This is a genomic window from Paracoccus sanguinis (genome assembly GCF_012689545.1).
Taxonomy (GTDB): Bacteria; Pseudomonadota; Alphaproteobacteria; order Rhodobacterales; family Rhodobacteraceae; genus Paracoccus; species Paracoccus panacisoli.
Genome location: NZ_CP051542.1, coordinates 2,851,940 through 2,905,879, shown reverse-complemented (window position 1 = coordinate 2,905,879; position 53,940 = coordinate 2,851,940). Strand labels below are relative to the sequence as shown.

Below are 53,940 nucleotides of genomic sequence, written 5' to 3'. Positions count from 1 at the left end.
TGGTCGCCGGCCACGCCCAGGATCGGCACGGCGCGGCCGAAGAGGTCGGGGCGGGCCTCGCCGAAGCTGCCGGCGCAGTCGCGGACCTCGGGCAGCATCGCGCGCGGCACCCGGAACAGCGCGCACATCTCGTCCGACCATTCGCCCTCGCGGATGTCATAGAGCATGGTGCGCGAGGCGTTGGTGGCGTCGGTCAGGTGGCAGAGCCCGTCGGTCAGCTTCCAGATCAGCCAGCTGTCCACGGTGCCGAAGGCCAGATCGCCCCGCTCGGCCGCGGCGCGGGCGCCGTCCACGTGGTCGAGGATCCACGCGATCTTGGTGGCGCTGAAATAGGGGTCGAGCAGAAGCCCGGTCGTCTCGGTCACCCGCGGCTCGTGCCCATGGGCCTTGAGGGCGGCGCAGGTGTCGGCGGTGCGGCGGTCCTGCCAGACGATGGCGCGGTGGATCGGCTGGCCGGTCCGGCGGTCCCAGACCACGGTCGTCTCGCGCTGGTTGGTGATGCCGATGGCGGCCAAGGGCGGGTTCCCGGCCTTCTCGATCGCTTCGCGCGCCACCGCGGCCGTCGAGGACCAGATTTCGTCGGGGTCATGCTCGACCCAGCCCGAGTTCGGGAAATGCTGGCGGATCTCGTGCTGGGCGATGGACTGGATGCGCAGATCGTCGGTCAGCACCAGCGCGCGCGACGAGGTGGTGCCCTGGTCGATGGCGAGAATGCTCATGCGCGGCCTCCTGCTGCGGGTCCGCGCGAAGGGGGCGCGGGTGGGTCGGGGTTGGGGGTGCGGGCCATGCCGCCGCACGGGTGACGAAAGGCCCGCGGCGTGCGGGCCTTTCGCGGTGGTCAGGTGGCGCGAAGGCTTACTTCTGCCAGCTCTTCACCAGTTCGTCGTAATCGACGGTCTCGGGCGCCGGGTCCTCGTTCTCGAGCTTGAGCTGCGGGGCGAGGTTGCCGGCCGTGACGGCCTCGGCGTTCCAGTAGGCGAGGTCATGCTCGTCGGCCAGTTTCGGGCCGATGTCGCCCTGCACCCCGGCCTTCTCGAGCCGCGCCATCACCTTTTCCTGCTCGGCGCACAGGCTGTCCATCGCCTCCTGCGCGGTCTTGGCGCCCGACGAGGCATCGCCGATCGCCTGCCACCAGAGCTGCGCGAGCTTCGGATAGTCCGGCACGTTGGTGCCCGTGGGCGACCACTGCAGGCGGGCCGGCGAGCGGTAGAACTCGATCAGGCCGCCCAGCTTCGGCGCGCGCTCGGTGAACGACTTGTCGTCGATGGTCGACTGGCGGATGAAGGTCAGCCCGACGTGGGATTTCTTCACGTCCACCGTCTTCGAGGTGACGAACTGCGCATAGAGCCACGCGGCCTTGGCGCGATCGTCCGGCGTCGACTTCAGCAGCGTCCACGAGCCGGCGTCCTGATAGCCGAGCTTCATGCCGTCCTTCCAGTAGGCGCCGTGCGGCGAGGGGGCGAAGCGCCATTTCGGCGTGCCGTCCTCGTTCACCACCGGCAGGCCGTCCTTGACGAAGTCGGCGGTGAAGGCGGTGTAGGTGAACATCTGCTGGGCGACCTCGCCCTGGCTCGGCACCGGGCCGCTTTCCGAGAAGGTCATCCCCTGCGCGGCGGGCGGCGCATAGGCCTTGAGCCAGTCGAGGTACTTCTGGATCGCATAAACCGCCGCCGGGCCGTTGGTGTCGCCGCCGCGGGCCACGCACGAGCCGACCGGGCGGTCGTTCTCGTCCACGCGGATGCCCCATTCGTCGACCGGCTTGCCGTTCGGGATGCCCTTGTCGCCGTTTCCGGCCATCGACAGCCACGCATCGGTGAAGCGCCAGCCGAGCGAGGGGTCCTTCTTGCCATAGTCCATATGGCCGTAGACCTTCTTGCCGTCGATCTCGCGGCCGGTGAAGAACTCGGCGATGTCCTCATAGGCCGACCAGGTGACCGGAACGCCCAAGTCGTAGCCGTACTTGGCCTTGAAGTCGTCCTTGTTCTTCTGGTCGTCGAACCAGTCCTTGCGGAACCAGTAGAGGTTGGCGAACTGCTGGTCGGGCAGCTGGTAGAGGTTGCCGTCCGGCGCCGTGGTGAAGGACTTGCCGATGAAGTCGTCGATGTCGAGCGTGGGCGAGGTCACGTCCTTGCCGGCGTTCGCCATCCAGTCGGTCAGGTTGCGGGCCTGCTGATAGCGCCAGTGGGTGCCGATCAGGTCGCTGTCATTGACGTAGGCGTCATAGACGTTCTCGCCCGACTGCATCTGGGTCTGCAGCTTCTCGACCACGTCGCCCTCGCCGATCAGGTCATGGGTGACCTTGATGCCGGTGATGGCGGTGAAGGCCGGGGCCAGCACCTTGGATTCGTATTCGTGGGTGGTGATCGTTTCGGACACGACCTTGATGTCCATGCCGGCGAAGGGCTTGGCCGCGTCGATGTACCACTGCATCTCCTTTTCCTGATCCGCGCGGGACAGGGTCGAGAGATCGCCGATCTCCTTGTCGAGGAAGGCCTTCGCCTCCTCGATGCCGGCCTGCGCGCCGGTTGCCATCAGCGCAAGCGCGATGGCGGTGGTCAGGTGCAGTCTCATGGTCTTCCTCCCTCAGGGGCCCCTTTTCGGCCCGGTTGTCACACCCAGCGGAACACCGCCGCGGCGTAGATGATCGCAACGACCAGCCCGCCCCAAACCGGGCTGGCGCCCAGCCCGACCCAGGCGAGGTTGATGAATGCCGACCCGAGCAGGCTGATGAACAGCCGGTCGCCGCGGGTCGTCATGATCCCCAGCACGCCGCGGCGCGGCGTCTCGGGAAAGCGGATCGCCAGCCAGATCAGCGTCAGCAGCAGCGCCGCGATGATCCAGTAGAAGAGCGCGGTCGGAAAGGTCCACGCCATCCAGTTGCCCGGCGAGAGCGAGGCGGTCCAGTCGCGCACCCCGTCCTCGACCGGCACGAGGGTGACAAGCCATGCGAGCACGGCGAGCATCAGCGCGGCGGCGGCGGCGAACCCCGCCATCACGGCCCCGGAACGCGACCGCGGCACGGGCGCGGACTTGGGGGCGGCGGCTTCGGGAACAGGCGTCAGGGCCATCACACCCTCCCCAGGGCAAAGCCCTTGGCAATGTAGTTGCGCACGAACCAGATCACGAGCGCGCCGGGCAGGATCGTCAGCACCCCCGCCGCCGCCAGCACCCCCCAGTCCATCCCCGAGGCCGAGACGGTCCGGGTCATGGTGGCCGCGATCGGCTTGGCGTTGACGCTGGTCAGGGTGCGCGAGAGCAGCAGCTCGACCCACGAGAACATGAAGCAGAAGAACGCGGCGACCCCGATGCCGCTCGCGATCAGCGGCACGAAGATGCGGGTGAAGAAGCGCGGGAAGGAATAGCCGTCGATATAGGCCGTCTCGTCGATCTCGCGCGGGACGCCGGACATGAAGCCCTCGAGGATCCAGACCGCCAGCGGCACGTTGAAGAGGCAGTGCGCCAGCGCCACCGCGATGTGGGTGTCGAAGAGCCCTACCGCCGAATAGAGCTGGAAGAACGGCAGCGCGAAGACCGCAGCCGGCGCCATCCGGTTCGACAGCAGCCAGAAGAACAGGTGCTTGTCGCCGAGGAAGCGGTAGCGCGAGAAGGCATAGGCCGCCGGCAGCGCCACCCCGATCGAGATCGCGGTGTTCATCAGCACGTAGGTCAGCGAGTTGACGTAGCCCATGTACCAGCTCGCATCCGTCAGGATGGTCCGATAGTTGGCCAGCGTCGGCGCGTGCGGGAACAGGGTGAAGCTGCCGGTGATCTCGGTGTTCGTCTTGAAGCTCATGTTCACGAGCCAGTAGATCGGGATCAGCAGGAACAGCAGGTACAGCGTCATCACGACAGCCGCGCCATAGCGGGGGGAGCGGGTGCTCATCTCGGGGCCTCGTTCTCGGCGGTCATGACGGTGTAGAAGACCCAGGAAATCAGCAGGATCACGAGGAAGTAGATCAGGCTGAACGCCGCCGCCGGGCCGAGGTCGAACTGCCCCACGGCCATCTTGACCAGGTCGATCGACAGGAAGGTGGTGGCGTTGCCGGGTCCGCCGCCGGTCACGACGAACGGTTCGGTGTAGATCATGAAGCTGTCCATGAAGCGCAGCAGCACCGCGATCAGCAGCACGCCCCGCATCTTGGGCAGCTCGATGTAGCGGAAGACGCTCCAGCGGCTCGCCTGGTCGATCTCGGCGGCCTGGTAGAAGGCCTGCGGGATGGACTGCAGCCCGGCATAGCAGAGCAGCGCGACGAGGCTCGTCCAGTGCCACACGTCCATGACGATGATCGTGGCCCAGGCGTCGAAGGCGTCGCTGACGTAGTTGTAGTCGATCCCCAGCGCCGCCAGCGTGCGGCCCAGAAGGCCGATGTCCACGCGGCCGAACACCTGCCAGATGGTGCCGACGACGTTCCACGGAATGAGCAGCGGCAGCGCCATGAGGACAAGGCAGACCGAGGCCCAGAAGCCCTTCTTCGGCATGTTCAGCGCGATGAAGATGCCGAGCGGGATCTCGATCACGAGGATGATGGCCGAGAACAGGATCTGCCGGCCGAGGGCGGCCCGGATGCGGTCGCTCGCCAGCACCTCCTGGAACCAGCCGAGGCCGTTCCAGAAGAACTGGTTGTTCCCGAAGGTGTCCTGCACCGAATAGTTCACCACCGTCATCAGCGGGATCACCGCCGAAAAGGCGACCAGCACGAGGACCGGCAGGACGAGGAACCAGGCGCGGTTGTTGACGGGCTTGTCCATCAGGCGGCGCTCGCTTGGGTGAGGGGCGCAATGCGCCAGTCATCGACGAAGACCCCGATCCGGGCGGGGTCCAGCACCACGCGGTCGGCACCCGCGGGGATCGGCTCACCCTCGGGGACGGTCAGGTTGAAGGCGGCCGCGCCGACCCGGCCGCGCACGATGCGGTGGCGGCCGGCGTCCTCGATCCGCTCGATGCGGAACGGCAGGCCCGCGCCCGCGGTGGCAAGGTGGGCGGCGTCGGGGCGGATGCCGATCTGCACCCGGCCCGCGCCCGGCGCATAGGCCGCGCCCAGCGGCACGGCGGCGCCCGCGACATGGGCCGTCGCGCCCTCGACCTGCGCGTCGAGCAGGTTCATGCCCGGCGAGCCGATGAAATGGCCGACGAAGGTATGGGCCGGCGTCTCGAACAGCGCCTGCGGCGTGCCCGCCTGCACGACACGGCCGTCGGACATCACCACCACCTCGTCGGCGAAGGTCAGCGCCTCGGTCTGGTCGTGGGTCACGTAGATCATCGTGTGGCCGAAGTCGCGGTGCAGCGCCTTGAGCTGGGTCCGCAGCTCCCACTTCATCTGCGGGTCGATCACGGTCAGCGGCTCGTCGAAGAGGATCGCGTTCACGTCCTGGCGCACCATGCCGCGGCCAAGGCTGATCTTCTGCTTGGCATCCGCCGTCAGGCCGCGCGCGCGGTGATCCAGCTCGGCCTCCATCCCGATCATGCGGGCGATCTCGGCCACGCGGGCGGCGATCTCGGCCGCCGGGACGCCGCGGTTGCGCAACGGGAAGGCAAGGTTCTCGCGCACCGTCATGGTGTCGTAGACGACCGGGAACTGGAACACCTGCGCGATGTTGCGCGCGGCGGTGGGGCTGCGGGTCACGTCGCGGTCATCGAACAGCACCCGGCCCCGCGACGGCGTCACCAGCCCCGAGATGATGTTGAGCAGCGTGGTCTTGCCGCAGCCCGACGAGCCGAGCAGCGCATAGGCGCCGCCGTCGCGCCAGGTCATCGTCATGGGCTTCAGCGCGTAGTCGGCGTCCGAGCGCGGCGCGGGGTTGTAGCTGTGGGCGAGGTCGTCCAGCGTGATGCGGGCCATGCGGGCTCCCCTCTCTTACGCCGCGGCCGCGTAGGGGGCCGGACGCGCCAGCCGCCCTTGGGCGTCGAACAGATAGACATGGGCGGGGTCGAGCCAGACGGTCAGCGGCTCGCCCGCGGGCAGGTCGCGGACCCCCTCGACCAGCCCCACCCACCGGTCCTGGCCGTGGGTCAGGTGCAGGTAGGTCTCGGCCCCGGTGATCTCGGTCACGTCGAGCCGCGCGAGCAGCGGGATCGCCCCCGGCCCCTGCGCCAGCCGCAGGTGCCCGGGCCGGAAGCCCGCGGCATAGCGCCCGTCGGGCAGGCCCGCGACCGCGAAGCCCGCGCCGTCCAGCACCGCCTGGCCGCCGCGCACCTCGATCGACTTGAAGTTCATCGGCGGGTCCGAGAACACCCGCGCGGTCGTGGCGTCGCGGGGCGCGCGATAGACCTCGGGCGTGGGGCCGAACTGGGTGATCCGCCCCTCCCACATGGTCGCGGTGTTGCCGCCGAGCAGCAGCGCCTCTTCGGGTTCGGTCGTCGCATAGACGAAGATCGCGCCGCTTTCGGCGAAGATGCGCGGGATCTCGGCCCGCAGCTCTTCGCGCAGCTTGTAGTCGAGGTTGGCGAGCGGCTCGTCCAGCAGCACCAGCCCCGCGTCCTTGACCAGCGCCCGAGCCAGCGCTGTGCGCTGCTGCTGGCCGCCCGACAGCTCGAGCGGCTTGCGCGCCAGATAGGGCGTCAGCCGCATCAGCTCGGCCGTCTCGCGCACCCGGCGGTCGATCTCGGCCCGCGGCACGCCCTTGAGGCGCAGCGGCGAGGCGACGTTATCGTAGACGCTCATCGCCGGGTAGTTGATGAACTGCTGATAGACCATCGCCACGCCGCGGTCCTGCACGCGCTCGCCCGTCACGTCGCGGCCCTGCCACAGCACCCGGCCGTGGGTGGGCTGGTCGAGCCCTGCCATCAGCCGCATCAGCGTGGTCTTGCCCGAGAGCGTCGGCCCCAGCAGCACGTTCATGGTCCCGGGCGCGAGCGTCAGGTCGGTCGGATGGATCCAGACCTGGCCTCCGACCTCCTTGCCGATCCCCGCAAGTTCCAGCGTCATGCCGCGACCCTCGCGCGGCTCATGTGGCGGCCGACCTCGGCCACCTCGTCGGCGGTCATCCTCAACCCCAGTTTCGAGCGGCGCCAGAGCGCATCCTCGGCCTCGCGCGCCCATTCCCGCGTCATCATCCAGTCCAGTTCCCGTTCGGTCAACGTCGCGCCGAAGTCGCGCCCAAGGTCGGCCGCGGTCCGCGCGCCGTCCAGCATCACCCGCGCCTCGGTGCCGTAGGCGCGCACCAGCCGCAACGCCCAACGGGGCGTCAGGAAGGGATGCGCGCCGAGCAGCGCCTCGACCTGCGCCTGCACGCCGTCGACGGGGAAATCCCCGCCCGGCAGCGCCACGCCCGCGGTCCAGTCCGCCCCCGCCCCGGGCAGCAGCGGCCCGAGCTTGCCCATCGCCGCCTCGGCCAGCCGGCGATAGGTGGTGATCTTGCCGCCGAAGACGTTGAGGCAGGGTGCCCCCTTGCGGTCCAGCGACAGCACATAGTCGCGGGTCGCGGCGGTGGCCGAGGACACCCCGTCGTCATAGAGCGGGCGCACGCCGGAATAGGTCCAGACGACATCCGCCGGCGTCACCGGCTGGCGGAAATAGCGCGAGGCGAAGGTGCAGAGATAGTCGATCTCGGCCGGGGTGCAGACCGCCTCGCCCGGGGCGCCCTGGTGGTCCACGTCGGTGGTGCCGATCAGGGTAAAGTCGGTCTCATAGGGGATCGCAAAGACGATCCGCCCGTCCGGTCCCTGGAAGAAATACGCCTTGTCGTGGTCGAAGAGGCGCCGGGTCACGATGTGGCTGCCGCGCACGAGGCGGATGCGCTCGGGCGTGACGATGTGGGCCACGTCGGCGATGACCTTGCCGACCCACGGGCCGGCGGCGTTGACGAGCGCCTTGGCGCGGAAGCTGCGCCCGTCGGCCAGCCGCACGGCCCATAGCTCGCCCTCGCGCCGCGCCTCGGTCACCCGGGCGCGGGTCAGGATGTCGGCGCCGCGCGCGGCCGCGTCGCGGGCGTTCAGCACCACCAGCCGGGCGTCGTCCACCCAGCAGTCGGAATATTCATAGGCGCGGCGCAGCCGCGGCTGCAGCGGCGCGCCCTCGGGGCCGCGGGTCAGGTCCAGCGACGAGGTGCCGGGCAGGATCGCGCGGCTGCCGAGGTGGTCATAGAGAAACAGCCCCGCCCGGATCATCGCCGCCGGCCGGCGGCCGCGCAGGAACGGCACCATGCGCGAGACCGGGGTGCCGCCCTCGAACCGCATCTCGGGGTCGAGCGGCAGCACGAAGCGCATCGGCCAGCTGATGTGGGGCATCGCGCGCAGCAGCACCTCGCGCTCGCGCAGCGCCTCGCGCACCAGCCGGAACTCGAGGAACTCGAGATAGCGCAGCCCGCCGTGGAAGAGCTTGGTCGAGGACGACGAGGTCGCCTGGGCGAGGTCGCCCTGCTCGGCCAGCCGCACCGACAGGCCGCGCCCAGCGGCGTCGCGGGCGATCCCGCAGCCGTTGATGCCGCCGCCGATGATGAACAGGTCCGTGGTCTCAGCCATCCGTCTCGCGCCTCTGAAGCGTGGCACAAACGATCATATCCGCGTGTGCGCTGTCAAAACCTATTTTCGCTTTCGCGCGATATTTGTCGTTTGCGCGCGCCACCCGCGCGCGCTAGCTTCGGACCGAAAGGGAGTGCGCATGGCTCTCAGCATCCGCCAGATGGATATCGTGAACCTCGCCAAGGCCTCGGGCCGGGTCGAGGTCGATGACCTTGCCAACCGCTTCGACGTCTCGGTGCAGACGATCCGGCGCGACCTGGGCGAGCTTGCAGATCAGGGGCTGGTCGATCGCGTCCACGGCGGCGCGGTGCTGCCGAGCGGCGTCGCCAACCTCGGCTACGAGGCGCGGCGCCTGCTGCACCAGGAGGCGAAGGAGACGGTGGGCCGGCTCTGCGCCGCGCGAATCCCCGACAACTCCTCGCTGATCCTCAACATCGGCACGACGACCGAGGCGGTGGCGCGGGCGCTGCTCGGGCACCGCAACCTGACGGTGGTGACCAACAACATGAACGTCGCCAACATCATGATCCACAACGACAGCTGCGAGGTGATCGTGGCGGGCGGCGCGGTGCGACGCTCGGACGGCGGGCTGGTGGGCGATCTGACGAGCGAGCTGATGACCAACTTCAAGGTCGATTTCGCGGTGATCGGCTGCTCGGCGATGGATGCGGACGGCGACGTGCTCGACTACGACCTGGCCGAGGTGCGGGTCAGCCGCACGATCCTGCGGCAGGCGCGGTCGCGGCTGCTGGTGACGGACCTGAGCAAGCTGGGCCGGTCGGCGCCGATCAAGGTGGTGTCGCTCGCGGAACTCGACGCGATCGTGACCGAGGCCCCCCTGCCCGAGGCGCTGCGCGAACGCTGCGCGGGGTGGGAGACGGAGTGCGTCTCGGCCTGACGCCTCAGGGGGCGAGCAGGTAGCGGCCCCCGCCGGCCGGGTCGAAGCCGCGGATCGCCAGCCCCTCGGCAAACGCCCCCTCCAGCGCCGCACGCAGCGCCAGTCGTCGCGCCAGCGGGTCGTCGCCGCCCGCGTCCAGCGGGACGATCCGCGCGGCGGCCTCGGGGCGGATCGGATCGGGCGTCGGCAGGTGCCATTCGACCAGCAGCCGGTCCGAGGGCACGCCCGCGTTGATCCCCGCCATCTCGCCGTAATAGTCGCGCAGATAGGTCCGCGCGCTCGCCCCCAGCACGCCGATGTTGAGCGCGGCGTTCGGCTTGCGGGCCGGATCGAAGGTCCAGGTGACGAGGCGGATGCCCTGCGCCAGGCACCAGTCGCGCTGGAAGAGCTTGAGCCGCTTGCCCAGGCCCCGCCCCTGCCAGTCGGGCCTGATCCCCAGCCGGTGCGAGTGCTGGCGCGCCGGATCGCGGGTTGGGAAGCCGAAGAGATAGCCGACCGGCTCGCCCGCGGCGTCCGCGGCCACGGCGACGAGGCCACCCGCCTCGACCACCGCCGCCATCAGGTCCGCGGGGTCGGGCAGGTCGCCCTCGCCCCAGACGGCGACCTGCAACGCCTCGAGCCGGCGCAGGGTGGCGATGTCGCCGACCGCACGGATGACGGGCGCCTCGCTCATGCGCCGAAGACCTCGCGGCTCGCCGTCACGCTGTCGAGGAAGGCCCGGTCAAGCGTCACGCCGGTCCCCGGACCGGGCGGCACCGGCATGATTCCGTCCGCCGCCTCGAGCGGCTCGGCCACGATGTCGCGGGCGAAATAGCGGCTCGACGACGAGGTGTCGCCGGGGCGGGTGAAGCCCGGCAGGCTCGACAGATGCAGGTTGTGCGCCCGCCCGATCCCTGATTCGAGCATCCCGCCGCACCACACCGGCACGTCGAAGGCCGCGCAGAGATCGTGGATGCGCCGCGCCTCGAGATGCCCGCCGACGCGCCCGACCTTGATGTTGACGACCCGCGCCGCCCCCATCACCAGCGCGCGGCGGGTGTCGGCGGCCGAGCGCAGGCTCTCGTCCAGGCAGATCGGCGTCGCTATCCGCGCCTGCAGGGCGGCGTGGTCCACCATGTCGTCGAAGGCCAGCGGTTGCTCGATGTAGTCGAGCCCGTAGCGGTCGAGCCGGGCCAGATGCGCGGCATCCGCCAACCGGTACGAGGCGTTGGCGTCGACCGTCAGATGCGCGTCGGGAAACGCCGCCCGCACCGCGTCGAGCACCGCGAGGTCGTGGCCCGGCATGATCTTCAGCTTGATGCGCCGGTAACCCTGAGCCAGATGCGCGCCGACCCGCTCGACGGTGTCGGGGATGTCGCCGATGCCTAGGGAAACCCCGACCTCGACCGCGTCCCGCGTCCCGCCGAGCAGCGCCTTGAGCGGCACGTCGAGGCTGCGCGCCCAGAGATCCCAGGCCGCCATCTCGATCATGGCGCGGGTCATGCGGTGGCCGCGCCACCCTTCCATCCCCGCGGCGATGTCCTGCGGCGCGGTCAGGGCGCGGCCGACGAGACCCGGCAGCAGCACCTCGCGCAAGAGCGCCAGCGCCGCGGGCAGGGTTTCCTCGAGATAGTCGGGCAGCGGGTCCATCACCCCCTCGGCCACCCCCTCGACCCCGTCCGCGTGCAGGATCAGCAGCGGGAACACCTTCTCGGTCATCGTCCCGGTGGCGATGGTGAAGGGGGTGAGCAACGGCAGCCGCACGATGCGCAGCTCGGCACGCTCGATCCTGAGGGCATGGGGGTTCGGCATCGGGGGCCTCGCAGGGGGCGGTTCGGCCGCACCCTAGCCGGGCGCGCGGGCGGGGGGAACCGCCGCGGTCAGAGGCACATCGACATGGTCGCCACCGGCATCAGCGTCCAGACGGTCGCTGCCAGCGCCGCCAGCGCCAGAGTCATCGCGACGAGGCGGTGGAACCGCGTGTCCCCGCCCAGCGGGCCGCGGTAGGCGTGGGCGAGCAGCAGGTGGCCCGCGATGGCGACGCCCCAGGCGGCCAGCAGCATCAGCCGGCCGGTCGCGGCGTCCAGATGCGCGCCGTGGCGCGAGCAGACCAGCCCCTCGAGCCCGTAGATCGCGCTGAACGCCACGATCCAGAGGGTGAAGGGCGCGGCGATGCGCAGGATGTCCCGCATCAGAACGCCCCCGGCAGCCAGGCGGCGGCGAGGCCCACGGTCCCGACCAGCGCCGCGTAATCCACCCAGAGCCGCAGCACCCGCACCGGGTTGAAGCGCCGTGCCGAGAGGTAACCGGCACGCTGGCGCGCCATGACGAAGCCCGTCATCACCAGCGCCACCCCGGCGTGGAAGGCCACGTAGCCCGCGATCACCCAGACCGTCGCGTCATAGGCGTGGGCCGCGGGCGCCCCCACCCCGCGCATCACCGTCACCGCCGCCGCGATCCAGCCCAGCAGCCCCAGCGCGGCGAGGACCAGCCCCAGCCACGGGGTCCCGCCGCGGCGCAGCTGCACCTCGGCCAGCCGCGGGCCGGCGAGCGTCAGCAGCAGCGCGCCGAGCGCCAGCGCCGGGCCGAGCCGGTCGAGCGCGAGGAACGCGGGCGGCGGCCAGTTCGGCGCCACCGTCCAGAGGAACGCATAGCCGAAGAGCAGCGAGCCGAAGAGCACGCTGTCGGCCAGCAGCAGAAACAGCGAGCCCCACCAGCCCGGCGGGTCGGCGACCTCGGCCGCGGTCGGCAGCATCACCCCGTGCCCTGCGTCCAGCGGGCCGGTGTCGGCGCGCTCGCCCATCCGCCACGCCCAGCGCAGCGCCAGCGCCGTGACGACCGGCACCGCAAGCCCGGCCAGCAGCCACTGCTTGAAGACAGGCATCATGAACATGAACCCGGTCACCGCGGCGAGGACCAGCGGCTCGATCGTGTTGCCGGGGAACGGCACGATATAGGCCGGCGCCCCGTCGGCGGTCCGCACCGTCAGCGTCTCGCGCCGGCCGCGCAGCGGCTCGCCCAGGTAGCCCTCGCCGCGGGCGATGCGGGCGGGCAGGGTCGGGTCGTCCTCGAGCGGGTAGCGGCCGTGCACCGTGGGGATCGAGGCGATGTTGTAGGGCGGCGCCGGCCGCGCGGTCGCCCATTCGAGCGTCCCCGCGCCCCACGGGTTGCGCGGGCCCCGCGCGGCCATCAGCGCGTTCACGGCGACGTCGATGATGACCAGCGCAAAGCCCGCCGCCATCACGAAGCCGCCGATCGAGGCGACCAGGTTGATCCACTCCCACCCGTGGCCGCCCTCGTAGCTGTGGATGCGGCGGCGCTGGCCCAAGAGGCCCGCCCAGTGAAGCGCAAGGAAGGTGACGTGGAAGGCGGGCACGGTCAGCCAGAACGCCGCCTCGCCGGTGCGGAAGAACCGGGTGCGGCCGCTGAACATCGGCAGCCAGTAATAGATCGCGGCGATCATCGGGAAGACGAAGCCGCCGACCAGGACGTAGTGCAGATGCGCGACGATGAACTGGGTGTCGTGGACCTGCCAGTCGAACGGCACCATGGCGACCATCACCCCGGTCAGACCGCCGATCACGAAGGTCACGAAGAACCCCATCAGCCACAGCATCGGCAGCGACATGGTCGGCCGCCCACGCCAGAGTGTCCCGATCCAGGCGAAGATCTGCACCCCCGTCGGCACCGCCACCAGCGTCGAGGCGGCCGAGAAGAACGCGAGCCCCATGTGCGGGATGCCGGTGGTGAACATGTGGTGCACCCACAGCCCGAAGCTGAGCACCGCAAGCGACACCGCCGCGGCCACGATCCAGCCGTAGCCGAGCAGATGGGTCCGCGCCATCACAGGCAGGATCGTCGAGATCGCGCCCGCCGCGGGCAGGAAGATGATGTAGACCTCGGGGTGGCCGAAGAGCCAGAAGAGGTGCTGCCAGAGCAGCGAGTCGCCCCCCTCGGCGGGCTGGAAGAACGGCAGGCCGAAGGCGCGCTCGAGCTCGAGCAGCAGCGAGCCGAGGATCATCGGCGGGAATGCCGTCAGGATCATCACCGCGACGACGAGCATGTACCACGCAAAGATAGGCATCCGGTCAAGCGACATTCCCGCAGCGCGGAACCGCAGGATGGTCACCACCACCTCGACCGCGGTGGCGATGGCAGAGATCTCGATGAAGGCGATGCCGAGCAGCCAGACGTCCGAGTTGATGCCGGGCGCGTGGATGGCCGAACTCAGCGGCGGATACATGAACCAGCCGCTGTCGGGCGCGACCCCGGCCAGCAGCGCCAGGACCATCGTCCCCGAACCGATGAAGTAGCACCAGAAGGCGAACATCCCGATCCGCGGGAAGGCGAGGTCGCGGCTGCCCAGCAGCCCGGGCAGGATGTAGATCGCCAGCGCCTCGAAGAAGGGGATGGCGAACAGGAACATCATGATGGTCCCGTGCATGGTGAAGATCTGGTTGTAGATCTCCGGCCCGACGAAGGCGCTGTCGGGGGTGGCGAGCTGGGCCCGGATCAGCATGGCGAGGATACCGCCGACCACGAACATCCACGTCGCCGTCATCAGGAACATCCGGCCCAGCCGGGTGTTGCTGGTGGTCTTCAGCCAGCCGCGCAGCCCCGGCTCGTTGTCCCAGACCGGCAGCAGCCGCCGGTGCAGCCTGAGCGCGGTCAGTTCGGGCGCCGGGCCACCGAGGGGGGACGGGTGCGGCGCGGGCTGGCGGGGCTCGGTCACTCGGTCGCTCCTGCAAGGAATTGCTGCCAGCCGGCAGGGTCGTGGGCGATGACGCGGAAGCGGTGGGCGAGGTAGCCGGTGCCGTTGAATTCGGCGCTGACGCCCTTGAACTCGCCCGGGCCGTCGGCCTCGATCCGCAGCACGTTGACGTGGCCGGGGATCGCGTCGAGCTTGCCGGCGAGCCGCGGCACCCAGAAGCTGTGGATGACGTCGGCGGTGGTGATCTCGACATCGACCGGGCGGCCGGCGGGGATGTGCAGCATGTCGCGGGTCTCGCGCCCCGGGGCGTCGGCGTAGCCGAAGCGCCACTCCCACTGGCGGCCCTCGGCGCGCACGGTCACCAGGTCGTCGTGCGGCCGCGGCATCAGCCGCTCGCCCACGACCAGCCCATAGGCGGTGAGCGCGCCCAGCACCACGAGCGAGAAGGTCAGCCCCATGCCGCCGAGCCAGCGCCGCTCGGCTCTTGCAACATCGGCCTGTGCCAGATCGGCCGCGTCGGTGCCGTCCTCGGGGTGGCCCGCGCCGGGGTGGCCGGCGCGGAAAGCCAGCACCAGCAGTACCATCACCAGCGCAAAGATCGCCGCCGCGCCGCCGATCAGCACCCACCACATCGTCGCAATGGATTGCGCCGCAGGCCCCGCCGGTTGCAGGGTAGAGAGCGACCCCTCGCACGCCGCGAGCCCCAGCGGGGCCGCGAGCCACACAGACCGGACGGAAAGGCGCCCCGCGCGATGGCCGAGCAGAAGATCGAGACCCCGAACCCCGAGCTGATCGACCCGATCAGCGCCGACCCCGAGTTCCACGAGACCGAGTCGCGCATCGCCATCCTCGGCCATCCGCTGCACGCCATGTCGGTGTCGTTCCCGATCGCGCTGTCGTTCTGCAACTTCGGCGCCGACGGGCTCTACTGGCTGACCGGCGACGTGTTCTGGGCGCGCGCCGGGGTGTGGTCGGCGGGCACGGCGTTCCTCTTCGGGCTGCTCGCCGGGCTGATCGGCACGGTCGAGCTGCTGCTGGTGCCCGGCATCCGCGCCCGCGCCGCAGCATGGACGCATTTCGTCATCGCCGTGCTGCTGCTGTCGGTCCTCGGGTTGAACTGGGGCTTCCGGATGCAGGGCTACGAAAGCGCGGTCCTGCCTTACGGCATCATGCTCTCGGCGTTCATCGTCGTGATGGTGTCGGCGACCGGGTGGCATGGCGGCAAGCTCGTGTTCGATTATCACCTGGGGACATCCAAGGGCAAATGAACCCCGACCGGGCGGGTCAGCCAGTCCGGCACCGGCACGCCCGACAAATCCGGCTTGGCCAGCACGAAGGTCAGCACGCCCAAGATCGGCACCATGACCAGCACCAGCGGCAGCACCGGCGCGGGCGGGGCGTGCGAGCCCTCGGTCTCGGCCACCTCGACCAGCGTGCCGCCGATCCAGGCGTGGAACGCCACCATCAGCGCCACGCAGACGAGCTTGGCGAACATCCAGAGCGTGAAGGCCTCGCGCAAAAAGATCAGCACCGTCCCGGTGGCGATGGCGATCACCGCCGCCGGGGTGACGAGCAGCGTATAGCTGCGGTGCGTGGCCTGGCGGATGCGGCTGAAGTCGGCCTGCCCGACTGCGTTCTCATGCCGCGCCATCATCATCGGCAGGGCAAAGAGTCCCGCCGTCCACGCCGCGATCATGCTGATGTGGACCGCCTTGAGATAGGGGATGAGGGTCAGAAGCCACGCGCTCATGCGCTGTGCGCCACGGTCATCGCGCGCCAGCCGCGCCGGGCGACGAGCAAGCCGAGCGCCGCATAGGGCAGCCCCGCCGGCACCCACATGATCAGCCCGCCAAGCTGCTGGTCCGAGAGCGCCGTGAACCCCCAGTCGAGCGGCGCGGTGGCGTGGATGGCGTAGAGCCCGCGCGGCGCAAAGGTCAGCAGCGCGCCGAGGAAGCCCATCTGCATGTAGGCCCCGAGGATCGAGAGCAGCGCGCTGCCGACCGCTTGCGCGGGGGCAAGCACCGCCCGCCAGAACAGCCAGGCCGAGCCGAGCAGCGTCGCCTGCATCACCCAGTAGACCGCGTGGTTGGCCATCGCCGCGTCATAGGCGGCGGGCACGTGCCAGCCCCACAGCACCAGCGTCGCCAGCACGAACAGCGGCACCGTGGGCAACGGCCGCCGGGCGGGCAGCGCCAGCGCCAGCAGCGGCGCCACCACCGCGACGAGGAGGATGTGGTGGACCACCCGGGCCGAGAACAGCGCCGCCGACAGCGCGCAGAGCGGCGAGACGAAGGCCAGCACCAGCACGCCGACCGCCGCGAGCCCCACCGCCGAGCGTCGCAGCGCGAGGGCCGCCCCCGCGAGCGCGGCCAGCAGCACCGGGTCGAGGTTCCAGCGCAGCCAGATCTCGGCCGGCAGCGGCGGGGCGCCGCAGTAAATCCCGCTCAGATCAAGGGACAGCATGGGACATCCGCCATTCGGGTTGCGCTTCCGGGCCAGCATGGGTCGGCAAGCCCCGGCGCACAACCCCCGGTTCCGCCGCGTTGCGGTTTGATGCGCTCGGGCCCGGGGCGGTGCGCCCGCCCTAGACCGCCAGCGCCCTACCCCGCCAGCGCCCGCAGCGCCCGGGCCCGTGCCGGGGGGATCGCCTTGATCTCGACCCCGGTGAAAACGTGCATCGTGCCGAGCTGGCGGTCCATCACCGCGTGGTCGCTCACCCAGCCGCCCATCATCAGATAGGTGCGCAGCAGCGGCGGCATCGCCGCCATCGCCCTCCGCGGGTCGGGCCGGCCGATGAGGCGGGCGAAGCGGAAGACCTCGGGCGCCTTGACCCGCGGCAGCCAGCGCCGCGGCGCCACGTGGCGGTCGCGCAGCATGGCGAAGGCGTCGCGGTGGCGGGCGGTGTCGGTGCCGAGGAACGACGAGCAGCCGAAGAGCAGCTCGGCCCCCGTCGCCGTGACGTGATCGGCCAGCGCCGCCCAGGCGGCGCGCAGGATGTCGGGATCGGAATGGGCGGGGTGGACGCAGAACCGCCCGAGCTCGACCATCGGCGCGGGAAAGTCCCGCAACCCGCCCAGATCGTAGTGCTGGGCCGAATAGCTGCGCTCGATCTCGGCCCCGGAGGAAAGATCCATGAGCCGGAAACAGGCGACGAGCTGGCCGCTGCGCCCGTCCTCAATCAGCACATGGGTGCAGAGCGCGTCATGCGCGTCGGCATCCCGCGGTGCCGCCTCGGCCGCAGGCTCGGCGCCGTCGCCCGCGTGGCGGGGGCCGAGAAAGCAGAGCCAGCGCAGACGCTGCGCGGCGCTCAGGTCGTCCTCGGTCGTGGCCGGGCGCACCCGCCAGCGCCCCTTCCGCATCTCGCGCATCACGCCCCCTTGCCCGCCGACCGGGCCATCCACCGCGCCCGGCGGTCCCGGCGGGCCGGCGATGCCCGCCCGCCTTGCCCGGCGCCAAACTCGCCCTACCTTGTAAATCTAACGCAACATCGGATGCACCATGAGCGAAAAGATCACCCGCAGCGACGCCGAGTGGCGGGCGCTGCTCGACCCCGAAACCTATCGCGTGACCCGGCAGGCGGGGACCGAGCGGCCGTTCTCGCACGAGGGGTTTCCCAAGGGACCGGGCCACTATGTCTGCGCCTGCTGCGGCGCGCGCCTCTTCGACGGCGACCAGAAGTTCGAAAGCCACTGCGGCTGGCCCAGCTTTTCCCGCGCCGGCGGCGCGATCGGCGAGACGGTGGACCGCAGCCACGGCATGATTCGGACCGAGGTGACGTGCGAGCGCTGCGACGCGCATCTGGGCCACGTCTTTCCCGACGGCCCGCCGCCGACCGGCCTGCGCTACTGCATCAACGGCGTCGCCATCCGCTTCGTGCCGGACGCCGCATGACGCGCGCGCCGACCGTGCCGGCCGAATCAGTTGCCGAACATCTGCCCCGGATTGAACCGGCCGATCCGCGCAAAGAGCTGCCGCAGCACCGAGGCCGAGGACACCCCGGTGTCGGTCACGCGCTGCGACAGCACCACGATCCGCCCCTGCTCGAGCCCGAAGCGCTGGACGTTGGTGACGGTGCCGGCCTGGTCGAAGCTGATCGCCACGACGTGACGCTCGATCTCGCGCGGGGGGTTCAGGCCATACCGCTCCCAACGCGAGCCGACGTAGTACCAGTCGGACCCGGTCAGCAGCCCCTGCGCCCCCGGACGGCCAATCAGCCCCTCGAGCTCCGCCTGGCTGGTCTGGCCGACGACGACCATCGCCAGCTCGTCGTCAGTGGGGACATAGCCGTGGTTGCGGTACATCCGGGTGCAGCCCGCGGTGGCCGCCGCCAGCGGCAGCGCAAGGGTCAGGGCGATCAGACGCCGCCGGGTCGTTGCCATCGGATACCTTCCGCCCACTGGTTCGCGCCGCGTCCTGTCGCGCCCAGTCGCGCCCTCGCGCCGCGGGCGGTTGACGCCGCCGGACCCGCTTAGCAAACTCGGACCGGGCGCTCAAGAATGTCGGTGACACGGCAGCTTGCCGGTCCCCCACCCCTTTCCGGAAACGAGCCTGATGACCGCTGCCCCCTTCTCCCAGCCGCTGCGCGTGACGCAGCTGAACCCTCGCCGCCCGAACCCCGTCACGGTCGCCCCCGACGAGGCCGCCCGTGCCCGGATCGCCGCGGCGCTGGGGCTCTCGCGCCTGCCCGCCGCGCGGCTCGAGGCGACGATCGCCGCCACCGGGCAGGAGGCCTGGACGCTGACCGGGCGGCTGACCGCGCAGGTGGTGCAGCCCTGCGTCGTGACCCTCGCCCCGGTCGAGACCGCCATCGACGAGCCGGTGCGCCGCGTCTGGTCCCCCTATGCCGACAGCGGCGGCGACCTGCCCGAGGGGGCCGAGATCGAGATGCCCGACGACGAGGTCGAGCCCTTGGGCAGCGTGGTCGACCCCGGCGCGGTGCTGGTCGAGGCGCTGGCGCTGGCGCTGCCGCTCTATCCGCGCGCCCCCGGCGCGGCGCTCGACGCGGCCGGAGAGGCCGGCGCCGACGCCGACGACGACCCCGGACGCCGGCCCTTCGCGGGCCTTGCCGCGCTGCTCGGGCGGCGCGACGATCCGCCGGGCGAGGGCGGCTGACCCGTCGCCCCGGCGCGCGCCGATTGCCCCTTGGGCCTTGCGGCGCGCAGTTTTGTGACGTATCTGCCCGGTTCGATCCGAAACACGAACGGGCCGGGACAACAATCGCCCAGCCCCCTGCACTCGAAGGTTGTCCCATGGCCGTCCCCCAGAACCGAGTTACCCGGTCCCGCCGCAATATGCGCCGCTCGCATGACGCGCTGGTTGCCGGGAACCCCAACGAATGCCCGAACTGCGGTGAGCTGAAGCGTCCGCACCACGTCTGCCCGTCCTGCGGCCACTACGCCGACCGCGAAGTCGTGGCGCAAGCGAACGACATCGACCTGGACGACGACGCGGCCTGATCCGGCTGACGGCGCACAGGGATGCCGACGGCGTTTTCCCCTTCCGACGCGGCCCCGGTCGCGCCCCAGGCGGCTGCCGGCAACGGCGGCGCGGTGGTGATTTCCGTTGACGCGATGGGCGGGGACCGCGGTCCCGCCGCCGTCGTGGCCGGGATCGAGAAGAGCGCCGACAAGAACCCCGAGATCCGCTTCATCGTCCACGGCCCCGAGGCCGAGCTGCGCCGCCTGATCGGCAAGCGCCGCGAGATCGCCGCCCGCTGCGACATCCGCGACGCGCCCGGCGTCGTGACCATGCACGACAAGCCGAGCCAGGTGATCCGGTCGGCGCAGGGCACCTCGATGTGGTCGGCGATCGAATCGGTTCGCCAGGGCGAGGCGACGGTCGCCGTCTCGTGCGGCAACACCGGGGCGCTGATGGCGATGTCGATGCTGCGGCTGCGCAAGCTGCCCGGCGTGGCGCGCCCGGCGATCGCCATCCTCTGGCCGTCGCGCAACCCCTCGGGGTTCAACGTGGTGCTGGACGTGGGCGCCGACATCCGCGCCGATTCGACCGACCTGCTGCAATACGCGATGATGGGCGCGTCGTACGTCCGCAACGGCCTCGGGCTCGAGCGGCCGCGCGTCGGGCTGCTCAATGTCGGGACAGAAGAGCACAAGGGCCGGTCCGAGCTGAAGGAGGCGCAGGAGCTGATCGCCGCGGCGGCGGATTCGGCGCGCTTCGACTATGTGGGCTTCGTCGAGGGCGGCGACCTGATGGGCGACCGCGTGGATGTGATCGTCACCGACGGATTTACCGGGAATATCGCGTTGAAGACCGGCGAGGGCACGGCCAAGCTGGTCGGCGATTTCCTCAAGGACGCCTTCGCCAACTCGATCATGTCCAAGTTTGCCGCCCTGCTGGCGATGACCTCGCTCAAGCGCCTGCAAAAGCGCATCGACCCGCGCCGGGTGAACGGCGGCGTGTTCCTTGGGCTGAACGGCACCGTGGTCAAGTCGCACGGCTCGGCCGACGCGACGGGCGTTTCGGCGGCGATCAAGCTGGCGTTCCAGTTGGCCAAGTCGGGGTTCCAGGACCGGCTGGCCGCCCGCGTGGCCCAGGCCGCCGAGCAGGCCGCCACCGCCACAGCGCCCGCGCCGGGCCCGACCGGAGACAACGGCTGATGCGCCGCGCGGTCGTCCGGGGCACCGGCCATTACCTGCCCGCCCGCGTGGTCGAGAACAGCCATTTCGAGGCGACACTCGACACCAGCGACGCCTGGATCCGCGAGCGCACCGGGATCGAGCGGCGCCATTTCGCGGCCGAGGGCGAGTTCACCTCGGACCTCGCCACCGCCGCGGCCCGCGGGGCGCTCGAGCGCGCCGGGATGGCCGCCGACGACATCGACGCGATCGTCGTGGCGACCTCGACCCCCGACCTGACCTTTCCGGCCGTCGCCACAATGGTGCAGGCCGGGCTGGGGATGACCCGCGGCTTTGCCTATGACGTGCAGGCCGTCTGCGCGGGCTTCGTCTTCGCTATGGCCAACGCCGACGGGCTGATCCGCTCGGGCCAGGCCGACCGGGTGCTGGTCATCGGGGCCGAGACCTTCAGCCGGATCATGGACTGGACGGACCGCGGGACCTGCGTCCTCTTCGGCGACGGCGCGGGGGCCGTGATCCTCGAGGCGGTCGAGGGCGAGGGCACCACCGCCGACCGCGGGGTGCTGTCCACCGACCTCAACAGCGACGGCACGCTGCGCGACCTGCTGTATGTGGACGGCGGCGTCAGCCGCACCGGCACCGCCGGGTGCCTGCGGATGCAGGGCAACCTCGTCTTCCGCCACGCGGTCGAGAAGCTCGCCAAGACCGCGCATCACGCGCTGGACAAGGCGGGGCTGACGCCGGCCGACGTCGACTGGCTGGTGCCGCACCAGGCCAACCTGCGGATCATCGGCGCGACCGCGCAGAAGATGCAGCTGCCGATGGACAAGGTGGTCCTGACGGTGGCCGACCACGGCAATACCTCGGCCGCCTCGATCCCGCTGGCGCTGTCGGTCGCCGACGGCGAGGGGCGCTTCGCCGAGGGGGACGTGCTGGTGCTCGAGGCGATCGGCGGCGGGATGAGCTGGGGCAGCGTCGTCCTGCGCTGGTGACGCCGGCGCCGGCTGGCCGCACGGCCTGACAACGCGCCCCCCAACGCCGCCCCCGCATCCGCGCCGCCCGCGTGCTACCCCCCTACGAAGCAGCGCCGCTCCCGTCGCCCAAACCCACGCCCGAAACCGCTTGCTTGCAGCACAAAGGCGCGCCCCCCCCTCCCCCTCTCCCTTGCGCAAATATCCTGGGGTGAGGCGCGGCACGCGCCGAGGGGCAACGCCCCTCCCGTCCCCCCTTCCCCCCCGCAGCCCGCGCGGCTAATCAGGCGCCATGCTCAAGACCCGCATCATTCCCTGCCTCGACGTCGCCGACGGGCGCGTGGTCAAGGGCGTCAACTTCGTCGACCTGATCGACGCGGGCGACCCCGTGGCGGCGGCCGCCGCCTATGACGCGGCGGGCGCCGACGAGCTGTGCTTCCTCGACATCCACGCGACCCACGAAAATCGCGGGACGATGTACGACCTCGTGACCCGCACCGCCGAACAGTGCTTCATCCCGCTGACCGTGGGCGGCGGGGTGCGGACCCCGAAGGACGTGCGCGATCTGCTGCTCGCAGGGGCCGACAAGGTCTCGTTCAACTCGGCCGCCGTCGCCGACCCCACGGTGATCGCCGCCGCCGCCGACCGCTTCGGCAGCCAGTGCATCGTCTGCGCCATCGACGCCAAGACCGTCGCCCCCGGCCGGTGGGAGATCTTCACCCACGGCGGCCGCAAGCCGACCGGCATCGACGCCGTGGGCTTCGCCCGGACCGTGGCCGCCCAGGGCGCGGGCGAGATCCTGCTGACCTCGATGGACCGCGACGGGACCAAGGCGGGCTTCAACATTCCGCTGACCCGCGCCATCGCCGACGCGGTCGACATCCCGGTGATCGCCTCGGGCGGGGTCGGCACGCTCGATCACTTCGTCGAGGGCGTGACCGAGGGCCACGCGAGCGCTGTCCTCGCCGCCTCGATCTTCCACTTCGGCACCTTCACCGTCGGCGAGGCCAAGGCCCACATGGCGGCCGCCGGCATCCCCGTCCGCCTGAGCTGAGGCCCGCCGATGACCGACACGCTGACCCGCCTTGCCGCCACCATCGACGCCCGCCGCGGCGCCGACCCAGCGTCGAGCTGGACCGCGCAGCTTCTGGCGAAAGGCCCCGAGAAATGCGCCGAGAAGTTCGGCGAGGAGGCCGTCGAGGCGATCATCGAGGCGGTCCGCGGCGACCGCGCCCGCCTGACGTCCGAGGCCGCCGACGTCCTCTATCACCTGCTCGTCATGCTGAGTGCGCGCGAGTTGCCGCTGGCCGACGTGCTGGCCGAACTCGACCGCCGCGAGGGCCGCTCGGGCGTCGAGGAGAAGGCCGCCCGCCCGCGCTGACGCGCGTGTGACAGCCCCATGACACCCGCCCCGCGACGGGCTAACACGGTCCGACACCGACGAGGGGCCGGCCCATGAACCTGCTGCAGGACTTCACCGATCCGATGACCTCGGTGCCGCTGGGCGTCGCGGTGCTGCGGCTCGTCACCGCGATGCTGCTCGGCGGCATCATCGGGTGGGAGCGCGAGGTGAACGCCCGCGCCGCCGGCCTGCGCACCCACATGCTGATCGCGCTCGCCGCCGCCGTCTTCGCGCTGGTGGCGATGGAGCTGACGAGCTTCGAGGGCGCCCCCGGCACCCAGCTCAACACCGATCCCCTGCGCCTGATCGAGGCGGTGACCTCGGGCGTGGCGTTCCTCGCGGCCGGGTCGATCGTCATCAACGGGGCGAACGTGCGGGGGGTGACGACGGGCGCCTCGATGTGGCTCTGCGGAGCGATCGGGCTCTGCTGCGGGGTGGGCGACATCAAGCTGGCGGTGCTGGTCACGGTGCTGGCGATGGTGGTGCTGTGGCTGATCCACCATCTGGTGAGCCCGGTCGCCGAGCGGATGCAGGACGACACCCGCGCGGACGACTAGAGCCCGAGCGCGCCCGACCGCCGGAACAGCCATCCCGGCGCCGGCCCGGGCCGCGCGGCGGACGAGAGGCTGCGCGCCTCGACCCGCGCGAAGCCGCATTTCTCGAGCACCCTGGCCGACGCGGGGTTGTCGGCAAAGACCTCGGCCGTCAGCCCCGCCGGCGCGTGGCGGGCGACCATCTCGGCGGCAAAGGCTCCCACGACCTCGGTCGCAAGCCCCTGCCCGGCGGCCTCGGGGGCCAGGAAGTAATAGACGCGCGGGGCCGCGCCCGCGCCGATCCCGATCGAGCCGATCACCCGCCCGTCGCGCTCGATCGCCGCCCGGAACGGTGGCACCCACGCGCCGGGCGGAAAGATCGCGTCGAACGCTGCCCGCCCCATGTCCGGGGCAAATAGGAACAGCATCCGCGCCACCTCGGGGCGGGTGGCGATGGCGTAAAGAGTGGACAGGTCCGCCGCCGCGACGCTGCGGATCAGCGTGCGCGGCGTGACGAGCCGGAAGGCGTCAGCCAACCGGCACCACCTTGATCGCCCCACCCGACGCCGACAGCGCGATCCGCCCCTGCGCGAGGCGCAGCGCATCGTTACCGAACACCTCGGCCCGCCAGCCGGTCAGCGCCGGCAGGTCGCGCCCGCCCGAGGCGATGGCGTCCAGCTCGGCCGACGACGCGATCAGCCGCGGCGCGACCCCCTCGGCGTCGGCCTTGGCCTTGAGCAGCACCCTGAGCAGCTCGGACAGCGCGCCGTTGCCCTGCCGCCCCGGCTCGTCGGGGGCGGGCTTCGGCAGGTCCGTCGCCTCGACCCCCGCCTTGACCGCGGCGAGGATGCCCTGCGCGATCTCGCCCCGGCGCGCCTCGCGCAGCAAGAGCCGCGACTTGGACAGGTCGTCGTCGGTCAGGGGCTTGGTCGAGGCCAGCTCGATCAGCGCGTCGTCCTTGAACACCCGCGAGCGCGGCACGTCGCGGGACTGGGCGTAGGTCTCGCGGAACTTCGCCAGCTCGCGCACCACGGCCAGGAACCGCGGCGAGCCCGAGCGTGTCCGCACCCGCTCCCACGCCTCGTCAGGGCGCACGATGTAGGTCTCGGGATCGACGAGCACCGCGGCTTCCTCGGCCACCCAGGGGGCGCGGCCGGTCTTGTCGAGCTGGGCGCGCAGGTATTCGTAAATCGCCCGAAGATGCGTGACGTCGGCCAGCGCGTAATCCGCCTGCGCGGCAGTCAGCGGCCGGCGAGACCAGTCGGTGAAGCGCGAGGACTTGTCGAGCGGCGCCTTGGCGATGCGCTTGACCAGCGTCTCATAGCCCGCCTGCTCGCCGAAGCCGCAGACCATCGCCGCGACCTGGGTATCGAACAGCGGCGTGGGGAACACGCCCGCGTCGTGGAAGAAGATCTCGAGGTCCTGCCGCGCGGCGTGGAAGACCTTGACCGTCGCCTCGTGGCGGAAGAGGTCGTAGAGCGGCTCGAGCGACAGCCCCTCGGCGAGCGGGTCGATCAGCACCGCCTCGCCCCCCGGCGCCTTCGGCCCCGAGGCCGGCGGCAGCGCCATCTGCACGAGGCAGAGCTTCGAGTAATAGGTTCGCTCGCGCAGGAACTCGGTGTCGAGCGTGACGTAGGGCTGGGACTTGGCCCGCGCGCAGATGTCGGCGAGCTCTTCGGTGGTGGTGATGATGCGCGGTTCGGCGGCCATCGTGGTCCTCTGGCTGGCGGGTCATCCGCCACATGGGGGGTGGCGGGCAGGCGTCGGGGCCGCGCGGCCCGCCATGCCTGGCGGAGCGGCCCCTCGGCCCGGCCCCGCGCACCGCGGGTGGGGCACAGGCACCGGCGCGGCAGGGGCCTGTCCGGCAGGACTGCGCGGGCCTCTGCCCAGCGGGGAAAGTATGTGGTCGGGGCGAGAGGATTCGAACCTCCGGCCTACGGTACCCAAAACCGTCGCGCTACCAGGCTGCGCCACGCCCCGGACCGCCGGTCTCTTATCCCGCAATGCGGCGGGGCGAAAGACGAAACCGCGCAGGCGCGGCGTCGCGGGGGGTCAGCGGCACGGGGCGGCGGCGCCGGCCTGCGGCACCGCCGGGTGGGTCAGCACCGCGCCCGGCCCAAGGCCGAGGCGCGCTGCCTCGCCGCCGCCGAGTTCGAGCACGAGCAGCCGGTCGGGGTCGGGATCGCCGGGAGCGGCGCCGGAAATGGGGGTCAGGTCCAGCGGCGTGGCCTGCGGGTGGACGTGACGCAGACGCCCGGCGGCATCGAAGAACAGCATGTCGAGCGGAATCAGCGTGTCCTTCATCCAGAAGCTCGCCGGCCGCGGGGTCTCATAGACGAAGAGCATCCCGTGACCGGGGGGCAGCGTCCGGCGGCCCATCAGCCCCTGCGCCCGCTCGGCGGCGTCGTCAGCGATCTCGACGGTGACCGGGATGGCGCGGCCCTCGGCGGTGGTGAGAAGTGCCGTGCCCGGCGCGCAGGACACGGCAAACGCCGCGGGCGCCCACAGCGTCAGCCCGGCGGCGAGCGCGCCCGCGCCGAGGCGCCCGGCGCGCCGCATCAGGCGACGACCGCGCGGGCCGCGGCCGAAAGCGTCGCCTGCGGCACGAGATGAAGATTGCGCAGCTCGGCGCTGGTCAGGCGACCATTGCCGCACCCGCCCGGCTGCCCGTTGCCCTGCGAGGACGGAGGCACGCCGCCGGCCGAGCCGTTGCCACCCTCGGTGAACCCGCCCTCGGCGCGCGCGACCGCACGATCCCACGCGAGGATCTGGGCCGCGATCGGGCCGCGGGGGCCGGGGACCATGCGCAGGCCCACCGCCTCACCGGGCGCGAGGTCGGCAAAGCCCCAGTGACGCAGCACCTCGATGTGCAGGAACACGTCGCCGCGTTGGCCGAAGACGTTGGCGAAGCCGAACCCCTTGGCCTTGTCGAACCATTTCACCCGCGCGGGCAGCAGCGGCAGCTCACCGAGCTCATGGGGCGGGAGGACCGCGAGGTCGGCGATCGGCGCCTGGCCCTGCGACGGCGGCGGCTCGATCGACAGCACCTGCGTCGCCTGACGGCCGCGCGCGGTGGTCATCGCCCGGACCTCGACCATGGCGCCCTCGGCGACCGAACTCTGCCCGAAGTTGCGCAGCACGTTGGCGTGAATCAGCACATCCGCGCCGCCCGCCGAATCAGCCAGAAAACCAAAGCCCTTGATCGGGTCGAACCACTTGATCGGTCCCTGCACGATCGCCGAGGGCTCGGCGGTTTCAGTATCCATCATCGTCCCTTCGCACGGCGGTGATGCAAAACGCGTCGTCGCCGCCAGATTGCAAATAATGCAGCATACCTGACCTAACGTCAACTCGCGGGCGGTGTCATTCACCTAAACGTATGACAATCGCAACGGGTCGATCTCGGCCGAGACAATATACCTAGGGTTGCAAGCGGGTCACATCCCATTCGGCGTGAACGGAGGGTCTCGCCCAACGGAAGCGGTCGTGCAAGCGGAACGCCCCGTCAGCCCAGAACTCGATCTCGAGCGGGGTGATGCGGAAGCCGCCCCAGAACGGCGGACGGGCCGGGTTGACCCCGTGCCGCAGCCCCTGGCGGGCGACCTCGGCCATCAGCGTGGCGCGGCTGTCGAGCGGCTGGCTCTGCCGGCTCGCCCAGGCGCCGATCCGCGATTGCAGCGCCCGGCTGGCGTAATAGGCGTCGGCCTGCGGCCCCGCCTCGCGGGTCACGGTGCCGCGGGCGCGCACCTGCCGGCGCAGCGATTTCCAGTGCATCACGAAGGCGGCGTTGCCCGTCGCGGCGATCTGGCGACCCTTGGCGCTGTCGTAGTTGGTGTAGAACACGAACCCGCCCGCGGGCCCGGTCTCGATGTCCTTGAGCAGCACCATCCGCGCGTCCGGCATCCCGTCCGCATCCACCGTCGCCAGCGCCATCGCGTTGGGATCGTTGATCTCGGTCGCCACTGCCTCGTCCAGCCACGCCCGGGCGATGGCGAACGGGTCGTCGCCGGCGAAAATTCCGTTGCGGTCGCTCATCTTGATGCCCTCACGGGTTTGGCATAATCCTCGCGTGAGTTGAGAGCGCGGGGAATGACTCATGTCAAGCGAGCGGACTGCGGGCGGGCTGATGGCAGGCCGGCGCGGCCTCATCATGGGGCTGGCGAACGACAAATCCATCGCCTGGGGCATCGCCCGCGCGCTGGCTGACCAGGGGGCGGAACTCGCCTTCTCGTACCAGGGCGAGGCGCTGAAGAAGCGGGTGGCGCCCCTCGCCCAGCAGCTCGGGTCCGACATCGTGCTGCCTTGCGACGTGGCCGACATGACCTCGGTCGATGCGCTGTTCGCCGAACTGGGTGAGCGCTGGGGCAAGCTCGACTTCCTCGTCCACGCCATCGGCTTCTCGGACAAGGAGGAGCTGCGCGGCCGCTACGTCGACACGAGCCGCGACAACTTCCTGATGACGATGGACATCTCCGTCTATTCCTTCACCGCCGTGGCCCAGCGCGCGGCCGCGATGATGCCGGACGGGGGCAGCCTGCTGACCCTGACCTACTACGGCTCCGAGCGGGTGATGCCGCATTACAACGTCATGGGCGTCGCCAAGGCCGCGCTCGAGGCGTCGGTGCGCTATCTCGCCGAGGACCTCGGCAAGGACGGCATCCGCGTCAACGCCATCTCGGCCGGGCCGATCAAGACGCTCGCCGCCTCGGGGATCGGCGATTTTCGCTACATCATGCGCTGGAACGAGCTGAACTCGCCCCTGCGCCGCAACGTGACCACCGAGGACGTGGGCAAGTCGGCGCTCTATCTGCTCTCGGACCTCGGCTCGGGTGTCACGGGTGAGACGCATCACGTCGACGCGGGCTACCACGTCGTCGGCATGAAGGCCGTGGACGCCCCCGACATCGACGCCACCGCCAACCGCAAGGCGGCCGAGTAACCCGCCTTGGCCAGCTCGGCCTTCGAGGCGCTGGCGCTCGACGGGGTGACCCTGCCGCAGCTGGCGCTGTTCGTCAGCACGCTGGCGGTGGCGATCCTGTCGCCCGGACCGGCGATCATCGCGGCCAGCCGCTCGGCGGCGGCGCGCGGGCGGCAGGCGTCGATGCCCTATGCGCTGGGGCTCGCCACGGGCGCCTCGCTCTGGTGCCTCTTCGCGCTCTTCGGGCTGACGGTGCTGTTCCGCGCCATGCCGCAGCTCTTCGTGGCGATGAAGCTTGCGGGCGGGGTCTACCTGATCTGGATCGCGGTGCAGATGTGGCGCCACGCGGCCGACCCGCTGGCGATGGGCGGCGAGACGGTCACCGGCCCCGGCTTCTGGCAGGGGATCGCGCTCAACCTCTCGAACCCCAAGCCCGCGCTCTTCTACGCCAGCGTCATCATGTCGATCTTTCCCGCCCTGCACGGTGCGGCGCCGGCGGTGATCTATCTCGTCGCGCTGTCGGTCGAGCTGAGTTTCTACGTCGCGGTGACCACGCTCATGGCCACGGGGCCGGTGCGGCGGCGATATATCGCGGCCAAGCCGTGGATCGACCGCATTGCCGGGGGGCTGATTGGTGCGCTAGGGGTGTCGCTGATCCTGCGTCACTAGACGCCCCCGCTTCTGCCCCCGCCCCCGACCCCGCCCCCGAGGAGACCATGGCCCGCACCCCCGCCACCGACCGCCTGCCGCACGAGCGCGGCTTTCACGTCAGCTGGGACCAGCTGCACCGCGATGCCCGCGCGCTGGCCTGGCGGTTGCAGGACAAGGCCCCGGCCGGGGGCGGCGAATGGCGCGCCGTGGTGGCGATCACCCGCGGCGGCATGGTGCCGGCGATGATCGTCGCGCGCGAACTCGACATCCGCACGATCGACACGATCTCGATCAAGTCCTACAAGGGCGACGGCGCCAAGGGCGTGCAGGGCGAGCTTCAGGTGCTCAAGTCCCCGGACGCCGATATGATGGGCGACGGCGAGGGCGTGCTGGTCGTCGATGACCTCGTGGACAGCGGCCGCACGCTGGAACTGGTGCGGCAGATGTATCCCAAGGCGCATTTCGCCACCGTCTACGCCAAGCCCAAGGGCCAGCCGATGGTCGAGACCTACATCACCGAGGTCAGCCAGGACACCTGGATCTTCTTCCCGTGGGACATGGCGCTGCAGTATGTCGAGCCCTATCGCGGCACCGACTGACGCCGCGCGCGCCTTGGTCCGCCACCTGCCCCACGACAACGGCCTGCTGCATCGTCTGTTCGAGCTGAGCCTCGGCGCCAAGGCGGTGTTCGCGGCCATCGAGGCGATGGCGGGCGCGGCGCTGATCTTCGTCCCGAACGCGGCGCTGCACCGCGGGATGATCTGGCTGACCCATGCCGAGCTGATCGAGGACCCCTCGGACCCGCTGGTGCGCCGCATCCTCGCCGCGGCGAGCCACATCGACGCGGGCAGCCAGCAGTTCTACGCGCTCTACCTGCTGACCCACGGGCTGGTGAAGCTGGCGGTGGTGACGCTGCTCGCGCGCGGGGTGGCCTTTGCCTATCCGCTGGCGCTCGCCGTGTTCGGCGGCTTCGTGATCTACCAGATGCACCGCTGGCAGATCAGCGGCTCGCCCGCGATGCTGGCGCTGTCGGCGCTGGACGCGGTGGTGATCGCGCTGACCTGGCGCGAGTGGCGGCTGGCCGGCCCCGGCAAGCTGCGGCACGGGTCCGGCCGGGCCTGACGGCGTGCCGCAATGCGAACGGCCGCCGGGTGAGCGGCAGCCGTCATCATCGTCTCGCGGGAGGGCTCAGGCCGTCGCCTTGCCCGTATCCGGCGTCTTCACCGACTTGTCGGTGCCGGGAATGTCGTCTTCCTGCTTGCCGTCCTGATGGGCCTGGTTCTTGCCCATGATGCGCTTGTTGCGCTCGGCCTCGTCGGGGGTGACGTGCTCGACGGGGTTATAGACGGCCGGGTTGTGCTTCATGCTCATGGCATCGCTCCGTTTGAATGGGACGCGACGGGGCCTCGCGGGCCACGAACGCCGCTGATGCCGGGTCAACCTTCCCAGGACCGCCACGGTTCCGACCGGAACCCGACCGCCGGATGAACGGTTCTGCCTCGGCAGGATGCCATTCCCAAGGGAGAGATCCGATGACCAAGGACATTCGCAGCCACGAGCTGGTCGAGGGCACCGACGAGGACGAGGCCGGCAAGATGAAGCAGCAGATGCGCATCGAGGAGGCGCAGCGCCTGCGCCGCCAGAACCAGGCCGCCGCCGCCAAGGCACCGAAGCCCGAGTAAGTCCCGGGCCGCTGCCCCTCAGTTCCCCCGCACGAACCGCGCCGCCCCTTCGGCGGCCCGGATCATCGCCTTGGACTTGTGCACGCACTCCATGAATTCGGCCTCGGGGTCGCTGTCGTAGACGACCCCGCCGCCGGCCTGAACGTAGAGCGTCTCGTCCTTCACCACCCCGGTCCTGAGCGCGATGCACATGTCCATTTCGCCATTCGCCGCGAAATAGCCGATAGCGCCGCCGTAGATGCCGCGCTTCTCCGGCTCGAGCTCGTCGATGATCTCCATCGCCCGGACCTTCGGCGCGCCCGAGACGGTGCCCGCCGGCAGCCCCGCGAGCAGCGCCGACAGCGCGTCCTCGCCCTCGTTCAGCTCGCCCACCACGTTCGAGGCGATGTGCATGACGTGCGAATAGCGCTCGATGATGAACTCTTCGGTCGGCCGCACCGTGCCGATCCGCGCCACCCGCCCCACGTCGTTCCGGCCCAGGTCGAGCAGCATCAGGTGCTCGGCCAACTCCTTTTCGTCGGCGAGCAGGCTCGCCTCGTTGGCGCGGTCCTCTTCCGGCGTCGCCCCACGCGGGCGGGTGCCGGCGATAGGGCGGATGGTCACCTCGCCGTCGCGGACCCGCACGAGGATCTCAGGCGACGCACCGACGATCTGGAACCCCCCCATGTTGAGGAAGAACATGAACGGCGAGGGGTTGGTGCGCCGGAGCGAGCGGTAGAGCGCGAAGGGCGGCAGCGGAAAGTCGATGGCCCAACGCTGCGAGGGCACCACCTGGAAGATGTCGCCCGCGCGGATGTAGTCCTTGGCGGCCTCGACCGCGGCGACATAGCCCGCGCGGGTGAAGTTCGAGCGCGGCTCGCCCACCGCGCCCCCCTGCCCCAGCGCCCGCGGCTCGGCCGGCTGCAGGTCGAGCGAGCGCAGCGCCTCCATCACCCGCTCGGCGGCCTGGGCATAGGCGGCCCGCGCCGGCACCGCCGGGTCGTGCCAGGCCGGCGCGCAGAGCGTCACCTCGCCCTTCACCCCGTCCAGCACCGCGACCACCGAGGGCCGCATCAGCATCGCGTCCGGCACCCCCAGCGGGTCCGGGTTCACGTCCGGCAGATGCTCGACCAGCCGGATCATGTCGTAGCCGAGATAGCCGAAGAGCCCCGCCGCCACCGGCGGAATGCCCTCGGGCATCTCGATCCGGCTTTCCGCGATCAGCGCCCTGAGGCTCTCGAGCGGCGGGCGCGGGTCGTCCTCGAAGCTTTCGGCATAGCGGGCCTGCCGGTTGATCCGGGCGCGCCCGTCGCGGCAGTCCCACACGAGGTCCGGCTTCATGCCGACGATGGAATAGCGCCCCCGCACCTCGCCGCCGGTCACGCTTTCCAGCATGAAGGACAGCGGCTGCGCCTCGGCCAGCTTGAGCATCAGGCTCACCGGTGTGTCGAGATCGGCGGCCAGCCGGATCGTCACGAGCTGGTTCTGCCCCGCCGCCCAGCCCTGCGCGAAGGCGTCGAAATCTGGCGCGAGGTCCATCACTGGATCCGGGCGTTGGCCGCGGCGATGGCGGGCGTGTTGATCGTCACCCCCAGCGTCGTCTGCAGCGCGCGGGCATAGGCCTCGAACACGTCGCCCTGCAGCGACTCGCCCAGCCGGCGCGAGACGCCGTCGAGCACCGGCGCAGCCTCGACCGTGCCGAGGTCGGCCGGGTGCACCGCGTCGAGCCGGATCACGAACACCCGCCCGTCGGCCTCGACCACGCCGGTGTCGCCCGGCGCCTTGAGGCGGAAGGCGGCGGCGGTCACATCGCCCGGCACGCCCTCGATCCCGGTGTCGCGCTCGACCGCGGGGGCCGGGGTCAGCGTCACCGGCAGGCCCGGCGCGGCAGCGCCGTCGGCGGCCGGCGCCATGCTCAGCTGCATCTCTTCCTCTTGCGCCAGCGCCTTGAGCTGGCGCCGGGTCTCGGCCGCGGTCCAGTCGTCGAGCACCGCGGTGCGAACCTCGGCAAAGGGCCGCAGCGTCGGCGGCACCACCGCATCGAGCCGCAGCGCGAATACGCCGCCATCGTCGAGCGGGTAGATCTGCGGGAAGTCCTTGTCGGTCAGCTGGGCGGCGCGCTCGCGGAAGCTCTGATACGCAGCGATCCCGCCCGCCGGGGTGTCGGCGGAAAAGTCGATGCTCCCCACCTCCATCGGCGTGTCCTTGGCCAGATCCTCGAGCGTCGCGCCCCCGGCGATCAGGTCCTCGAGCTGCGCGGCCTGATCCTCGATCAGCCGCTTGGCGCGGTCGGCGGCGGCCTCGGCGCGCAGGTCGGCCTGGGCCTGCTCGAACGGGATGTTCACCGGCTCGAGGATGGCGTTCATCGAGATCAGCGCCGGGCCGAGCGCGGTCTCGACCGGTCCCACCACGCCCGGCTGGTCGAGCGCGAAGACCGCGGGCCCGGCGGCGCCCAGCGCCGCCTCGGTCATCTCGCCCAGGTCGATGTCGGAAAGCTGCAGGCCGCGCTCGGCCGCGAGCTGCTCGAAGTTCGCCTGCCCCGCGTCGAGCCGCGCCTTGGCGGCCGTGGCTGCGGCGGCATCGGGATAGACGAGCTGCTCGACCATCCGCCGCTCGGGCTGCTGAAACTCGGCGATGCGCTGCTGATAGATCTCGCGCAGCGCGGCCTCGTCGAGTTGCACGGTGTCGGCCAGCATCTCGGGCGTGAGCCAGGCATAAGTGATCTTGCGGACCTCGGGGGCGGTGAACTCGGCCGCATTGGCCTGGTGCCACGCCTCGAGCGTCGCCTCGTCCGGCTGGGTGACCGGGCTTTTCAGCTGCGCGGGCGTCAGCTCGGCCCAGGACAGGTCGCGGGTCTCGAGCAGCCAGCCTGCGGTCCGGTCGCGCAGCGTCACCGGCGCGCCCAGCCCGCCGATGGCGGCGCGCTGCAGGATCATCCGCGCCTCGTCCATCCGCACCTGCTCTTCGAACGCCGCCGGAGTCAGCCCCTCGCGGCGCAGCAGGTCGATGTAGCGGGCGTTGTCGAAGTTGCCGCCCTGCCCCTGGAACCCGGGCGCCTGCGTCAGCTGGCGCAGCACCGCCTCGTCGCCGACCGACAGGCCGACCCGCCGCGCCTCGTCCTCGAGCGCCGCGGCGGTGAAGAGCCGAGCCTGCACGGTCTGCGGCAGGCCCATGGTGCGCGCCTGTTCGGCGGTGATGTTCTGCCCGGTCCGGGCGGCGAAGTCCTGCATCTCGGACCGGATGCCGCGCAGGTAGTCGTCGGTGCCGATGTCGGTATCCCCGACCGAGCCGATGCTGCCCACCGCCCCGCCCGAGAAGTTGCGCACGCCGAAGCCGCCGAGGCCCAGCAGCAGCATCCCCAGCAGGATCCAGACGATGGTGGATTTGCCCTTGGTTCGCAAACTGGTCATTCGGTCGCCCCCGTGCCCCCGTGTTCCTGCCGGCCGCGTCCGTGGCGGCCCGACCCGGGACGCCCTGCGCCCGGCCCGGCGTGTTTAGGCGCAGCCCGCCGGGCCGGCAAGGCCGCTTGCCGGGGGCGCCACCGCGGCCAGCCGCCGCCCCAGCGCGGCGATGCCGTCGGCGTCGGCGTTGGCAAAGGCGATGCGGACGTGGCGCGGCCCGTCGGGGTCGCCCTCGGGCATGAACATCGTCCCCGGCAAGAGCAGCACCCCCGCCTCGGCCACCAGCCGCCGGGCGAGCGTGGCCGAGCTTTCCGCGAACGGGTGCTCGACCCAGGCGAAATAGGCGCCGCAGCCCTTGACCCGCCAGCCCGGCAGGCCGGCCATGACCTGCGCCATCGCGTCCCGGCGGCGCAGGATCTCGGCCCGCTCGCCGGCCAGCCAGTCGCGCAGATGCGCCATCCCCCAGACCGCGCCGATCTGGCCCAGCTGCCCGGGGCAGATCGCCACGGTGTCGAGGAACTTCTCGACCTCGACCAGCCGCGCGGGGCTGGCGACCAGCGCCCCGACCCGGTGCCCGGTCAGCCGGAACGCCTTGGAGAAGCTGTAGAGCTGGATCAGCGTGTCGTCCCAGTCCGGGTCGGCGAAGAGCCCGTGCGGGGCGCCCTCGCGCGAGTCGAAGTCGCGGTAGGTCTCGTCGACCACCAGCGCCAGCCCGTGCGCGCGGGCAAGGTCGCGGAAGCCCGCGAGCACCTCGGCCGGATACTCGGCACCCGAGGGGTTGTTGGGGCTGACCAGCACGATGGCGCGGGTCCGGGGCGAGATCAGCGCGGCCGCCGCCTCGGGGTCCGGCACCATCCCCTGCCCGCAGCCCAGCGGCACGGCGCGGACGCCCTGCATGTCGAGCCACATCTTGTGGTTGAAATACCACGGCACCGGGATGATGACCTCATCCCCCGGCCCGGCGAGCGTGGCGATGGCGGCGGAGAAGGCCTGGTTGCAGCCCTGGGTGATGGCGACGTTCCCGGCCTCAACCCGGCCGCCGTAGGCGCTGGACCATTCGGCGGCGACCGCCTCGCGCAGGTCGGTGTTGCCGAGGACGGGGCCGTAGAGATGCGCCGCGGCTTGGTTCAGCGCGGCCTCGGCGATGGCCGCGCGCAGCGCCTCGGGCGGGGGATCGACCGGGGCGGCCTGGCTCACGTTGATGAGCGGCCGGTCGGGCGGAAAGCTGACCCCTTCGAGCCAGCGCCGCGCCTCCATCACCGGGGGGCGGAAGGTGGCGGCGAGGGCGGGGTTCAGGGGCAGCATCAGTTCGAGGCTCCGGGCGCAGCGAGGGGGGCGAGGTCGGTCAGGTCGGGTCGGGCGGGGGTCTCGCCCGAGGGCCGGGCCAGCGTCGGCGCCTGCCGCGTGGTGGCGGACAGCGGCAGCGACGGGAGTGACAGGTCTGGTGCGGGGCGCGGCACGTCGCGCGGCGGCGGGACGGGGGCGGCGCCGGGCGTGGCGGGCGAGGTGAGCGGGCGCGGGTCGGTGACGTCGGGGCGCGCGGGCGTGTCCGCAGCGGTCGGGTCAGCCTGCGGGGCCGCATCGGGCGCCGGTGACGCGGCCGCGGGGGTCGGTGCGGTATCCGTCGCCGCGGCGGGGCGGTCGGTGGACGCGTCCGGCGCGCGGCTCTCTGTTGCGACGTCCGCAGGGGCACCCGGATCGGGCGAGGCGTCCCGCGCGACGGGCGCGGGCAGCGGCTCGGCCGGGGCGCTGCGCTCGGGCAGGCGGTCGAGGCTCGGGACCACGACCTGACCGGGCGGGGCGACCGGGATGGGCGCCTCGGCCCCCGGCGCGGCCACGGGTTCGGGCGCGAGCGGGGCGGGCGCCAGCGGCCGGGGCGCCGCCGGTGCGTCGGTTTCGGCCGGGGCGCCGGCGGGGTCGGTGTCGGGCGCGACCGGCGCCGCACCCCCGTCCGTCGTGGGCAGTCCCGGCGGCCCCGCGGGCATCGCGGGGGCCCGCTGCGCCTCGGGCGGGCGCGGGCTGTCGTCGCCCGCGCGGCGGAACTCGGAGCCGACCGGCGAGGGCAGTTGCTCGGCCGCAGGCCCGTCCGAGGCGGGCGCGCCGCCCGACGGCGACGTCTGCGTGTCCGTCACCTCCGCCGAAGTCCCCGGCGGGGTCGCCGGGTCCGTGGGTGCTGCCGAGACCGGCGTTGAGGGAGACGCAACAGGTGCGGTGCCGGTGTCGGTGGCAGGGCTCGTCGCGGCGACGTTACCCGATGACGCCGCGTCCTGGGTGACCGGACCGCGGTCCGTCTCGACCGCCTCACCCGCCACTGGACCCTGCGCCGTCTCGCGGGGCTCAGCCGCCCCCGCCGTGTCCACAGCATCGCCCGCAGCAGGCGCGCCCGCCGTCCCCGACCCACCGGCCTCGAGGCCGGCCGCAGGCACCGCCTCCCGTTCCACCGGCGGCAGGGCCAGCGACAGCGCCGCCAGCGTCGCGGCGCTCATCAGCGTGCCATGCGCGAGACCGCGAAAAAATCCCATCGTCCGCCCTTCGCCTGCCCTGTCCGTCCAGCCGGCCTGACCGCGGCCCGTCAACCGGACCCGTCGCCTGCCCCAAGCGCTTGGCGGACCGACCCCGCGCCCCGTACGGGGGGCAGGGTTGACCCTGTGCGCCGCTTGAGAGCATCTATAGCCCACCGCAATCCGCGGGCCACCCCCCTTCGCGGGGCGGCGACGCCCCGCCCCTGCCACGAGCCCGCCATGACCGCCCCGGCCCCAGAACAGGCCCCCGCACCGGCCTCCGCACCGGCCCCCTCACAGGCCTCATCATCGCCCCCATCATCGGCCCCGACCGTCCGCCGCCAGCCCCTCGCCGCGGCACCCGGCCCGGACGCCCGGCCGGACGGGATGGCGCCCCCGTCGATCCTGATGATCGACAATTACGACAGCTTCACCTGGAACCTCGTGCACTACCTCGGCGAGGCCGGCGCCGCGGTCGAGGTCATCCGCAACGACGCCCTGACCGTGGCCGAGGCGCTGGCCCGCCGCCCCGCCGGCATCCTGATCTCGCCCGGCCCCAAGGCCCCGGCGCAGGCCGGGATCATCGTCCCGCTGATCCGCGCCGCGGCCGACGCGGGCGTGCCGGTGATGGGCGTTTGCCTCGGCCACCAGGCCATCGGCGAGGCATTCGGCGGCCGCGTCGTCCGCGCCGCGCGGATCGTCCACGGCAAGGTCGACGCGATCAGCCACGACGGCACCGGCCTTTTCGCCGGCCTGCCCTCGCCGCTCAGGGCCACGCGCTATCACTCGCTGACGCTCGAGCCCGAGACCCTGCCCGAGGTGCTGCGCGTCACCGCGACGGCCGCCGACGGCACCATCATGGGCGTCGCGCACCGCACGCTGCCGGTCGAGGGGGTGCAGTTCCATCCCGAAAGCATCCGGTCCGAGCATGGCCACGCGATGATCGCCAACTGGCTGCGCCGCTGCGGCAACGGGGCCGGCGCGCCGCTCAAGGAGACTGCATGACCGAGACGACCGACATCCGCCCGCTGATCGGCCTCGCCGCGTCCCGCCCCCTGACGGGCGAGGAGGCCGAGGCGGCCTTTGGCGCGCTCTTCGACGGCAAGGCCACCCCGGCGCAGATCGGCGGGCTCTTGATGGCGATGCGGGTGCGCGGCGAGACGGTGGACGAGATCGCCGCCGCCGCTCGCGCCATGCGCGCCCGGATGCACCGGGTGCGGGCGCCCGAGGGGGCGATGGACATCGTCGGCACCGGCGGCGACGGCAAGGGCACGCTCAACATCTCGACTGCGACGGCCTTCGTGGTGGCGGGCGCGGGGGTTGCGGTCGCCAAGCACGGCAACCGCAACCTCAGCTCGAAATCCGGCAGCGCGGACGCGCTGACGCACCTCGGGCTCGACGTGATGGGCGGCCCGGCCAGGGCGCAGGAGGCGCTGGACGCGGCCGGCATCTGCTTCATGATGGCGCCGATGCACCACCCGGCGATGCGCCACGTCGGTCCCGCGCGGACCGAGCTCGGCACCCGGACGGTGTTCAACATCCTCGGGCCGCTGACCAACCCGGCCGGCGTGCGCCGCCAGCTCACCGGGGCGTTCTCGGCCGACTGGCTGCGCCCGATGGCCGAGACGCTGCGCGACCTCGGCTCGAACGCGGTCTGGCTGGTCCACGGCGGCGACGGCACCGACGAGCTGGCGATCTCGGCCCCTTCGCGGGTGGCGGCGCTCAGGGACGGCGCGGTGACCGAGTTCGAGGTGGCGCCCGAGGACGCGGGCCTGCCCGTCCACCCGTTCGAGGAGATCGTCGGCGGCACCCCGGCCGAGAATGCCGCGGCGCTCAAGGCGCTGCTCGACGGCGCGCCCGGTGCCTACCGCGACGCGGTGCTGCTCAACGCAGCAGCGGCACTGCTGGTCGCGGGCCGGGCCGCCGACCTGCGCGAGGGGGCCGCGATGGCGCGCGAGGCGATCGACTCGGGCGCCGCGCGCGACCGGCTGGCGCGCCTCGCCGCCGTCACCGGCGCGCCGCCGGCCGAGGGCTGAACCCATGACCCGCGCCGAGGTCAACGCGCTCTGCGCCGCGCACCCCGGCGCCGGGGTCAGCGAGCCCTTCGGCGAGGGCCACGAGGTCTGGAAGGTCTGCGGCAAGATCTTCGCCATCGTCGGGACATCGACCGGGGCGGTGTCGGTCAAGACCGACGGGATCGAGACCGCCGAGCTGCTGATCGAGGCCGGCGTCGCCACCCGCGCGCCCTATCTGCACCGGAGCTGGGTGGCCCTGCCGCTGCACGCCGACCCGGACGAGCTGCGCCACCGCATTGAGGCCAGCTATCGGCTGATCCGCGCGAGCCTGCCGCGGCGGGTGCAGGCCGACTTGCCACCGCTCTGACGATGCCCACCCCTCCCGCCGCCTGGGCCCACCTGCCCTTCTTCGCCGACACTTGGCCTGCGATCCGCGCCCGCCTCGCGGCCGCCCCCTACCTGCCCGGCCCCGACCGCCTCTTCGCCGCGCTCGAGGCGGTCGCCCCGGCCGACGTGCAGGTGGTGATCCTCGGGCAGGACCCCTACCCCACGCCGGGCCACGCCAACGGCCTCGCCTTTTCGGTCAATCCCGGCGTCCGCCCGCCACGCTCGCTGGCCAACATCTTCACCGAACTGGCCGCCGACATCGGACAGGCGCCGCCCTCGGGCGACCTCACCGGCTGGGCGCGCCAGGGGGTTCTGCTTCTGAATACCTCGCTCAGCGTCGCGCCGGGCGCGGCGGGCAGCCATGCGCGCTGGGGCTGGGGGGCGCTCGCGCGGCAGGCGGTGGCCGCGGCGCAGGCGGAACGACCGCTGGCGTTCGTCCTCTGGGGCGCCCACGCGCAGACGGCGCTGGCCGGCCTGCCGCGGCCCGTCGACCTGACGCTCGCCAGCGCCCACCCCTCGCCGCTTTCGGCACGACGCGGGTTCTTCGGCTCGCGTCCTTTCTCGCGCGTCAATGCCTGGCTCACCGCCCGCGGCGAGCCGGGAATCGACTGGTCCGCGGGCGCCTGACCGCCCTTCCGTCCCCCGCCCGGCGCGGCTAGGGTGCCGGCATGGACATTCTCGACCGCATCAAGACCTACAAGCTCGACGAAATCGCCGCCGCCCGCGCCGCCCGCCCGCTGGCCGAGGTCGAGGCCGCCGCCCGCGCCGCCCCCCCGGTGCGGGGCTTCGCCGCAGCACTCGACCGCGCCGCCGCGACCGGCCCGGCGCTGATCGCCGAGATCAAGAAGGCCAGTCCCTCCAAGGGCCTGATCCGCCCGGACTTCGACCCGCCCGCGCTCGCCCGCGCCTATGAGGCCGGGGGCGCCGCCTGCCTGTCGGTGCTGACCGACGCGCCGTCCTTCCAGGGGGCGCCCGAGTTCCTCACCGCCGCCCGCGCGGCCTGCACCCTGCCGGTGCTGCGCAAGGATTTCCTCTATGACCCCTATCAGGTCGCCGAGGCCCGCGCCTGGGGCGCCGACTGCATCCTGATCATCATGGCCTCGGTCGATGACACCCTGGCCGCCGAGCTCGAGGACGCCGCCCGGCACTGGGGCATCGACGCGCTGATCGAGGTCCACGACGCGCCTGAGATGGAGCGGGCGCTACGTCTGCGCTCGCCACTGATCGGGGTGAACAACCGCAATCTCAAGACCTTCCACGTCGATCTTGAGACGACGCTTCAACTCGCGCCGATGCTGCCATCCGACCGCCAGCTTGTCTGCGAAAGCGGCCTCTTCACCCACGCCGACCTCGCCCGGATGATGGACGCCGGCATCCGCCGCTTCCTCATCGGCGAAAGCCTGATGCGGCAGGACGACGTGACCGCCGCGACCCGCACCATCCTCGGGGGCGATGCATGACGCTCACCCATTTCGACGCCGCCGGACAGGCGCACATGGTCGACGTCTCGGGCAAGGCCCCCACCCAGCGCGAGGCGGTGGCCGAAGCGGCCGTGGTCATGGCCCCCGAGACGCTGGCGCTGGCCACCGGCGGCGCCGCCAAGGGCGACGTGCTGGGCGTCGCGCGCCTCGCCGGGATCATGGGCGCCAAGCGCACCGCCGAGCTGATCCCGCTCTGCCACCCCCTCCCGCTCGACAAGGTGGCGGTCGAGCTGGTGCCCGACCCCGCCCTGCCCGGCGTGCGGATCACCGCGACCGCCCGCACCACCGGCCGCACCGGCGTCGAGATGGAGGCGCTGACCGCCGCCACCGTCGCCGCGCTGACCGTCTATGACATGCTCAAGGCGGCGCAGAAGGACATGCGGATCGAGGGGGTGCGGCTGCTCTCGAAGACCGGCGGCAAGTCCGGCAGCTTCCACGCGCCCGACACCGGCCCCGGGGCCGCGCCGTGAGCCTGCTGACGGTCGAGGACGCGCTGGCGCTGGTACTGGGCCTCGCCCCCGCACCGCAGGCCGAGGACGTCGACCTCAGCGACGCCGGAGGCCGGGTGCTGCTTTCGGACGCTGTGGCGCGGATCACCCAGCCGCCGTTCGATTCCGCCGCGATGGACGGCTATGCCCTGCGCGCCGCCGACCTGCCCGGCCCGCTGCCGGTGGTGGGCGAGGCCGCCGCCGGGCGCGCCCTCGCCGCCCCGCTTGCCCCCGGCACCGCGGCGCGGATTTTCACCGGGGCGCCGGTGCCCGAGGGCGCCGACCTCGTGGTGATGCAGGAACACGCCCGGCGCGAGGGCGACCGCGTCACCATCGCCGCGGCGCCCGGCCACGACAACATCCGCCGCCGCGGCAGCGACTTCGCCGAGGGCGACCGCCTCGCCGCCGGGCGGCGGCTGTCGGCCGCCGACATCGGCCTGCTGGCCGCGATGAACGTGCCGCGCGTGACCGTCGGGCGCGCTCCGGTCGTCGCGGTCCTCGCCGGCGGCGACGAACTCGTGCGCCCGGGCGAGGCCCCCGGCCCCGGCCAGATCGTCAGCTCGAACGACCTCGCTATCGCGGCGCTGGTGGCGGCCGCGGGCGGCGTGCCCCGCATCCTGCCGCTGGCCCGCGACAGCGAGGCCTCACTGCGCGCAGGCTTTGCCGCGGCGGAGGGGTCGGACCTGCTGGTGACGATCGGCGGGGCCTCGGTGGGCGATCACGATCTGATCGGCCGCGTCGCCGCCGATCTGGGGATGGACCGCGCCTTCCACCGCATCGCCATGCGCCCCGGCAAGCCGCTGATGGCCGGCCGGCTGGGTGAGATGGCGCTGCTGGGCCTGCCCGGCAACCCGGTCTCGGCCATCGTCACCGCGATCCTGTTCCTGCAGCCGCTGGTGCGGCGGATGCAGGGCGACGCCACGCCCGCCCCGCCCCTGCGCCACGGCCGGCTGGGCCGCGCCCTGGGGCCCGAGGGCGACCGCCAGCACTACCTGCGCGCGACGCTTTCGGACGGTCCCGACGGGGTGATCGTGACGCCGTTCGCCGACCAGGATTCGGCGCGGCTGTCGCTCATGGCCGAGGCGCAGGCGCTGCTGGTCCGCGCCCCCGGCGATCCGGCCCGCGAGGCGGGCGCGCCGGTCGCCTATATTCCGCTGCCGCGTTAACCGATCCTTCATGCGAATCGGCTTATCCGTTGACCTGAAAGGTGAACGGGTCTAGAACATTGGATGAACACGGCAGCCGAATGCGGGGGACGGGCCGACCATGCTGACGAGAAAACAGATCGAGCTGCTCGACTTCATCCAGACGCGGATGGCCCGCGACGGCGTGCCGCCGTCGTTCGATGAAATGAAACTGGCGCTGGACCTGCGCTCGAAATCGGGGATCCACCGGCTCGTGACTGCCCTCGAGGAACGCGGCTTCATCCGCCGCCTGCCCCATCGCGCCCGCGCGCTGGAAATCGTCCGCCTGCCCGACGCGCTGCTGCGCGACGAGGGTGAGGGGGCCGAGGGCGCCACGCCCGGCTTTGCCCCGCGGGTGATCGACGGCGACCGCCGCGCGAGCGTCGGCCGCCCGCGCGGGGCCATGGACATCGTCGATAGCCCTGCGGTCGAGTTGCCGGTGATGGGCCGCATCGCCGCCGGTGTCCCGATCGAGGCGATCTCGGAAGTCTCGCACCACATCGCCGTGCCCGGCTCGATGCTGACCGGGCGCGAACATCACTACGCGCTCGAGGTCCGCGGCGATTCGATGATCGAGGCGGGGATCAACGACGGCGACGTGGTGGTGATCCGCGAGCAGGACACGGCCGAGAACGGCGACATCGTCGTGGCGCTGGTCGAGGGTGCCGAGGCAACGCTCAAGCGCTATCGCCGCAAGGGCGGGATGATCGCGCTCGAGGCGGCCAACCCGGCCTACGAGACCCGGATGCTGCCCGAGGACAAGGTGAAGGTGCAGGGCCGGCTGGTGGGATTGATCCGCAGCTATTGAGGCGGAATCCGTTGCCAGGACGCGGCTGTTTGTACGCAGGCCCTCCCACACCGAAGGGCACGCGGGACGTCAGGCTAGCTAGATAGCGCCGACAGCCTCCCGCGTTCCCGACCGCCTTCCCATTTGAAAGTTCGGCTCCCGCTTGGTCTGCCTGCCCAACCGCCTCAACGGAGCGGCGGCGAGCCGCGATCGGGAGAGATGCCGCTCAGCTCGAGGAACTCAGGCGGTGCCCGGCCCAGCAGCTCCTCGGCCAGATCGCGGCCCATCGCCACGCCATCGGCGGACGAGCCCTCCCGTGTGCCGGTGATCGAGATCGACCCGTCCGGCAGCAGGATCTCGCCCCGCAGCATCAGCCGGTCGCCGTCGAGTTCGGCAAGCCCCGCGATGGGGGTCTCGCACGATCCGTCGAGCCGGCGCAGAAAGGCGCGCTCGGCCTCGACCCGCAGCGTCGTCGACTGGTCCGAGATCGCCGCCAGCAGCGCACCGGCCCGTGTATCGTCCGCCCGCCGCTCGACGCCGATGGCGCCCTGCGCCACGGCGGGCAGCATCTCCTCGGGCGAGATGCGGCTTTTCACCACATCCAGCATTCCCAGCCGGGTCAGCCCCGCCATGGCGAGAAACGTCGCCTCGGCCACCCCTTCCGCAAGCTTGCGCATCCGCGTCTGGACGTTGCCCCGGAACTCGACCAACGTCAGGTCGGGCCGCCGATGCGCCAGCTGCGCCCGCCGCCGGAGGCTCGACGATCCGACGACCGTTCCGGCCGGCAGCGCCGAAATCGAGTCCCACCGCGCGCTCACGAATGCGTCGCGCACATCCTCACGCGGCAGATAGCAGTCGATCACCAGCCCGTCCGGCTGCAGCACCGGCATGTCCTTCATCGAGTGCACCGCAATGTCGATCCGCGCGTCGAGCAGCGCGTCCTCGATCTCGCGGGTGAACAGCCCCTTGCCCCCGATCTCGCGCAGCGGCCGGTCGAGCACCCTGTCGCCGGTCGTCTTGATGACAACGATTTGAAAGGCGTTCTCGGGCAATCCATGCGCCGCGGCCAGCCGGTCACGCGTCTCATGGGCCTGCGCCAGCGCAAGCGCCGAGCCGCGGGTGCCGATCCTCAACGGCGCATCGGGGGTGGGATGGTCGATCATGGCCGCGGGTTACCCTCGCCCGGCGCGGTTGACAACCGCTGAGGTGCGGCGCGGGCGACGTGAGGGGAAACGGTAATCCGCGAGCGTTGCCTTAAGCCTCCTCACAACCCTTACTCGGGTTCAGTGATCCCGCGGCGGCGTTGAATTCTTGCTTTGGCGTCGATTGGTTTTCAGGTGCAGCTGCTCCCTTCGGTGCCACTCACTTTCCAAGCGTGCAACCCTGTTCGTGACGCGGGTAGGGAGCAAACAATCCGCTCAAGCGGAGCCTAAGAAGCCCATCTAAAATGTTCGCTGACCACGCTGTGTGACAAGATATGCGCGACGTACTGACGACCAGTTTTAGTCGTTGGGTTGGCCGCGGCGATTCAACGCGCGCGATGAACCTTTGGCTCCTATGCCAGCACACTGCCGAACGGCGGATTGTAGACTGCAGCGAGCCTCGGAAGCTCACTGCATATGAAACGATGTCATTCGCTAGCCGCGGGCGGTGCGCAGATACTGCGGCGGTGACGGCATCCCCCAGCGGGCGAGCGCCAGCGCCAGCCCCCATCCGCCGCGCGGCGAATGATCGGGGCGCGCTGGTCGGGGTAAAAATCCGCAGGGGCGAGGTTCACGCCGCGGTCGTCGAGCCCGGCAAAGAGCTGGCGCATCGCCTCTTGCGGGCGGCGGTGGGTGTAGAGGTTGCACATCCGGCGCGGCCTCCCTGGCCCGGTGCGGGGTGGCGGCATGGTGGGCGGTGAGGGGCTCGAACCCCCGACATCTTCGGTGTAAACGAAGCGCTCTACCAACTGAGCTAACCGCCCGCGCCGCCGCTTATGCGGCGCCAAGCTGGTGCGCGCAAGCGCGCAGGGCCGCGCCCGTTCGGCAAGGGCGATTGCCGGGCGTCGGGAAAGCCCTATGCTTGGCCCTCCAGCCGCCCGGATGGTTCGCCGATGCCGCCCACGACCACCAGCTACCGCACCATCAAGGCCGACCTCCTGACCCGCATCCAGGCCGGCGAGTTCCCGCCCGGCACCCGCCTGCCCGACGAGATCGACCTGGCCGAGCGCTTCGGCGTCGCCCGCACCACCGTCGCCCGCGCCATGCGCGAGCTGGTCGAGGACGGCCTGATCGAGCGGCGGCGCAAGGCGGGGACCCGCGTGAGGCTCGCCCCCTTGAGGCAGGCGCGGGTCAAGATTCCGCTGGTGCGCGACGAGATCGGCGAGATGGGGGCGGATTACGGCTACCGGCTGCTGCACTCAGCCATCACCCCGGCCCCTCCCGAGGCTCAGGTGCGGCTGAAGATCGGGGCGCGGACCCGGGTGCGCCATCTCGTGTGCCTGCACCTGGCCGACGGGGCGCCCTATCAGTTCGAGGATCGCTGGATCAACCTGGCCGCCGTTCCCGACGCCGCCGAGGCCGATTTCACCGAGAGCGGCCCGAACGAGTGGCTGGTCGGCAAGATCCCCTACAGCAGCGCCGAGATCGCCTTTTGCGCCGCCGAGGCCGACGCCGAGCAGTCCGCCGCGCTGGGGTGCGCCGAGGGGGCCGCGCTGTTCTGCATCGAGCGGCGGACCCAGTGGCAGCGGCGGGTGCTGACCTGCGTGCGGCTCGCCTATCGGCACGGCCACCGGCTGATGACGCGCTACTGACCGCCGCCGCAGGGTATCTGGGCCGGAAAGAAGCGCGGGTTTCGCGCCTCAGCCGTCCCGCAAGGGACGCACGGCGGCGCGGTAGGCGGCAGTGATCGCCTCGCGGTCCACGTGGCGGCCGCCGCGGACCATGTGGCGCCCGCCCGACCAGACATCGGCCACCATCTCGGTGCCGCCGGCCATGGCGAAGCTGTCGAGGATCGTGTCGCCCGTGAGCCCCTCGAGGTCCGGGTGGGTCATGTCGAGCACGAGGAGGTCTGCCGGCTCGCCCACGGCGATCACCCCTGTCCCGCGCCCCGCCGCCTGGGCCCCGCCCCGCGCGGACGCCTCGAAGATGCGGCGCCCGGTGGACTGCTCGGCCGTGGCGAGCGCGGCGCGGGAGTGGTCGCGCAGGCGCTGGCTCGTCTCGAGCTGTCGCAGCTCTTCGGCCAGCGAGATGCGGATGTTGCTGTCCGAGCCGAGCGAGATCGCCCCCCCCGCCCCCATCCAGCGCACCCCGTCGAAGATGCCGTCGCCGAGGCTCGCCTCGGTCAGCGGGCAGAGGCCGGCGACCGCGCCGGTGCGGGCCAGCGCGGTGGTCTCGGCCGGGGTCATCTGGGTGAGGTGGATCAGACACCAGCGCGGCGAGAGGTCGAGATGGTCGAGCGCCCATTCGACGGGCCGGGCGCCATAGGCGGCGCGGACCTCATCGACCTCGGGGATCTGCTCGGCGAGGTGAATATGGATCGGGCCGTCGGTGAGCGCGGCAAGCGGGGCGAAATCCTCGGGCGCGACCGCGCGCAGCGAATGGGGGGCGACGCCGACGCGAGCGTCGGGCAGCGGCGCGAGCGCCCGGGCCGCGGCCTCGACCAGCCGGGCGTAGCGCTCGGGGTCGTTGCCGAAGCGCAGCTGCCCGCCCGCCAGCGCCCGCCGGTCGCAGCCGCCGAAGCGGTAGAGCACCGGCAAGAGCGTCAGGCCCATGCCCGACGTCGCCGCCGCCGCCGCGATTCGCGCCGACATCTCGCCCAGATCCGCGTAGGGCTGGCCGCCCGGGGCATGGTGCAGGTAGTGGAACTCGACATGGCTGCCGAAGCCCGCCTCGAGCATCTGCATCTGCACGAAGGCGGCGATGGCCTCGACCTGCGCGGGGGTGATCGTCTCGAGAAAGCGGTACATCAGCGCCCGCCAGGTCCAGAAGCTGTCCTCGCCCGCGCCCCGCCGTTCGCTCAGGCCCGCCATGGCGCGCTGGAACGCGTGCGAGTGGCTGTTGGCGGGCGCCGGGACCAGCACGCCCGCCCGGTGATCGCCGGGGGCTGCCGGCCCCTGCCCCACCGCGGCGATGCGCCCGTCGGGCCCGAGCGTGATCCGCACATCCCGGGCCCAGCCCTCGGGCAGCAGCGCCTCGGCAGCGTGAAGGTGGGCCATCGCGGGAACCTCGCTTGACAGGAATATGCGTAGTCATAATACTCGACACCGACGACGCGACAAGCCCGGGAATCGCTGCCCGGGGCCTGGGGGCCGAATGATCCTGACCGACGCGACCGTGGCCGAGGCCGCCCTGACCCCCGAGGGGGTGGGCTTCACCGTCACCGAGGGGCAGGCGATCGCGCTCGACGGCGACCGCATCGCCTGGGTGGGGCCGGCGTCGGACGCGCCCGAAGGGCCGCGTCAGAGCCTCGGCGGGCGGCTGGTGACGGCCGGGCTGATCGACTGTCACACCCATCTGGTCCACGGCGGTGACCGCGCGGTCGAGTTCGACATGCGCCTGAACGGCGCCGCGTACGAAGAGATCGCGCGGGCCGGCGGCGGCATCCTGTCCACGGTCCGCGCCACCCGCGGGGCGTCGGACGCGGCGCTGCTCGACTCGGCGCTGGCCCGCGCCGACCACCTGATCGCCGAAGGCGTCACGACCATCGAGGTCAAGTCGGGCTACGGGCTCGACGTCGAGACCGAGCTGCGGATGCTGCGCACCGCCCGCCGGATCGCCGCCGAGCGGCCGGTGCGGATCGTCACGACCTGGCTCGCCGCCCACGCGCTGCCGCCCGAGTACAAGGACGACCGCGCCGCCTATCTGCGCGAGGTCGGCATCGACGGGCTGGCCGCCGCCCATGCCGAGGGGCTGGTCGATGCGGTGGACGGGTTCTGCGAGGGGATCGCCTTTTCGGTGGCCGAGATGGAGCAGCTGTTCGACGCGGCGGACCGGCTCGGCCTGCCTGTCAAGCTGCACGCCGAGCAACTGTCGGACCTCGGCGGCGCGGCGATGGCGGCGCGGCGCGGGGCGATCTCGGCCGACCATCTGGAACATCTCGGCGCCGACGGGATCGCCGCGATGGCCGACAGCGGCACGGTCGCGGTGATGCTGCCCGGCGCCTACTACACGCTGCGCGAGACGCAGGCCCCGCCCATCGCCGCGCTGCGGACGGCGGGGGTGCCGATGGCGCTCGCAACCGACTGCAACCCCGGCACCTCGCCCCTGACCTCGCTGCTTCTGACCATGAACATGGGCGCCACGCTCTTCCGCATGACCCCGGCCGAGTGCCTCGCGGGCGTCACCTCCCACGCCGCCCGGGCGCTGGGGCTGGACGACCGCGGCCGGATCGCGCCGGGGCTGCGCGCCGATCTGGCCGTCTGGAACGCCGCACACCCGGCCGAGCTGAGCTACCGCATCGGCTACAACCCGCTTCACGCCCGCATCTTCGGAGGCGACCTTGCCTGACACGCTGACCCTCACCCCCGGCGCGGCCACCCTCGCCGATCTCGAGCGCATCTGGCGCGAGGGGCTGGCGGTCCGGCTCGACCCCTCGGCCCGCGCGGGGATCGAGGCGTCGGCCGCCCGGATCGCCGCGGCGGCCGCCGGGGACGCGCCGGTCTACGGGGTCAACACCGGCTTCGGCAAGCTCGCCTCGGTCCGCATCGCGCCCGAGGACACGGCGACGCTGCAGCGCAACCTGATCCTGTCGCATTGCTGCGGTGTGGGCGCCCCCATCGAGACGCCGACCGTGCGGCTCATCATGGCGCTGAAGCTGTTGAGCCTCGGGCGCGGCGCGTCGGGGGTGCGGCCGGTGCTGGTCGAACTGCTCGAGGCGATGCTGGCGCGCGGCGTGACGCCGGTGATCCCGGCGCAGGGCTCGGTCGGCGCGTCGGGCGACCTCGCGCCGCTGGCCCACATGGCGGCGGTGATGCTGGGCGAGGGGCGCGCGATCCATGACGGGCGCGAGATGGGCGGCGCCGAGGCGCTGGCCGCCGCGGGCCTCTCTCCCGTCGCGCTGAGCGCCAAGGAGGGGCTGGCGCTGATCAACGGCACCCAGGTCTCGACCGCCTTCGCGCTGGCGGGGCTCTTCGACGGGTTCCGCGCGGCGCGGGCGGCGCTGGTCGCCTCGGCCATGTCCACGGACGCGATCATGGGCTCGACCGCGCCCCTGCTGGACGAGATCCACACGCTGCGCGGCCACCGCGGCCAGATCCTCGCCGCCCGGGTGATCCGGGGGCTGATGGAAGGCTCCGAGATCCGAGAGAGCCACCGCGAGGGCGACCAGCGCGTGCAGGACCCCTATTGCATCCGCTGCCAGCCGCAGGTCACGGGCGCCTGCCTCGACGTGCTGTGGCAGGCCGCCCGGACGCTCGAGGTCGAGGCCAACGCCGCCACCGACAACCCGCTGGTGCTGTCGTCGTCGGGGCGGATCGTCTCGGGCGGGAACTTCCACGCCGAGCCGGTGGCCTTCGCCGCCGACCAGATCGCGCTGGCGCTGGCCGAGATCGGCGCGATCAGCCAGCGCCGCATCGCGCTGATGGTCGACCCGGCGATGAACTTCGGCCTGCCCGCGTTCCTGACGCCCGAGCCGGGGCTGAACAGCGGGCTGATGATCGCCGAGGTCACGAGCGCCGCGTTGATGAGCGAAAACAAGCATCTGGCGAACCCTTGTTCGACGGATTCGACCCCCACCAGCGCCAATCAGGAAGATCACGTCAGCATGGCCGCGCACGGCGCGCGGCGGCTCGCGCGGATGAACGCGAACCTCGCCCATATCGTCGGGATCGAGGCGATCTGCGCCGGGGCCGGGCTCGACGCGCGCGCACCGCTGGCCACCTCGGCGCCGCTGGCCCGGGCGCTGGCCACGCTCCGCGAGGTGGTGCCGCCGATGGGTCAGGACCGCTATCTCGCGCCCGAGCTGACCGCCGCGGCGGGGCTGGTCGCGGGCGACGCGCTGGCCGAGGCCGCGGGCGGCTGCGAGGCCGTCCGGCCCGGCGCCTGGGCCGAGGGTTGGGGGGCATGAGCGGGCCCTTGGCCGGGCTGCGCGTGCTTGACCTGACGCGGGTGCTCGCGGGGCCGTTCGCGACTGCGATCCTGGCCGATCTGGGGGCCGAGGTGGTCAAGCTGGAACCCCCGTCTGGCGACGACTACCGGGCCATCGGCCCGTTCCGCGACGGGGAATCGGCGCTCTTCGCGCTGACCAACCGCGGCAAGCGCTCGGTGGTGGTGGACCTCAAGGCGCCCGAAGGGCAGGCGCTGGCGCGCCGGATGGCCGCGGGCTGCGACGTGGTGGTCGAGAACTTCCGCCCCGGCGTCGCCGCGCGGCTGGGCCTCGGCGCCGAGGCGCTGCGGGCCGAGAACCCGGGGCTGGTGGTCTGCTCGATCTCGGGCTTCGGCCAGTCGGGGCCGGACACGGCGCTGCCCGCCTATGACATCATCGTGCAGGCGCTCTCGGGCTGGATGGACGCGACCGGCGAGGCCGGCGGCGGCCCGCTGAAGGTCGGCGAGGCCTTGGGCGATGTGGCGGCGGGGCTTTACGCCGCGATCGGCATCCTCGCGGCGCTGGTCGGGCGCGGGCGCACCGGCGAAGGCGCGGTGCTCGACGTGGCGATGCTCGACTGCCTCGTGGCGATGCTGCCGACGAGCCACGCGCTGCACCTCTATGCCGGGCAGAGCGTCGCGCGGGTGGGCAACCGGCACCCGCTCTCCACTCCCTTCGGCGGCTACCGCACGGCCGACGGGCACGTGATCATCGCGGTGCTGGGCGCGCGGCAGTTCGCGGCGCTCTGCCGGCTGGTCGGGCGCCCCGAGGCGGCCGACGACCCGCGCTTTGCGACCGATGAGGGGCGCACGGCGCATGAGCCCGAGATCCGGGCGCTGATCGAGGCGTGGTCGGCGCAGCGTTCGACCGACGATGCGGTGGCGGCGCTGCGGGCGGCGGACATTCCGGCCGCGCCGATCCTGACGCTCGCGGGGCAGCTGGCCTCGGCCCACGCGCAAGCCCGCGACCTGGTGGCCGAGCTGCCGCATCACCGGCTGGGCCGCGCCCCGGTGGTGGGCCAGCCGCTGCGCTTCGATGGCGCAAAGCCCCTCGCCCCGACCGGCGCGCCCGCGCTGGGCGCGGACACCCGCGCGGTGCTCGACGGGCTCGGGCTCAGCGCGGACCAGATCGCCGGGCTGGTCGCGGCCGGCATCGTGCAGGAGACGCAAGCATGAGCGCACACACCCACCGGCTGGCCGAGGGCGAGGCCGCCTTCCTTGACGTGCTCGCACGCTTCTGCGCCGAGGAGATCGCGCCGAAGGCCGCGGCCACCGACGACACCGGCGCCTTCGTCCACGACCAGCTTTCGGCGCTGGCGGGGATCGGGATGATGGGCGCGAACCTGCCCGAAGAGTGGGGCGGGGCGGGCATCTCGGCCCCTGCGCTCTTCGAGGCGGTGGCGATGGTCGCGGGGGCCTGCGGCTCGACCGTTTCGGCGCTGACGGCGCATTACCTCGCCACCGACTCGGTCCTGATCGGCGCCGACGACGCCCTGCGGGCCCGCATCCTGCCGGCGGCGGCCGAGGGGCGGGCGCTCGGCGCCTTCGCGCTGACCGAGCCGAATGCCGGGTCCGACCCCGCCGACATGAAGACCCGCGCCACGCGCGAGGGCGACGGCTGGCGGATCAAGGGCCGCAAGTGCTTCATCTCGAACGGGGGCGTCGCGGATTTCCTCGTCGTCTATGCGGTCACCGACCCGGCGGCGGGCCACCGCGGCATCTCGGCCTTCGTGGTCGAGAAGGGCACGCCCGGCCTGACCCCCGGCCGGGTCGAGCAGACCATGGGCCTGCGCGGCGGCCATGTCTGGGAACTCGACCTCGACCTGACGGTGCCTGACGCCAACCGCCTCGGCCCCGAGGGCAGCGGCTTTCGCACCGCGATGGCGGTGCTGGACAACGGCCGGATCGAGGTCGCGGCGATGGCCGTGGGCATCGCCCGCGCGGCGCTGGCGGCGGCGCGGGACTGGGCGAAGTCGCGCATCATCGGCGGCGCGCCTCTGGCCCAACGGCAGGGCATCCAGTGGATGCTGGCCGACATGGCCACCGACCTCGCCGCCGCCGAGCTGATGGGCCACGAGGCCGCCCGCCAGCGCCAGGCGCTGCACGACGGCACCGGCGGGCGCTTCGGCATGGCCGCGAGCCAGGCCAAGCTCTTCGCCTCGGAAGCCGCGGGGCGGATTGCCGATGCCGCGCTGCAGATCCACGGCGGCTACGGTTTCACCCGCGACTTCCCGCTTGAACGCATGGTCCGCGACCTGCGGATCATGCGCATCTACGAGGGATCGTCCGAGATCCAGCGCAACATCATCGCCGGCCGACTGCTCGCCTGAAAGGACCGCCCCATGACTGAGACGCGACCCACGAACCCGCGCCACAACGCCCGCGACATCTATCCGGCCACCGGCACCGAGATCAGCGCGAAAAGCTGGCTGACCGAGGCGCCGCTCAGGATGCTGATGAACAACCTGCACCCGGACGTGGCCGAGAACCCGCATGAGCTGGTCGTCTATGGCGGCATCGGCCGCGCCGCCCGCACGTGGGAGGATTTCGACAGGATCGCCGCCAGCCTGCGGGCGCTCGACGAGGACCAGACGTTGCTCGTCCAGTCGGGCAAGCCGGTCGGCGTGTTCCAGACCCACAAGGACGCCCCGCGGGTGCTGATCGCCAACTCGAACCTCGTGCCGCACTGGGCGACGTGGGAGCATTTCAACGAACTCGACCGCAAGGGTCTGGCCATGTACGGGCAGATGACGGCGGGCTCGTGGATCTACATCGGCACCCAGGGCATCGTGCAGGGGACGTACGAGACGTTCGCCGAGGCCGGGCGGCAGCATTACGGCGGCGACCTCAAGGGGCGGTGGATCCTGACCGCGGGCCTCGGCGGCATGGGCGGCGCGCAACCGCTCGCGGCGGTGATGGCCGGGGCCTGCTGCCTCGCCGTCGAGTGCGACGAGACCCGCGCCGATTTCCGCATCCGCACCCGCTATTGCGACGAAAAGACCCACAGCCTCGACGAGGCGCTGGCGATGATCGACCGCTGGACCAAGGCCGGTGAGGCCAAGTCGGTGGCGCTGATCGGCAATGCGGCCGAGGTGTTCCCCGAGATCTTCCGCCGGATGCAGGCGGGCGGCATGCGCCCCGACATCGTGACCGACCAGACCTCGGCCCACGACCCGCTGCACGGCTATCTGCCGCTGGGCTGGTCGGTCGCCGAATGGCGCGCCCGGCAGGAGACCGAGCCGCAGGCGGTCGAGCACGCCGCCCGCGCAGCGATGAAACAGCACGTCGCGGCGATGGTGGATTTCTGGAACGCGGGGGTCCCCACCGTCGATTACGGCAACAACATCCGGCAGGTGGCGCTCGAGGAGGGGCTCGAGAACGCCTTTGCCTTCCCCGGCTTCGTCCCCGCCTACATCCGGCCGCTCTTCTGCCGCGGCATCGGGCCGTTCCGCTGGGCGGCGCTCTCGGGCGACCCCGAGGACATCTACAAGACCGACGCGAAGATGAAGGAGCTGTTCCCCGAGAACGCCCATCTGCACAAGTGGCTCGACATGGCGCGCGAGCGCATCGCCTTCCAGGGCCTGCCCGCGCGGATTATGTGGATCGGCCTGGGCGACCGCCACCGCGCCGGATTGGCGATCAACGAGATGGTCCGCAATGGCGAGCTGAAGGCGCCGGTCGTGATCGGCCGCGACCACCTCGATTCCGGCTCGGTGGCCAGCCCCAACCGCGAGACCGAGGCGATGAAGGACGGCTCGGACGCGGTCTCGGACTGGCCGCTGCTCAACGCGCTCCTGAACACCGCGAGCGGCGCGACCTGGGTCTCGCTGCATCACGGCGGCGGCGTGGGG

At 71.9% G+C, this 53,940-nt stretch carries 58 protein-coding genes and 2 tRNA genes (2 of these 60 only partly in view); 29 read left to right on the top strand and 31 right to left on the bottom strand.

Translation table 11 applies throughout. The annotated features are described in order from the left end of the window. The 8 genes from glpK to glpD form a co-directional block, all read right to left on the bottom strand. Positions 1 to 719 carry the 5' portion of a glycerol kinase GlpK gene (gene glpK / locus HGN31_RS13935; RefSeq protein ID WP_168783589.1) on the bottom strand. Its footprint begins 751 nt before the window's first position, so only the first 719 of its 1,470 coding nucleotides appear in the window; the start codon lies at positions 717 to 719; the stop codon falls past the left edge of the window. A 136-nt stretch (positions 720 to 855) separates the two neighbouring features. Then, positions 856 to 2,571, bottom strand: coding sequence for an ABC transporter substrate-binding protein (locus HGN31_RS13930; protein WP_168783588.1), 1,716 nt, complete (start codon positions 2,569 to 2,571; stop codon positions 856 to 858). Positions 2,572 to 2,609: 38 nt separating this feature from the next. Then, a complete protein-coding gene (locus HGN31_RS13925) occupies positions 2,610 to 3,068 on the bottom strand; it encodes a DUF2160 domain-containing protein (RefSeq protein WP_231572797.1) in 459 nt (152 codons plus the stop codon). Continuing rightward, positions 3,068 to 3,883 (bottom strand): carbohydrate ABC transporter permease, encoded by an 816-nt coding sequence (locus tag HGN31_RS13920; protein ID WP_036734185.1) that lies wholly within the window; start codon positions 3,881 to 3,883, stop codon positions 3,068 to 3,070. The genes HGN31_RS13925 and HGN31_RS13920 overlap by 1 nt, the downstream gene beginning before the upstream one ends. Further along, positions 3,880 to 4,749, bottom strand: coding sequence for a carbohydrate ABC transporter permease (locus HGN31_RS13915; protein ID WP_036710269.1), 870 nt, complete (start codon positions 4,747 to 4,749; stop codon positions 3,880 to 3,882). The genes HGN31_RS13920 and HGN31_RS13915 overlap by 4 nt, the downstream gene beginning before the upstream one ends. Continuing rightward, positions 4,749 to 5,840 (bottom strand): ABC transporter ATP-binding protein, encoded by a 1,092-nt coding sequence (locus tag HGN31_RS13910; protein ID WP_168783587.1) that lies wholly within the window; start codon positions 5,838 to 5,840, stop codon positions 4,749 to 4,751. The genes HGN31_RS13915 and HGN31_RS13910 overlap by 1 nt, the downstream gene beginning before the upstream one ends. A gap of 15 nt (positions 5,841 to 5,855) precedes the next feature. Further along, the gene (locus tag HGN31_RS13905) at positions 5,856 to 6,926 is read right to left on the bottom strand and encodes an ABC transporter ATP-binding protein (RefSeq protein WP_036710264.1); all 1,071 of its coding nucleotides are present in this window, start codon (positions 6,924 to 6,926) and stop codon (positions 5,856 to 5,858) included. After that, entirely contained in the window at positions 6,923 to 8,461 is a 1,539-nt protein-coding gene (gene glpD / locus HGN31_RS13900) for a glycerol-3-phosphate dehydrogenase (RefSeq protein ID WP_168783586.1), read from the bottom strand. Before glpD ends, HGN31_RS13905 begins: the two co-directional genes overlap by 4 nt. A 139-nt stretch (positions 8,462 to 8,600) precedes the next feature. Here glpD and HGN31_RS13895 point away from each other — a divergent pair, with 139 nt between their 5' ends. Then, entirely contained in the window at positions 8,601 to 9,359 is a 759-nt protein-coding gene (locus tag HGN31_RS13895; protein WP_168783585.1) for a DeoR/GlpR family DNA-binding transcription regulator, read from the top strand. A 4-nt stretch (positions 9,360 to 9,363) separates the two neighbouring features. On the opposite strand, the gene HGN31_RS13890 is transcribed toward HGN31_RS13895, so the two are convergent. The 5 genes from HGN31_RS13890 to HGN31_RS13870 form a co-directional block, all read right to left on the bottom strand. Continuing rightward, a complete protein-coding gene (locus tag HGN31_RS13890) occupies positions 9,364 to 10,032 on the bottom strand; it encodes a GNAT family N-acetyltransferase (RefSeq protein ID WP_168783584.1) in 669 nt (222 codons plus the stop codon). Beyond that, entirely contained in the window at positions 10,029 to 11,150 is a 1,122-nt protein-coding gene (menC, locus tag HGN31_RS13885) for an o-succinylbenzoate synthase (protein ID WP_168783583.1), read from the bottom strand. Before menC ends, HGN31_RS13890 begins: the two co-directional genes overlap by 4 nt. A gap of 68 nt (positions 11,151 to 11,218) precedes the next feature. Beyond that, entirely contained in the window at positions 11,219 to 11,530 is a 312-nt protein-coding gene (locus tag HGN31_RS13880) for a hypothetical protein (RefSeq protein ID WP_036710250.1), read from the bottom strand. Then, entirely contained in the window at positions 11,530 to 14,010 is a 2,481-nt protein-coding gene (gene ctaD / locus HGN31_RS13875) for a cytochrome c oxidase subunit I (RefSeq protein WP_168783957.1), read from the bottom strand. Before ctaD ends, HGN31_RS13880 begins: the two co-directional genes overlap by 1 nt. A gap of 56 nt (positions 14,011 to 14,066) precedes the next feature. After that, positions 14,067 to 14,774 carry a cytochrome c oxidase subunit II gene (locus HGN31_RS13870; protein WP_231565711.1) on the bottom strand — a complete coding sequence of 236 codons (708 nt, stop codon included), beginning with the start codon at positions 14,772 to 14,774 and terminating at the stop codon, positions 14,067 to 14,069. A gap of 27 nt (positions 14,775 to 14,801) precedes the next feature. Between HGN31_RS13870 and HGN31_RS13865 the strand changes: the two genes are divergently transcribed. Further along, the gene (locus HGN31_RS13865) at positions 14,802 to 15,317 is read left to right on the top strand and encodes a DUF2231 domain-containing protein (protein WP_052172001.1); all 516 of its coding nucleotides are present in this window, start codon (positions 14,802 to 14,804) and stop codon (positions 15,315 to 15,317) included. Here HGN31_RS13865 and HGN31_RS13860 read toward each other — a convergent pair. From HGN31_RS13860 to HGN31_RS13850, 3 genes are all read right to left on the bottom strand, one after another. After that, a complete protein-coding gene (locus tag HGN31_RS13860; protein WP_168783582.1) occupies positions 15,290 to 15,799 on the bottom strand; it encodes a CopD family protein in 510 nt (169 codons plus the stop codon). The two genes, HGN31_RS13865 and HGN31_RS13860, sit on opposite strands and share 28 nt — an antisense overlap. Next, positions 15,796 to 16,512 carry a cytochrome c oxidase assembly protein gene (locus HGN31_RS13855; protein WP_168783581.1) on the bottom strand — a complete coding sequence of 239 codons (717 nt, stop codon included), beginning with the start codon at positions 16,510 to 16,512 and terminating at the stop codon, positions 15,796 to 15,798. The genes HGN31_RS13860 and HGN31_RS13855 overlap by 4 nt, the downstream gene beginning before the upstream one ends. Positions 16,513 to 16,649: 137 nt before the next feature. After that, complete coding sequence (locus HGN31_RS13850; protein ID WP_168783580.1) at positions 16,650 to 17,417, bottom strand: GNAT family N-acetyltransferase; 768 nt, start codon at positions 17,415 to 17,417, stop codon at positions 16,650 to 16,652. Positions 17,418 to 17,547: 130 nt separating this feature from the next. On the opposite strand from HGN31_RS13850, the gene msrB reads away from it, so the two are divergent. Next, positions 17,548 to 17,940: a peptide-methionine (R)-S-oxide reductase MsrB gene (gene msrB / locus HGN31_RS13845; RefSeq protein WP_036736543.1), complete on the top strand. Its 393-nt coding sequence runs from the start codon at positions 17,548 to 17,550 to the stop codon at positions 17,938 to 17,940. 26 nt (positions 17,941 to 17,966) lie between these two features. Here the strand turns inward: msrB and HGN31_RS13840 are convergent, their stop codons facing one another. Beyond that, positions 17,967 to 18,428 (bottom strand): outer membrane protein assembly factor BamE, encoded by a 462-nt coding sequence (locus HGN31_RS13840; RefSeq protein WP_036704395.1) that lies wholly within the window; start codon positions 18,426 to 18,428, stop codon positions 17,967 to 17,969. 172 nt (positions 18,429 to 18,600) lie between these two features. Between HGN31_RS13840 and HGN31_RS13835 the strand changes: the two genes are divergently transcribed. From HGN31_RS13835 to HGN31_RS13805, 7 genes are all read left to right on the top strand, one after another. Next, positions 18,601 to 19,161: a YceD family protein gene (locus HGN31_RS13835; protein WP_168783579.1), complete on the top strand. Its 561-nt coding sequence runs from the start codon at positions 18,601 to 18,603 to the stop codon at positions 19,159 to 19,161. 137 nt (positions 19,162 to 19,298) lie between these two features. After that, complete coding sequence (gene rpmF, locus HGN31_RS13830; RefSeq protein ID WP_036704393.1) at positions 19,299 to 19,505, top strand: 50S ribosomal protein L32; 207 nt, start codon at positions 19,299 to 19,301, stop codon at positions 19,503 to 19,505. Between the two features lie 21 nt (positions 19,506 to 19,526). Continuing rightward, positions 19,527 to 20,666, top strand: coding sequence for a phosphate acyltransferase PlsX (gene plsX / locus HGN31_RS13825; RefSeq protein ID WP_168783578.1), 1,140 nt, complete (start codon positions 19,527 to 19,529; stop codon positions 20,664 to 20,666). Further along, complete coding sequence (locus HGN31_RS13820) at positions 20,666 to 21,637, top strand: beta-ketoacyl-ACP synthase III (protein WP_036736550.1); 972 nt, start codon at positions 20,666 to 20,668, stop codon at positions 21,635 to 21,637. The genes plsX and HGN31_RS13820 overlap by 1 nt, the downstream gene beginning before the upstream one ends. 271 nt (positions 21,638 to 21,908) lie before the next feature. Further along, positions 21,909 to 22,670 (top strand): imidazole glycerol phosphate synthase subunit HisF, encoded by a 762-nt coding sequence (gene hisF / locus HGN31_RS13815; protein ID WP_168783577.1) that lies wholly within the window; start codon positions 21,909 to 21,911, stop codon positions 22,668 to 22,670. Positions 22,671 to 22,679: 9 nt separating this feature from the next. Then, positions 22,680 to 22,997, top strand: coding sequence for a phosphoribosyl-ATP diphosphatase (locus HGN31_RS13810; RefSeq protein WP_168783576.1), 318 nt, complete (start codon positions 22,680 to 22,682; stop codon positions 22,995 to 22,997). A gap of 74 nt (positions 22,998 to 23,071) precedes the next feature. Further along, positions 23,072 to 23,575 carry an MgtC/SapB family protein gene (locus tag HGN31_RS13805; protein WP_043133978.1) on the top strand — a complete coding sequence of 168 codons (504 nt, stop codon included), beginning with the start codon at positions 23,072 to 23,074 and terminating at the stop codon, positions 23,573 to 23,575. Here the strand turns inward: HGN31_RS13805 and HGN31_RS13800 are convergent. The 6 genes from HGN31_RS13800 to pdxH all read right to left on the bottom strand — a co-directional run bounded on the left by HGN31_RS13800 (position 23,572) and on the right by pdxH (position 27,586). Continuing rightward, complete coding sequence (locus HGN31_RS13800; RefSeq protein WP_168783575.1) at positions 23,572 to 24,087, bottom strand: GNAT family N-acetyltransferase; 516 nt, start codon at positions 24,085 to 24,087, stop codon at positions 23,572 to 23,574. The two genes, HGN31_RS13805 and HGN31_RS13800, sit on opposite strands and share 4 nt — an antisense overlap. Next, complete coding sequence (gene rnd / locus HGN31_RS13795) at positions 24,080 to 25,261, bottom strand: ribonuclease D (RefSeq protein ID WP_168783574.1); 1,182 nt, start codon at positions 25,259 to 25,261, stop codon at positions 24,080 to 24,082. The genes HGN31_RS13800 and rnd overlap by 8 nt, the downstream gene beginning before the upstream one ends. A 193-nt stretch (positions 25,262 to 25,454) precedes the next feature. After that, positions 25,455 to 25,531 (bottom strand) — tRNA-Pro (locus HGN31_RS13790). 72 nt (positions 25,532 to 25,603) lie between these two features. Then, a complete protein-coding gene (locus HGN31_RS13785) occupies positions 25,604 to 26,110 on the bottom strand; it encodes a DUF192 domain-containing protein (protein ID WP_168783573.1) in 507 nt (168 codons plus the stop codon). Continuing rightward, positions 26,110 to 26,922: a cold-shock protein gene (locus HGN31_RS13780; protein ID WP_342355775.1), complete on the bottom strand. Its 813-nt coding sequence runs from the start codon at positions 26,920 to 26,922 to the stop codon at positions 26,110 to 26,112. Before HGN31_RS13780 ends, HGN31_RS13785 begins: the two co-directional genes overlap by 1 nt. A 49-nt stretch (positions 26,923 to 26,971) precedes the next feature. Beyond that, on the bottom strand, positions 26,972 to 27,586 hold the full coding sequence (pdxH, locus tag HGN31_RS13775) for a pyridoxamine 5'-phosphate oxidase (protein ID WP_168783572.1): 615 nt from the start codon (positions 27,584 to 27,586) through the stop codon (positions 26,972 to 26,974). A 61-nt stretch (positions 27,587 to 27,647) separates the two neighbouring features. On the opposite strand from pdxH, the gene fabI reads away from it, so the two are divergent. From fabI to HGN31_RS13755, 4 genes are read left to right on the top strand one after another with little or no spacing between them, the layout of a single operon-like run. Beyond that, entirely contained in the window at positions 27,648 to 28,490 is an 843-nt protein-coding gene (gene fabI / locus HGN31_RS13770; protein ID WP_168783571.1) for an enoyl-ACP reductase FabI, read from the top strand. Positions 28,491 to 28,496: 6 nt separating this feature from the next. Beyond that, entirely contained in the window at positions 28,497 to 29,138 is a 642-nt protein-coding gene (locus HGN31_RS13765) for a LysE family translocator (protein ID WP_244961041.1), read from the top strand. Positions 29,139 to 29,185: 47 nt separating this feature from the next. Next, a complete protein-coding gene (gene gpt / locus HGN31_RS13760) occupies positions 29,186 to 29,719 on the top strand; it encodes a xanthine phosphoribosyltransferase (protein WP_036736387.1) in 534 nt (177 codons plus the stop codon). Further along, on the top strand, positions 29,691 to 30,242 hold the full coding sequence (locus HGN31_RS13755) for a DUF2127 domain-containing protein (RefSeq protein ID WP_168783570.1): 552 nt from the start codon (positions 29,691 to 29,693) through the stop codon (positions 30,240 to 30,242). Before gpt ends, HGN31_RS13755 begins: the two co-directional genes overlap by 29 nt. 66 nt (positions 30,243 to 30,308) lie before the next feature. On the opposite strand, the gene HGN31_RS13750 is transcribed toward HGN31_RS13755, so the two are convergent. Beyond that, positions 30,309 to 30,491, bottom strand: coding sequence for a hypothetical protein (locus tag HGN31_RS13750; RefSeq protein ID WP_036705010.1), 183 nt, complete (start codon positions 30,489 to 30,491; stop codon positions 30,309 to 30,311). Positions 30,492 to 30,652: 161 nt separating this feature from the next. On the opposite strand from HGN31_RS13750, the gene HGN31_RS13745 reads away from it, so the two are divergent. Further along, positions 30,653 to 30,802: a hypothetical protein gene (locus HGN31_RS13745; RefSeq protein ID WP_156113622.1), complete on the top strand. Its 150-nt coding sequence runs from the start codon at positions 30,653 to 30,655 to the stop codon at positions 30,800 to 30,802. Positions 30,803 to 30,820: 18 nt separating this feature from the next. On the opposite strand, the gene trpE is transcribed toward HGN31_RS13745, so the two are convergent. The 4 genes from trpE to HGN31_RS13725 form a co-directional block, all read right to left on the bottom strand. Continuing rightward, positions 30,821 to 32,320: an anthranilate synthase component I gene (gene trpE, locus HGN31_RS13740; protein ID WP_168783569.1), complete on the bottom strand. Its 1,500-nt coding sequence runs from the start codon at positions 32,318 to 32,320 to the stop codon at positions 30,821 to 30,823. Next, positions 32,320 to 34,191 carry a peptidylprolyl isomerase gene (locus HGN31_RS13735; RefSeq protein WP_244961039.1) on the bottom strand — a complete coding sequence of 624 codons (1,872 nt, stop codon included), beginning with the start codon at positions 34,189 to 34,191 and terminating at the stop codon, positions 32,320 to 32,322. Before HGN31_RS13735 ends, trpE begins: the two co-directional genes overlap by 1 nt. An 84-nt stretch (positions 34,192 to 34,275) precedes the next feature. Beyond that, the gene (locus HGN31_RS13730) at positions 34,276 to 35,490 is read right to left on the bottom strand and encodes an aminotransferase (protein ID WP_168783953.1); all 1,215 of its coding nucleotides are present in this window, start codon (positions 35,488 to 35,490) and stop codon (positions 34,276 to 34,278) included. After that, positions 35,487 to 36,704 (bottom strand): hypothetical protein, encoded by a 1,218-nt coding sequence (locus HGN31_RS13725; RefSeq protein WP_168783568.1) that lies wholly within the window; start codon positions 36,702 to 36,704, stop codon positions 35,487 to 35,489. Before HGN31_RS13725 ends, HGN31_RS13730 begins: the two co-directional genes overlap by 4 nt. Before the next feature lie 366 nt (positions 36,705 to 37,070). Between HGN31_RS13725 and HGN31_RS13720 the strand changes: the two genes are divergently transcribed. The 8 genes from HGN31_RS13720 (at position 37,071) to lexA (ending at position 43,046) form a co-directional block, all read left to right on the top strand. After that, complete coding sequence (locus HGN31_RS13720) at positions 37,071 to 37,688, top strand: anthranilate synthase component II (protein WP_168783567.1); 618 nt, start codon at positions 37,071 to 37,073, stop codon at positions 37,686 to 37,688. Then, positions 37,685 to 38,719: an anthranilate phosphoribosyltransferase gene (gene trpD / locus HGN31_RS13715; protein WP_168783566.1), complete on the top strand. Its 1,035-nt coding sequence runs from the start codon at positions 37,685 to 37,687 to the stop codon at positions 38,717 to 38,719. Before HGN31_RS13720 ends, trpD begins: the two co-directional genes overlap by 4 nt. A gap of 4 nt (positions 38,720 to 38,723) precedes the next feature. Then, positions 38,724 to 39,065 (top strand): MmcQ/YjbR family DNA-binding protein, encoded by a 342-nt coding sequence (locus HGN31_RS13710; RefSeq protein WP_168783565.1) that lies wholly within the window; start codon positions 38,724 to 38,726, stop codon positions 39,063 to 39,065. Positions 39,066 to 39,067: 2 nt separating this feature from the next. Continuing rightward, complete coding sequence (locus HGN31_RS13705; RefSeq protein ID WP_168783564.1) at positions 39,068 to 39,712, top strand: uracil-DNA glycosylase; 645 nt, start codon at positions 39,068 to 39,070, stop codon at positions 39,710 to 39,712. Positions 39,713 to 39,753: 41 nt separating this feature from the next. Then, positions 39,754 to 40,545 (top strand): indole-3-glycerol phosphate synthase TrpC, encoded by a 792-nt coding sequence (gene trpC, locus HGN31_RS13700; RefSeq protein ID WP_036736117.1) that lies wholly within the window; start codon positions 39,754 to 39,756, stop codon positions 40,543 to 40,545. Further along, positions 40,542 to 41,036: a cyclic pyranopterin monophosphate synthase MoaC gene (moaC, locus tag HGN31_RS13695; RefSeq protein ID WP_168783563.1), complete on the top strand. Its 495-nt coding sequence runs from the start codon at positions 40,542 to 40,544 to the stop codon at positions 41,034 to 41,036. The genes trpC and moaC overlap by 4 nt, the downstream gene beginning before the upstream one ends. Then, a complete protein-coding gene (locus HGN31_RS13690) occupies positions 41,033 to 42,220 on the top strand; it encodes a molybdopterin molybdotransferase MoeA (RefSeq protein ID WP_342355774.1) in 1,188 nt (395 codons plus the stop codon). Before moaC ends, HGN31_RS13690 begins: the two co-directional genes overlap by 4 nt. A gap of 100 nt (positions 42,221 to 42,320) precedes the next feature. Beyond that, positions 42,321 to 43,046 (top strand): transcriptional repressor LexA, encoded by a 726-nt coding sequence (gene lexA / locus HGN31_RS13685; protein ID WP_168783562.1) that lies wholly within the window; start codon positions 42,321 to 42,323, stop codon positions 43,044 to 43,046. A 164-nt stretch (positions 43,047 to 43,210) separates the two neighbouring features. Here lexA and hemC read toward each other — a convergent pair whose 3' ends face one another. Both hemC and HGN31_RS13675 read right to left on the bottom strand, forming a co-directional pair. Beyond that, positions 43,211 to 44,188 carry a hydroxymethylbilane synthase gene (hemC, locus tag HGN31_RS13680; RefSeq protein ID WP_168783561.1) on the bottom strand — a complete coding sequence of 326 codons (978 nt, stop codon included), beginning with the start codon at positions 44,186 to 44,188 and terminating at the stop codon, positions 43,211 to 43,213. 727 nt (positions 44,189 to 44,915) lie between these two features. After that, a tRNA-Val gene (locus HGN31_RS13675) sits at positions 44,916 to 44,991 on the bottom strand. A 129-nt stretch (positions 44,992 to 45,120) separates the two neighbouring features. Between HGN31_RS13675 and HGN31_RS13670 the strand changes: the two genes are divergently transcribed. After that, positions 45,121 to 45,819 carry a histidine utilization transcriptional repressor HutC gene (locus tag HGN31_RS13670; RefSeq protein WP_168783560.1) on the top strand — a complete coding sequence of 233 codons (699 nt, stop codon included), beginning with the start codon at positions 45,121 to 45,123 and terminating at the stop codon, positions 45,817 to 45,819. Between the two features lie 48 nt (positions 45,820 to 45,867). Here the strand turns inward: HGN31_RS13670 and HGN31_RS13665 are convergent, their stop codons facing one another. Continuing rightward, positions 45,868 to 47,223: a formimidoylglutamate deiminase gene (locus HGN31_RS13665; protein ID WP_168783559.1), complete on the bottom strand. Its 1,356-nt coding sequence runs from the start codon at positions 47,221 to 47,223 to the stop codon at positions 45,868 to 45,870. Between the two features lie 97 nt (positions 47,224 to 47,320). Here HGN31_RS13665 and hutI point away from each other — a divergent pair, with 97 nt between their 5' ends. The 5 genes in view from hutI to hutU are tightly spaced (at most 12 nt apart) and all read left to right on the top strand, a layout consistent with a single transcriptional unit that may run on beyond the window. Further along, positions 47,321 to 48,514 carry an imidazolonepropionase gene (hutI, locus tag HGN31_RS13660; protein WP_168783558.1) on the top strand — a complete coding sequence of 398 codons (1,194 nt, stop codon included), beginning with the start codon at positions 47,321 to 47,323 and terminating at the stop codon, positions 48,512 to 48,514. Beyond that, on the top strand, positions 48,507 to 50,072 hold the full coding sequence (gene hutH, locus HGN31_RS13655) for a histidine ammonia-lyase (RefSeq protein WP_244961037.1): 1,566 nt from the start codon (positions 48,507 to 48,509) through the stop codon (positions 50,070 to 50,072). The genes hutI and hutH overlap by 8 nt, the downstream gene beginning before the upstream one ends. Further along, entirely contained in the window at positions 50,069 to 51,265 is a 1,197-nt protein-coding gene (locus HGN31_RS13650) for a CaiB/BaiF CoA transferase family protein (RefSeq protein WP_168783557.1), read from the top strand. Before hutH ends, HGN31_RS13650 begins: the two co-directional genes overlap by 4 nt. Further along, on the top strand, positions 51,262 to 52,419 hold the full coding sequence (locus HGN31_RS13645; protein WP_168783556.1) for an acyl-CoA dehydrogenase family protein: 1,158 nt from the start codon (positions 51,262 to 51,264) through the stop codon (positions 52,417 to 52,419). The genes HGN31_RS13650 and HGN31_RS13645 overlap by 4 nt, the downstream gene beginning before the upstream one ends. Before the next feature lie 12 nt (positions 52,420 to 52,431). Then, on the top strand, positions 52,432 to 53,940 hold the 5' portion of the coding sequence (hutU, locus tag HGN31_RS13640; RefSeq protein ID WP_036730913.1) for a urocanate hydratase. Its footprint extends 189 nt past the window's final position; the window shows 1,509 of its 1,698 coding nt (coding positions 1-1,509); it begins with the start codon at positions 52,432 to 52,434; its stop codon lies beyond the right edge, outside the window.

Bases quoted from the DNA above. Each gene is read 5' to 3' on its own strand.
- HGN31_RS13930 (WP_168783588.1), bottom strand. From the start codon at position 2,571: ATGAGACTGCACCTGACCACCGCCATCGCGCTTGCGCTGATGGCAACC.
- HGN31_RS13925 (WP_231572797.1), bottom strand. From the start codon at position 3,068: ATGGCCCTGACGCCTGTTCCCGAAGCCGCCGCCCCCAAGTCCGCGCCC.
- HGN31_RS13920 (WP_036734185.1), bottom strand. From the start codon at position 3,883: ATGAGCACCCGCTCCCCCCGCTATGGCGCGGCTGTCGTGATGACGCTG.
- HGN31_RS13915 (WP_036710269.1), bottom strand. From the start codon at position 4,749: ATGGACAAGCCCGTCAACAACCGCGCCTGGTTCCTCGTCCTGCCGGTC.
- HGN31_RS13910 (WP_168783587.1), bottom strand. From the start codon at position 5,840: ATGGCCCGCATCACGCTGGACGACCTCGCCCACAGCTACAACCCCGCG.
- HGN31_RS13905 (WP_036710264.1), bottom strand. From the start codon at position 6,926: ATGACGCTGGAACTTGCGGGGATCGGCAAGGAGGTCGGAGGCCAGGTC.
- glpD (WP_168783586.1), bottom strand. From the start codon at position 8,461: ATGGCTGAGACCACGGACCTGTTCATCATCGGCGGCGGCATCAACGGC.
- HGN31_RS13895 (WP_168783585.1), top strand. From the start codon at position 8,601: ATGGCTCTCAGCATCCGCCAGATGGATATCGTGAACCTCGCCAAGGCC.
- HGN31_RS13890 (WP_168783584.1), bottom strand. From the start codon at position 10,032: ATGAGCGAGGCGCCCGTCATCCGTGCGGTCGGCGACATCGCCACCCTG.
- menC (WP_168783583.1), bottom strand. From the start codon at position 11,150: ATGCCGAACCCCCATGCCCTCAGGATCGAGCGTGCCGAGCTGCGCATC.
- HGN31_RS13880 (WP_036710250.1), bottom strand. From the start codon at position 11,530: ATGCGGGACATCCTGCGCATCGCCGCGCCCTTCACCCTCTGGATCGTG.
- HGN31_RS13865 (WP_052172001.1), top strand. From the start codon at position 14,802: ATGGCCGAGCAGAAGATCGAGACCCCGAACCCCGAGCTGATCGACCCG.
- HGN31_RS13860 (WP_168783582.1), bottom strand. From the start codon at position 15,799: ATGAGCGCGTGGCTTCTGACCCTCATCCCCTATCTCAAGGCGGTCCAC.
- HGN31_RS13855 (WP_168783581.1), bottom strand. From the start codon at position 16,512: ATGCTGTCCCTTGATCTGAGCGGGATTTACTGCGGCGCCCCGCCGCTG.
- HGN31_RS13850 (WP_168783580.1), bottom strand. From the start codon at position 17,417: ATGCGCGAGATGCGGAAGGGGCGCTGGCGGGTGCGCCCGGCCACGACC.
- msrB (WP_036736543.1), top strand. From the start codon at position 17,548: ATGAGCGAAAAGATCACCCGCAGCGACGCCGAGTGGCGGGCGCTGCTC.
- HGN31_RS13840 (WP_036704395.1), bottom strand. From the start codon at position 18,428: ATGGCAACGACCCGGCGGCGTCTGATCGCCCTGACCCTTGCGCTGCCG.
- HGN31_RS13835 (WP_168783579.1), top strand. From the start codon at position 18,601: ATGACCGCTGCCCCCTTCTCCCAGCCGCTGCGCGTGACGCAGCTGAAC.
- rpmF (WP_036704393.1), top strand. From the start codon at position 19,299: ATGGCCGTCCCCCAGAACCGAGTTACCCGGTCCCGCCGCAATATGCGC.
- plsX (WP_168783578.1), top strand. From the start codon at position 19,527: ATGCCGACGGCGTTTTCCCCTTCCGACGCGGCCCCGGTCGCGCCCCAG.
- HGN31_RS13820 (WP_036736550.1), top strand. From the start codon at position 20,666: ATGCGCCGCGCGGTCGTCCGGGGCACCGGCCATTACCTGCCCGCCCGC.
- hisF (WP_168783577.1), top strand. From the start codon at position 21,909: ATGCTCAAGACCCGCATCATTCCCTGCCTCGACGTCGCCGACGGGCGC.
- HGN31_RS13810 (WP_168783576.1), top strand. From the start codon at position 22,680: ATGACCGACACGCTGACCCGCCTTGCCGCCACCATCGACGCCCGCCGC.
- HGN31_RS13805 (WP_043133978.1), top strand. From the start codon at position 23,072: ATGAACCTGCTGCAGGACTTCACCGATCCGATGACCTCGGTGCCGCTG.
- rnd (WP_168783574.1), bottom strand. From the start codon at position 25,261: ATGGCCGCCGAACCGCGCATCATCACCACCACCGAAGAGCTCGCCGAC.
- HGN31_RS13785 (WP_168783573.1), bottom strand. From the start codon at position 26,110: ATGCGGCGCGCCGGGCGCCTCGGCGCGGGCGCGCTCGCCGCCGGGCTG.
- pdxH (WP_168783572.1), bottom strand. From the start codon at position 27,586: ATGAGCGACCGCAACGGAATTTTCGCCGGCGACGACCCGTTCGCCATC.
- fabI (WP_168783571.1), top strand. From the start codon at position 27,648: ATGTCAAGCGAGCGGACTGCGGGCGGGCTGATGGCAGGCCGGCGCGGC.
- gpt (WP_036736387.1), top strand. From the start codon at position 29,186: ATGGCCCGCACCCCCGCCACCGACCGCCTGCCGCACGAGCGCGGCTTT.
- HGN31_RS13755 (WP_168783570.1), top strand. From the start codon at position 29,691: ATGTCGAGCCCTATCGCGGCACCGACTGACGCCGCGCGCGCCTTGGTC.
- HGN31_RS13750 (WP_036705010.1), bottom strand. From the start codon at position 30,491: ATGAGCATGAAGCACAACCCGGCCGTCTATAACCCCGTCGAGCACGTC.
- HGN31_RS13745 (WP_156113622.1), top strand. From the start codon at position 30,653: ATGACCAAGGACATTCGCAGCCACGAGCTGGTCGAGGGCACCGACGAG.
- trpE (WP_168783569.1), bottom strand. From the start codon at position 32,320: ATGGACCTCGCGCCAGATTTCGACGCCTTCGCGCAGGGCTGGGCGGCG.
- HGN31_RS13735 (WP_244961039.1), bottom strand. From the start codon at position 34,191: ATGACCAGTTTGCGAACCAAGGGCAAATCCACCATCGTCTGGATCCTG.
- HGN31_RS13725 (WP_168783568.1), bottom strand. From the start codon at position 36,704: ATGGGATTTTTTCGCGGTCTCGCGCATGGCACGCTGATGAGCGCCGCG.
- HGN31_RS13720 (WP_168783567.1), top strand. From the start codon at position 37,071: ATGGCGCCCCCGTCGATCCTGATGATCGACAATTACGACAGCTTCACC.
- trpD (WP_168783566.1), top strand. From the start codon at position 37,685: ATGACCGAGACGACCGACATCCGCCCGCTGATCGGCCTCGCCGCGTCC.
- HGN31_RS13710 (WP_168783565.1), top strand. From the start codon at position 38,724: ATGACCCGCGCCGAGGTCAACGCGCTCTGCGCCGCGCACCCCGGCGCC.
- HGN31_RS13705 (WP_168783564.1), top strand. From the start codon at position 39,068: ATGCCCACCCCTCCCGCCGCCTGGGCCCACCTGCCCTTCTTCGCCGAC.
- trpC (WP_036736117.1), top strand. From the start codon at position 39,754: ATGGACATTCTCGACCGCATCAAGACCTACAAGCTCGACGAAATCGCC.
- moaC (WP_168783563.1), top strand. From the start codon at position 40,542: ATGACGCTCACCCATTTCGACGCCGCCGGACAGGCGCACATGGTCGAC.
- lexA (WP_168783562.1), top strand. From the start codon at position 42,321: ATGCTGACGAGAAAACAGATCGAGCTGCTCGACTTCATCCAGACGCGG.
- hemC (WP_168783561.1), bottom strand. From the start codon at position 44,188: ATGATCGACCATCCCACCCCCGATGCGCCGTTGAGGATCGGCACCCGC.
- HGN31_RS13670 (WP_168783560.1), top strand. From the start codon at position 45,121: ATGCCGCCCACGACCACCAGCTACCGCACCATCAAGGCCGACCTCCTG.
- HGN31_RS13665 (WP_168783559.1), bottom strand. From the start codon at position 47,223: ATGGCCCACCTTCACGCTGCCGAGGCGCTGCTGCCCGAGGGCTGGGCC.
- hutI (WP_168783558.1), top strand. From the start codon at position 47,321: ATGATCCTGACCGACGCGACCGTGGCCGAGGCCGCCCTGACCCCCGAG.
- HGN31_RS13650 (WP_168783557.1), top strand. From the start codon at position 50,069: ATGAGCGGGCCCTTGGCCGGGCTGCGCGTGCTTGACCTGACGCGGGTG.
- HGN31_RS13645 (WP_168783556.1), top strand. From the start codon at position 51,262: ATGAGCGCACACACCCACCGGCTGGCCGAGGGCGAGGCCGCCTTCCTT.